The following is a 56,949-nucleotide window of genomic DNA, read 5'->3' on the forward strand; positions in this document are numbered from 1 at the left end:
CATACGGCGCGTGATCGGGGTACAAGTCGGCCAGGGAGCGATGTTCGGCGGCGGCACCTGACAGACTTGTCCTGGGCCACGCCGCCGAACTCCGATGATGACCGCAGGAAGGACACCTCATGGCCGATAGAGCCCGCGACCCAGCGGCGATCGAGCGGGACATCGAGCAGACGCGCGAGGAGCTGGCGCGCAGCATCGACGAGCTCGCCGACCGGCTGAGCCCCAAGCACGCCGCGCAGCGTGGCGTGGCGAGGGCCAAGGAGGAGGCCGGTCGGGTCGCCGAGGACATCGGCGCGATCGTCCGGAAGGAGGGGCAGGATCGGCCCCGGAGCCCGCTGACCGGTCCGGTGCTGATCGGGGCCGGTGTGGTGGCGACGGCCGTCGCGCTCCGGCTGCTCCTGCGCCGGCGTCGCCGCTGATCGTACAGGCGAAGCGCCCAGGTCTCCCACGGGAGAGACCTGGGCGCTTCGTCGTTCAGCGCAGGGGTACGGCGGTGCTCGCGGTGCCGCCGGCCTGGGCGTCGAAGGCGACGGTGAGCGTGCCGATCGTGCCGGGGACCGTGACGGTGCGGGTCCCGGCCCCGGTGACGTTCACCTTGGCGGAGCCGAGGATCTTTCCGTTCCAGACGTAGGCGTAGGCGGTGCCGGGGCCGGTGGCCCGGAGCCGGAAGGTGACCGCGCCGCCGGCCACCCTGGGACGCCCGACGACGCGGGCGGTGTCGGATCGAGGTGCGGCCGGTCCGGCGGCGAGGGGGACGCCGATGCGGGCGGCCTGCAGGATCGACTGCGGGGAGTTGACGGACAGCGCGGCGGTCTTGGAGATCACCGGGGGCGGCGCGGTGGTGGGCCGTCCGGGCGGCGGGGTGTAGCCGGGGAGGGCGGCCAGGCCCCAGCGGTACGGGTCGCCCTGGACGCCGCCCCAGGTGGACCAGCCGATGCGGGTCTGGCCGGTCTTGTCGGTGGTGTCGGAGTCGTAGATGAAGATGTCGAGGCCGAGCCGGGAAGGATCGACGGCGGCGGGCAGGTCGGCGAGGGGGATCTTCGTCTCGACGGTGTATCCGGTGTACGGCTTGTCGACGACCGAGGCGACCTTCATGCCGGGGGCGGTCTGCGCGCCGGGTCCCTGGTGGTTGTCGGCGTCGCGTTCGAAGCAGGGTGATCCGGCGGTGGTCGTGGGCAGGATGCCGGTCTTGAAGGTGGTGGAGGTGTTCTCGGCGTCGCCGCGCGGGTCGAGGGCGATCTCGACGGAGTCGGTCCGCCAGTGGCGTTTGCAGTCGGCGGGGTCGAGGACGCTGCCCTGTTTGTCGTCGGTGACGTGGACGAGGACGTAGAGGGCGTCGTCGTACCAGGTGACCTTGCCGGTGGCGGAGCAGTCGGCGGCCGACTCGCAGGCGGTGCCCTCCCAGAGCCGGGACAGGTTCAGGGTGGGCCCGGGGTACTCGGCGGCGGAGTCCTTGCCGTCGACCGTGGGCTCCTTGGTCGCGTGCGGGATGGTGGTGGCCGGGACGAGTTCGAGTGCGGCGTTCGCCACGTCGGGGGCGCCGGAGGACGTCGTGGTGATCGTGTAGTCGTAGTCGCCGCCGGTGCCACCCTGGTTGGCGGTCGGCAGTGACGTGTCGGTGTTGCGGACGGTGAAGGTCACCGACCCGGTCGCGCCGGCGGCGAGGGCGTACGGCTTGGATGCGGCGTCGGCGGCGAAGCCCTTCGGCAGGTTGAGCGCGACGGTGCCCTTCTGGGCTTCTTTGGTGGTGTCGGCGAGGTCGACGCGGACCTGGCGAGAGCCGCCGGAGGCGAGGGTGAGGACGCGTTTGACCCGGTCGGACAGTTGCGGGGCGCCGGTGGCGGCGGCCCAGGCGTCGAAGTCGGAGACACGGGGGAGGGGCTGCTGGCGGCCGGTGACGGCGGGTTCGACCTCGACGGCGCGGCCGGTGGTGCCGGTGCCGTGGGCGGTGGTGAGCGTCGCGCCGAGCCGTACGCGTCCGGCCTTTCCGGCGGGAGTGACGGTGAAGGTCGCGGTGCCGTGCTGGAGCGTGCCGGCGCCGGTGGCGGTCCAGCCGGCGGGCAGGGACAGGGCGACGCGTCCGGGGGCGGAGGCGTGCGCGGTGACGGTGAACGGCTCTCCGGGGGCGACGCCGAAGCGGCTCGTCGTCAGGGAGAACTCGGTGCCCAGGGGCAGGCCGCCCTTGGCGGGGTAGGTGGCGCCTTCGAGGGCGGCGAGGGGGTCGTGGTTCCCTCGGGTGAACGGGACGCGGCTGTCGACCAGGGTGAAGTAGTCACAGCCGATCTTGTTCGGGTCGCTGGGCGGGTCGGGGTTGTGCGCCCAGCCCTGGCTGGCGTAGAGGCGTGCGGCCTCGGTCTCGATCTGTGCCCAGGTCTTGCCGTTCGTGGAGGCGCGGCCGTCCCAGACGCCGTAGACGTCGGCGCTGGGGTCGGTGGGCGTGAAGGTCGTCTCGCAGGAGGGGCCGGTGCCGGCCTTGACGAGGTGCTCCTGGTGGAGGAGGCGGGCGGCGCGCCAGGGTCGGAGGTGTTCCTTGGTGAGCTGTTCGGGGAAAGCCTTCGGGTCGGCGGCGAGGTAGTAGGCCTCGACGGCGAGGCGTCCGGCCTCCTGGTGGTTGCCGTGCTGGCTGGGAATCGGGGACGGCGTCATGGTCGTGATGACCTTGGGGCGCGTCTCGCGGACGAGCCGGACGACCTTGGCGAGTGTCGAGTCGTGGTCCCAGATGTCGCGGGTGAGCTGGTCGCTGACCGTGTAGTAGAAGTCGACCTTGTCGAGGTAGTGGATGTCGGAGATGCCTGCTTTGGCGACGGCGGCGCGTTCTTCGCCCTCGCGGAGCAGGCCGAGCGCGGGGCCCTCCTCGGTGCCAACGGCGTTGCCGCCGCCTTCGCCTCGGGTGATGGTCAGCACGCCGGTCTTGACGTGGGCCTTCTCGTGCCATTGCCCGTACGTGGAGAGGTTGAAAGACTCGTCGTCCGGGTGGGCGCCGACGAAGAGGACGTCGAGCGAACCCGGCCGGGGGACGTCGTTTGAGGCGGCGCCGGCGGGCGGCGCGAGGCCCATGAGGCCTGCGGCGAGGGTCAGGGAGAGGGCGAGCGTCTTGCGCATGGGCGTCAACTCCTTGTCGGATCACGTCCCCCGAGCGAGAGTTCTATTCCTTGATCGCCCCCGAGAGCATTCCGGCGATGAAGCGGCGCTGGAGGAAGACGTAGACGAGCACGACGGGCGCGGCGACGATCAGCGCGGCGGCCATCAGCATCTGGTATTCGGTCTGATGCTGGCCCTGGAAGATCGACAGGCCGAGCGGCGCGGTGCGCAGGTCCTCGTTGGAGTTCATGATGACGAGGGCGAGCAGGAACTCGTTCCAGGTCCACATGGCGATCAGTACGACCATGGTGAGGATCGCGGGGCGGCCGACCGGCAGCAGCACCCGCCACAGGGTGGTCCAGCTGGAGGCGCCGTCCATGCGGGACGCCTCGATGAGGGAGCGGGGCGCGGACCGGAAGTAGGCGCGCATCCAGAACACCCCGAACGACACGGACTGGGCGATCTGCGGCAGCATGAGGCCGGGCAGGGTGTTGTCGAGGCCGACCGAGCGCAGGTCGAAGTACAGCGGGACGACGATGGCCTCGGTCGGCACCATGAGCCCGGCGAGGAACACGTAGAACAGCGCGGTCGCGCCCTTGAACTCCATCGTTCCCAGGGCGTACCCGGCCAGGACCGACAGCACCGAGGCGGCGACGACGACCACGGTGACGACGATGAGGCTGTTGGTCAGGTACCGCGCGAAGTGTCCCTGCCGCCACGCGCCGGTGAACGCGTCGACGGAGAAGTGCGGCAGACCGAACGCCTGGGAGGCGACCGCGAGCAGCGGGAACACGGCGATCACCGCGAAGACGATCAGCACGCCGTACGTGGTGGTGCGCTCGGCGCGGGAGGTCGTTGGTGTCACGCGCGGCCCTCCACGAGGCGGCCGATCCCGGCGGTCACGGCGAACACGATGATCGCGATCGTGATGCCGATGGCGCAGGCCAGCCCTACCTCGCCGGTGTTGAACGTCCGGTTGTAGACCTCGTACGCCGGGACCCGGGTCGCGTCGCCGGGGCCGCCGCCGGTGGTCAGGTAGATCAGGTCGAAGTTGCGGAGCGCGGCGATGATGGTCAGCGTCAGGGCCACCGACAGCTCCCGACGCAGCCCGGGCAGGGTGACGGCGAAGAACTCGCGGAAGGCCCCGGCGCCGTCCACGCGCGCCGCCTCGTACAGCTCGCGGGGGATCTTCTGTACGCCGGCGAGGAACAGCACCATGGCCAGCCCGATCTCGGCCCAGGTGCCGATGAGCCCGACGGACGGCAGCGCCCAGGTGAAGTCGCCGAGCCAGCCGCGGGCGAGCCCGCCGAGGCCGACGAGGCGGAGCGTGCCGTTGATCGGGCCGTGGTCGGAGTAGATCCACTGCCAGGCCACCGCGACCGCGACCATGGCCACGACCTGCGGCAGGAACAGCACGGTGCGGAAGAACGTCAGGCCGCGCGGCCGGGACCGGGACATGACGGCGACGAGGAGGAAGGCGATGCAGCAGGGCAGGACGGCGTAGAAGAACACGAGCACGGCGGCGTGCCAGAACGTCCCACGCAGGTGCGGGTCGCTGAACGCCTGCGTGTAGTTGCCGAGCCCCGCCCAGGTGCCGACGGTGAGCCCGTCCCAGTGGAACAGCGAGAGGTACGCGCCGTGCAGGAGGGGCCACAGGAGGAACGCCGCGTAGACCACCAGCGCCGGGAGCACGTAGAGGTAGCCGACGCGGCGGGGCTCGCCGGGCGGTTTGGCCCCCGCCCGGCTCGTACCGGGGGTCTCGGTGGGCAGGGGCTTCACCGCTTGGCCAGGAAGGCGGCGTAGTCGCGCTGAGCCTCCTGCATGCCCTGCTGTGCCGTCTTCCTCCCCGCGATGATCTCCTGCAGTACGCCGCCGAGCGTGTCCAGGAACGTCGTCGTGGAGTAGTCGAGGTACGGGACGAGGATGTCCTTGTCGCTCGCGGTCTTCCAGGCGGCGGACAGGTCGTGCCCCACGGCGGTGGTGGGCTGCGCGCTCGCCGGGGTGACGGCGGCGAGGCCGCCGGTCTGGGTGACGACGTCCATGGCCTGCGGGGTGGTCATGAAGTTCAGGTACGCGGCGGCGACGTCGGGGTGCTTGGACTTGGAGGTGATCACGAGGGGCAGGCCGGGGCCGCCGAGCGTGGCCGCGGGCGCCCCGCCGGCCTGGGCGGGCGGCGGGAGGAGGTAGCGGACCTTGTCCCCCATCTTCTTCTGCAGGTCGGCGGCGAACCACGGCCCGCCGATCAGGAACACGCCCTCGCCCTTACTGAACGGCCCGGGGGAGTCGTTGTACTTGCCGGCGTTGACGCCGGAGGGGAAGTAGCCGTTCTTGGCCCAGTCGGCGAGCTTCTGCGCGGCCTGCACGATGGATGGATCGGTCCACGCGCCGCCGCGGCCGAACACGAGGTTGCGCAGCGCGTCCTTGCCCGTCGTCTGGCCGAGCAGCACCCCGAACTCGTGGATGGCGGGGAACTTCTCCAGGTTGGCGAGGTAGATGGGGGTCTCGCCCTTGCCCTTGGCCGTGGCCAGGTCCTGCTCGAACTCCGCCCACGTCGTCGGCGGCTTGATGCCCAGCTTGGCGAGCTTGTCGGTGTTGTAGTAGATGCCGACGGCCTCGCCGGTCATGGACACGCCGTACAGGCTGCCGGAGCCGATGCTCTTGCCGTCCGGGGTGACGCTGTTGAGCTGGGTCAGCCCCGCGGGGAAGCGCTTACGGAACCCGTAGGCCTGCTCGTACGGGTCAAGGGGGACGAGCGCACCCGCCTTCACGAGGGCGCCCATGATGCCGTACCCCTGGTTGGCCTCGACGACGTCGGGCGGGTTGGCGCCGGACAGCGCGAGGCGCAGCGTCTTCTCCAGGTCGGTGAAGGACCGCGACACCCTCTTGATCGTCACGTTGGGGTACTTGGCGTGGAAGGCCGCGTTGAGCTTCTCCATCTGCTCGTTCTGGCCGCCCATGACCTCCTGGTCCCAGACGGTCAGCGTGACCGGGCCCGCCTTGGCGATGTCCGTGCTGACGGCGGATGGGGCCTTCGGTTTGGACTTTCCGCCGCCCGACCCGGGGGCGCAGGCGGACACGGCGACCAGCGCCGCTGTCAGGACCACGAACGGTTTCCGCATGGCGGGGCTCCTTCGTCAACCGAACCGGCGGCGAGCTGTTCTCTCAAGATCTTCTTGTTGGTGGCTCAGATCGTTACGATCACGCCTGCCGTACGGTCGGCTCGGCGCGGGCGACCGTGTCGATCGAGGAGTCGGGGATGTAGGGGACGACGAAGGCGTAGTCGCGCAGCACGTCGTCGGACACCTCGCCGGACTCGCCGAACGCCGCGATCTCGCCCCAGCAGGGCGAGCCGAGCGACCCGCTGAAATGCCGGACGGACAGCCCGGCGCAGAGGTTGGCGAACCGCAGCCGCTCGACCAGGGGCCAGCCGGCGAGGGTGCCGTAGACGAAGCCGGCCGCGAAGACGTCGCCGGCGCCGGTCGGGTCGAGGGCGTTGACCGGCAGCGCGGTCGCCTCGGCGCGCTCGCCCGTGGTCGTGTCGACCGCGATCGCACCGTCGCCGCCGCGTTTGACCACCACGACGGGGACGCGCTCGGCCAGGGCGTCGAGGGCCTCCTCCGGCGTGCTCGTCCGGGTGTAGGCCATGGCCTCCACGGCGTTGGGCAGGAACACGTCGACCAGCTCCAGGCGGTCGAGCACGTCGACGGACCAGGTCTCGGTGGGGTCCCAGCCGACGTCGGCGACGACGGCGGCGCCGCTCTCGCGCATCGTCGCGGCCCATTCCGGCACCGGGTGAGCGAGGTCGAGGAAGCAGGTCTTGGCCTTGGGCGGGGCGCCGACGAGGGCCTCGGGCAGCACCGGCATGGGCCGGTGGTAGGTGACCATGCTCCGGTCGGCGTCGTACGCGAGCGACACGGTCACCGGCGTGGGCCAGCCCGGCAGCCGCCGGGAGTAGGCCAGACTCACGCCTTCCTGCTCGGACAGGGTCCGCCACAGGTAGGCGCCGAACATATCGTCACCGAACGCCGCGGCCAGGCCGACGTTCAGCCCGAGGCGGCTCATCGCGACCGCGATGTTGGCGATGCCGCCGGGCGCCGACCCCAGCCCGTCGGTGATCAGCTCGGTGCCGGGCGGCGGAAGCCCCGGCAGGCCGGTGAAGATCATGTCCATGAAGACCGTGCCGGCCAGGAAGACGTCCAGGCCTCCGGCGTCGCCGTGCAGGAACTCGGCACCCGCCTCCCGCTCGACGCACGGATCTTCCAGCCGCGGCTCGGGCGGGCGGCCCTGCGGCGCGATCATCGGTTTCACTTGGTCCACGGCGCCTCCCCTTCATTGGGGATTTATCACTGTCGTACGACAGTACGCGGTGCTGGAGCGTTCCCGAGAGAATGTACGCGAAGTCCCCTTCCCTCTCTCAAGTGATCCTCGGGCACTCCCGCACCGGCCGGGTCAGAGGAAGGTCCGGCCCTCGCCTCGGTAGGTGGGAACGGTGTCGACGACCCGGTCGCCGTCGACCAGGTGGAGTGCGTCGAAGCGTTCGCACAGCTCACCGGCCTTCGCGTGCCGGAACCACACCCGGTCGCCGATCCGCAGCCCGTCGGCGGCCTTGCCGAGCAGCGGGGTCTGCACCTCGCCGGCGCCCTCCCGCGCGTCGAAGCGCAGCCCGGCGGGCAGGTACGGCTGCGGAAGCCGGTTCCGGTCCGCGACGCCCGAGGCGAGGTAGCCGCCGCCGAGGACGGTGACCACGCCCGGCGCGGGCCGCCGTACGACGGGAAGGGCGAAGAGGGCGGCGGGGCTGCCGGAGAAGTTCGTGTAGTGGTCGAACAGCACGGACTGGTACAGGCCCGAGCCCGCCGCCACCTCGGTCACGGCCTTCTCGGCCGCGGTCTTCTCGACGCTGCCGGTCCCTCCGCCGTTGACGAACTCCAGGTCCGTGACCTCCCGGACCGCCTTGACGATCAGCGCCCGGCGGCGCGCGAGCTCGACACGCGACTGCGCCTGGATCAGGCGGACCGCCCGGGAGAAGAGCGGCTTTCCAGGCGGGTTGTCCCCGACGCCCGCGATCTGCGACTCGTACGCCATCAGTCCGACCAGCCGTACGCCCGGGCGGCGGCCGATCTCCCGGGCCAGCTCGGCGGCCTGCTCCGGCGCGCGGACCGGGGATCGGAGCGCTCCAACGCGGATGCGGCCGCCGGCCGCGCGCCACGCGGCGTCGATGTCGACGCAGACCCGGACCGGCCGGCCGCCGGTCGCCTTCTGGATGAGGTCGAGGTGCTCGACGCAGTCGACCATGACGGTCACGGTGGACGCGGCGTGGTCGTCGTCGGCCAGCCGCGCGAGGGCGGTCTGGTCGGCGGTCGGATAGGCGACGAGGATGTCGTCACTGACCCGCTCCTCAGCCAGCCACAGCGCCTCCGGAAGCGTGAACGCCATGACGCCGGCGAACCCGTCCATGGCCAGGACCTGTTCGAGCAGCGCCCGGCAGCGGACGGACTTGCTGGCGACCCGGATCGGCTTGCCGTGCGCGCGTCGGGTCAGGTCCGCCGCGTTGGAGCGGAACGCTGCCAGATCGACCATGGCGAACGGCGGTTCCAGGTGAGATGTGGCCATGTCGTACCGTTTGCGCAGCGTCATGCCCGCAGAGTGCCACAGACCGGACGAATATGAAAAGGCTTCACGTCCGGGAATGGGTGGCGAAGAAGTCCCAGAGCCGGCGGCTCGCGTCCGACGGCCACTGGTGCCCGCCTCCCTTCACGACGCACAGGACCACCTCCGCGTCCTCATCGCCGCGGCCGGTCGATCGGCAGCCGTCGTCCTCGGCCGTCCGGAGCGCGGGCAGGCCGTCGGCCCGGCGCCAGAAGTCCACCGCCCGGCTCACCGGCGGAAACGGGCGGCGATCGTTGAAATCACGGTGCCCGCCGCCGTTGAACGGGACGTTGTGGTCCGCGGTGCCGTGCCAGATCATCACCGGCACCGGCCGACCGGGATGGCATGACATGGCGAGCGCCGCGGACACGACCCCGATCGCGGCGACCTTCCCCGCGGCCTCGCACGCGAACCGGTACGCCATGCCGCCGCCGTTGGAGAACCCGGTCACGTAGACCCGCTTCGGGTCGGCCAGCCCGATGCCGGCCAGATGGTCGATGAGCTTGCGGAGGAACCCGACGTCGTCGATGTGCGCCAGCCGCGCGGGCGCGCAGCAGTCCCCGGCGTTCCAGGTGAACGCGAACCCGTCGGGGTAGACGGCGAGGAACCCATGGTCGTCGGCCAGGGCGTCGAACCCGGTCTTCTTCTCGAAGCCGGTCATGTTGTCGGCCCCGCCGTGCAGGGCCAGCACGACGGGAAGCGGCCGCGCGGGACGCCCCGCGCGAAAACGCTGCTTCGCCAGGGCAGGCGGCACGTGGACCAGATACTCCCGGTGACCCGGCGTACCCACGTCGATCTTCATCCGATGCGTCCCCACCGCCGTGGGAACGTCACCCACCGACCTCGGCGCCTTGCGGCCCGAGGAGGCCGTCGGCCGAGCCGACCCGTGGTGCCCGGAACCCGAAGGCCGGCACGCGCCGAGAAGAAGAAGCCCGGAGAGCGCCAGCACCGCAACCCGTCGCATGCCCCGGATCTAACCCGCCCGCCGCCCCGAAAACTACTCACAGGTAGCAAGAATCTGCGCCTGCTGGGGCGCCGCCGTGCGGAGCCGGAGCGGTGGGGGTCAGCCTTCGGCGGGGCGGAGGGTGAGGCCGGGGGCCGGGCTGGCCGGGGAGTCGGCGTCCTCGCGGCTCTGCAGGGCCGTGACGGTCGCGGCGAGGGCCAGCGGGACGGCCACGGCCAGGGCGAGGGCGGGCACCGCGATCCCCGAGTCGTTCACCGCGCCGCCGACCAGGGCCGTCACGAACGCCCCGGAAAGACCGGCGCGCAACATGGGGGCGCGGTCGTAGGCGAGCTGCAGCCCGCCGGCCCCCGCGCGACCCGGCCGGTGCAGCACGAGGAGCAGGAACAGGAAGGCCGCGACCACGATCGGCAGGAGCGTCGGATTGCCGAACGTGTGGACCATGGCGGTGAACTTGCGCTCCAGCCAGGGCAGGGCGTCGCCCTGCACGAGCTGGCCGAAGAAGCGGCCCATGTGCGTCTGCTGGGCGGGCGGGCGCAGGTAGTCGAGGTATGCCACGCCGAGCACCAGCGCCATGCCGGCCGCGCGCAGCAGCTGCAGCCGGATGAAGGACACGCGGCGGCCGCTCACCAGCAGCGCCGTCGTGGCGAGGCCGGGGACGAACGCGATCAGGCCGCCGAAGTCGCTGCCCCACGCGGTCCAGCTGTCCAGGGTCGCGGCGACCAAGGTCATGGCGAGCACGGCGGCCACGGCCGCCCGCCGGCCCCGGCGAGGCTCGAGCCACTGCGCCACCCCGGCGGCGGCCAGCAGGGTCGAGGTGGCCAGCACCGCGAACGCGATGTTGCCCATGCCGTAGTAGCGGCCGCCGACCAGCGGGGAGTACCCCATGAGGCTGTTGACCTGCAGGTTGCTGCCCGTCAGCAGGTCCGCCCCGAGCACGGCGGCGGTGACGCCCGCGATCACGGTCCCGGGGCCGAGCACCCACCGCCGCCACGGCCCGCAGACAGCGACGGCGACGATGAGCGCGTCCACGGCCGCGATGCCCGCGACCAGCGAGGGGAGGGGGTGGGCGCCGCGCCACCACGGCACCAGGTTCACCAGGTACGTCGACACCGGAACGGCGGCCGCGACCAGGGCGGTCAGGCGCGTGGCGGCGAGGATCCGGACACGCCGCCGCCCGGCCCACTGCCGCCGGAGCGCGATGGCCGCCGAGCCGTACAGCAGCAACTGGGCGATCACGAAGGCGGCGAAGAAGCCGGGAAGGGCGTTCCGGTGGGTCTGGGCCGCGACGTCCTGGCTCCGCAGGTCCCGTACCACCGAGCCGAGCGCGGCCGGGCGGGAGGCGTCGGGCAGCAGCGGGGTGCCGATGAGCGCCGCCGGGCCCGGCACGCCGAGCCAGGTCATCAGGGTCGCGGTGAGATCGGGGAGGATGACCATGTCGGCCCGCCGGGTGGAGTCCGAGCCGAGGTAGCGGCCGGCGGTCCCCGGCCCGGTCGCCAGCACGAGCCGCAGGTGCGGTGTCCGGTCGTGGTCGGAGATCCCGGCGACCAGTACGTGGGCGTCGGCCGGCAGGCGCGTCAGCACCGTCCCGACCGCGGCGTCCGCGCGGCGCGCCTCGGAGACCCGGTCCGGCCCGGTGACGGCGCCCGCGTCGACGACGGTGGCGGCGCAGCGCGCCCAGTCGCCGGCGGGCAGGGCCGCGATGTCCGGCGCGTAGGCGTCCACGCGTCCGCTCGAGTCGCCGGCCCCCAGCGCCGCTCCGGGACCCACGGCGGTGGTGCAGCCGCCCGCCCGGTGCACGGCGTCCCCGAACAGGCCGATGGTCCCGAACCCGGCGTTGGCGCGGCGGATCGTGGCGATGTCGTTGACGACGGCGCCCGTCCCGGAGGGGGAGACGGTGATCGGCCGGTGGCAGTACGGGCCCGACGCGGACCGGGCTCCGGCCGACACGGTGGCCCAGCCGTCACCCGGGCAGGTCAGCCGGCCCACCGTGCGGACCGACAGCAGCCCGGTCGCACCGCCCCGCGCGAGCCGCCACAGGTTCGGCGTCGCGGTGGGGCTCACGTCGCTCCACTGCAGCCCTGGAACGCCGATCAGCACGGCGTGCCCGGCGGGCGGCGCCGTCGCGGCGCGGGCCGGTGAGCCGTACGACGCGAGCAGCGCCAGGGCGAGCGACACCAGCACGGCGATTGGGGCTCGCAGCACCTGATCATCTCCTTGGAGCGTCCGGAAACCCTGCGGAGGATAGTGGCCATCGGTCCGAACGTGCCCCGCCATATACGTTAAGAGTCCTCGTCCGCAGGGTGAAGTATGACCGTTCGCGACGTTGCGCACCGCCGGTCCCACGCTGCGGCCGCCACCTTTTGCCCACTTCTAACGTCGGGCCGCCCGCCCGCCCGACCCTGGCCGTCCTGCCCCTTAGTCTCGTAAGGACATCGCGGTAGGGGCCCGTCCCCGCCACGGCACCGCAGAACCATCGACGCCTGAAGGTACGACCATGTCCGAATACGTGCTGACGCTGTCCTGTCCCGACCGGCCGGGCATCGTGGCGGCCGTGTCAGGAGCGCTCGCCGAGCGCGACTGCAACATCCTGGAGAGCCAGCAGTTCGGGGATCGCAGCACCGGGCGCTTCTTCCTGCGCATTCAGTTCGAGGCGCCGGAGGGGCTCGAGGACGCCCTGTCCGAGGCGTTCGGCGCGCTCGCCGGGGAGTTCGCGCTGGACTGGCGTCTGCACGACCTGGCCGTCCGGTCCCGGGTGCTGATCCTCGTGTCGAAGTACGGGCACTGCCTGAACGACCTGCTCTACCGCCAGCGTTCCGGGCTGCTCGACGTCGATGTCGTCGCCGTGGCGTCGAACCATCCCGACATGCGGCCGCTGACCCAGTCGTACGGCATCGACTACCACCACCTGCCCGTCACCGCGGAGAGCCGCGCCGCCCAGGAGGCGGAGCTCCTCGCGCTCGTCGAGCACTACCAGGCGGACGTCGTCGTGCTCGCCCGGTACATGCAGGTGCTGTCCGACGACTTCTGCGCGAAGCTGCCGGGCCGGATCATCAACATCCACCATTCGTTCCTGCCGAGCTTCAAGGGCGCCCGCCCGTACCACCAGGCGCACCAGCGAGGCGTGAAGCTGATCGGCGCGACCGCGCACTACGTCACCCCGAAGCTCGACGAGGGGCCGATCATCGAGCAGGAAGTGGCCCGCGTCGACCACACGCAGGGGCCGGAGGAGCTGATGGCGGTCGGCCGGGACATGGAGTGCCTGGCCCTCTCCCGCGCCGTGCGCTGGCACGCCGAACACCGGATCCTGCTCAACGCCGAGCGAACCGTGGTCTTCCGCTGAGTTTCCCGTTCCCCGGGATGTCCGCGCATCGGGCATTACCGTGGGCTCCGTACGCTCGAGTGAGCGATTCGACCCCCCGGCGAACACGTACGGTCATGCGCCGTGCGGTGGGTGACGGACGGGAGGTCGCCGTGGAGCCGACCATCGGTGCTGCGCGGGACACGATCGTGCACACGCTCGAGGTACCGGCGCCCGACCGATCCGGCGAGCACCGGGCCGCCGTACGCCTCTTCCGGTCCCGCAGGACGCCTGCCGCCGTCCTCGCGGCGGCGCTGCTGACGGTCGCCGGCGCGGCCACGGCGACGAGGGTGATCTCCACCCTGCTCGGCCACCCCGTCCCGCGGACCGGCGCCGTCGCCCGCGCGGCGCGGCTGCTGCGGACGACGGCGTGGTGCGATCCGGTGGTCCTCGCCGTCGCGGGCGGCGTCGCGCTCGCCGGGCTGCTGCTCCTGCTGGCCGCCCTGCTGCCGGGCCGCGGTTCCGTCGCCACGCTGGTGTGGAGCACCCGCCGGTGCGCCCTCGGCGTCGAACGGGCGGGGCTGTGCGCGGCGCTGGAGACCGCCGCCCTGGACGTGCCCGGTATCGCCGAGGCGCGCGTCCGGCTGCGCGGGATGCCACGCCGCCGTGCCGTCGTGCACGCGGCCACCGGATACCGGAACCCGGGCACCCTCCGCGAGATCGTGGCCGAGACCGTACGGGCGCGGGCCGACGACATCGGCCTTGCGCGGACGCCGCGGGTCGTCGTACGCCTCGACTGGCGGAGGGACTGACGTGACGAACCGGATGGGGCTCGCGCCGACCGGCCTCGTGCTGCTGTGCGCGGGCGGTACGGCTCTGGCGGCGGGACTTGGGGCGTTCGGGCCGCGACGCGCCCACCGGCCGATCTGGCCGGCCGCGGCGTCACGGTGGGTCGCGGCGCACGGCTGGTTCTGGCCGACGGCCGCCGCGATCGCCGGCACGGTCGCGCTCCTGGGGGCCGGATGGCTCGTCGCCCTCGCCCGGAGCCGGAGACTGCGCAGGCTCGCGATCGGCGACGCGCGCTCCGGCCGGACCCGGATGGCCGCGCGCGTCGCCGTCCGCGCGATCGTCGCGGACGTCACGGCGTACGACGGCGTGCACGCGGTACGGGCGCGGTTGACCGGCCGGGCGGTCGCCCCGCGGATGCTGCTTCGCGTCACCTGCCCCGCCGACGCGGACCTCGCCGGGCTCGGGCGGCGCATCCGCGACGAGGCCCTGGCACGCCTGCGGGCGGCGCTCGCCCGCGACGACATCACCGGTGTTGTGATCTTCGACGTGGTGCCCGAACGGGGCAGCGGCGTAGCCTGAGGTGCCATGTCTTCCGTGCGCGCGACCGCAGACCTTCAGGACGATCTCGTACGACTTCGCCGTGACCTGCATTCCGAACCGGAGCTGGGGCTGGAGCTGCCGCGCACCCAGGAGAAGGTGCTCGGCGCCCTCGACGGCCTTCCCCTGGAGATCGGCCTCGGGCGGTCGCTGTCCTCGGTGACCGCCGTGCTCCGGGGCTCGTCGGCCGGCCCCGCCGTCCTGCTGCGCGCCGACATGGACGCCCTTCCCGTGACCGAACGCTCCGGCGTCGACTACGCCAGCCGGACCGGCGAGCGGATGCACGCCTGCGGCCACGACCTGCACACCGCGATGCTCGTGGGGGCGGCGCGGCTGCTCGCGGAGGCGGAGCTCGCGGGCAGTGTCGTCTTCATGTTCCAGCCCGGTGAGGAGGGCTTCGCCGGGGCACACCAGATGATCGCCGAAGGGGTGCTCGACGCGGCCGGGACGCGGCCCGTCGCCGCGTACGGCCTCCACGTCACCTCATCGGTCCTGCCGGGCGGCTGGTTCATGACCCGGCGCGGACCGCTGATGGCCGCCGCCGACGAGGTGCACGTCACCGTCCGCGGCGCCGGCGGCCACGGCTCGCAGCCGCACCTGGCGAAGGACCCGATCCCGGCGGCCTGCGAGATGGTGACGGCGCTGCAGACGTTCACCACCCGCCGCTTCGACGCGTTCGACCCGGTGGTCATCACGGTCGGCAGCTTCCACGCCGGCAGCAAGGCCAACATCATCCCGGACGAGGCCCGGTTCGACCTGACGATCCGCTCCTTCTCCCAGGAGGCGCACGCCAGGGTCATCGAGGGCACCGGCGAGCTGCTGCGCGGCATCGCGGCCGCACACGGCCTGGACGTCGACATCGAGCACGACATGGGGTATCCGGTTACGGTCAACGACGCGGCCGAGGCGGAGTTCGCGGCGGACACGATCGGCGACCTGTACGGGCCGGAGCGCTTCGTCTGGGGGCCGAACCCCCTGACCGCGGCGGAGGACTTCTCGTTCGTGCTGGACGAGGTGCCGGGAGCGTTCGTCTTCCTCGGCGCCTGTCCTCCGGATCGCGACCCGGGCACCGCCCCGTTCAACCACGCGGCGGACGCGGTCTTCGACGACGGAGTGCTGAGCGACGGGGCCACGCTGCTCGCCGAACTGGCTCTCCGGCGCCTGGCCCGCGCCTGAGCCCGGTCGCCGGGTCGCTGGGGTCGGTCGGTGGCCGGGGCTGGTCGCTGGCCATTATCATGATCCGTCGGTGCTGACAGTTCGTCCAATGGGGAGCGGCGTCGTGCGGAGGCTGGTCCTTGCCGCGGGAGCGGCGGCGCTGCTCGCCGGCTGCGGCAATCCCGCGGAGACCGCCAAGAGCTCCCAGTCGCCCAGCCCCTCGCCGTCCATCCAGGTCCAGCGGGTCAAGGTCGGCCAGGCCGTCACACTGAGCGGCGCCGACGACTCGGGCGGCGCGGGGCGGCTCCGTCTCACCGTCAAGGTCAAACAGATCGTCTCCACGGCGACCGGCCATGGCGCGTTCCAGCAGCCCCGGAAGGGCGAGCGGTTCGTGGCCGTGCGATTCGTGCTGAAGAACGTCGGCGACGCCGCGTACGACGACAGCCCGACCTACGGGGCGAAGGTCGTGGACGGCACCGGCCGGACGTACGACCCGACCGTGGTCACGGTGACCGCCGGACCCGGTTTCCCCAAGGTCGTGAAGCTCCAGCAGGGTCAGGCCAGGTCCGGGTTCATCGTGTTCGCCGTGCCGAAGCAGGCGACGGTGGTCAGCGTGCGGTACGCCCTGAACGCAGGGTTCGCCGCCGACCGCGCCGAGTGGCGCGTGAGCTGAAGCGTTCGTCCAGGGTCCCTCCTGCCCGGGTTGGCGGGGCCGGGCGGTCTGGACGTCGGCTGTCAGGGTGCGCCGCAGGACCTCACGAGTCGCGAGCGAGCGTCGACCGGATCGCCAAAGTGACGATCGGCAGATCGAACTCCCCGGACGCCGTCTCCGGCGTCGCGTGCAGGTAGTCGACGATCCGCGCCAGCAGCGCCGCCCGTTCGGCCTCGGGCAGGATCAGCGCGTGGGAGTGCGTGCCGATCGTCGCGGCCATCGACTCCGCGGTGCGCCGCTGCGCGTGCGGGAACTCGGCCTGCTCGGTCTCGGGGAACTCCGCCGTCGGAGCGAACGCCGACCCGGCGTTCCAGTCCTTGAGCGTCGTCGTGCCCCGGGCCACCTCCTTGAGCCCTCTGACCCAGGGGACCCGGTGGTCATCGATGTTCCACAGCGCGGCCAGCACGCCGCCGGGGGAGAGCACCCGCGCCATCTCGGGCAGCGCACGGCTCAGGTCGAACCAGTGCAGCGCCTGCCCGACCACGATCGCGTCGACCGACCCGTCCGCCAAGGGGATCCGCTCAGCCGTACCCGCGAGCGCCCGCACCTCCGGCAGGCGCGCGTGAAGTTCGGCGAGCATGGCCGAGTCGGGCTCCACCGCGGTCACGTTCTCGGTGTGGCGCAGGAGACCTTCGGTGAGCTTGCCCGTGCCGGCCCCCAGGTCGAGGACGCGCAGCGGAGTGCGGCCGGCGACGGGCTCCAGCGCCCAGCGCAGCGCGGCGTCGGGGTAGCCGGGGCGCTCCGCCGAGTAAGCGGCGGCCTGGCCGCCGAAGGACGACGCTCTGCGGGCGAGGGTCTCGGCATCGCCGTCAGGGAAGGAAGACGAGGTGCTCATCCGCCCGACCCTAGAGGGTGCCCGGTGATCTTCGTCCGGCTGCCACGAACAAGATCCCCTAGCCCGGGCATCAGCATTCGATGACGTTGACGGCGAGGCCGCCGCGTGACGTCTCTTTGTACTTATCGAGCATGTCGCGGCCGGTGTCGCGCATCGTCTTGATCGCGCGGTCGAGCGAGACGAAGTGGCGGCCGTCGCCGCGCAGCGCGATGCGGGCGGCGCTGATCGCCTTGATCGAGGCGACGGCGTTCCGCTCGATGCACGGCACCTGCACGAGGCCGCCGACCGGGTCGCAGGTGAGGCCGAGGTTGTGCTCGATGCCGATCTCGGCGGCGTTCTCCACCTGCTCCGGCGTGCCGCCGAGAACCTCGGTGAGACCGGCCGCCGCCATCGCGCACGCGGAGCCGACCTCTCCCTGGCAGCCGACCTCGGCGCCGGAGATCGAGGCGTTCTCCTTGATGATCACGCCCATCGCCCCGGCGGTCAGCAGGAACCGTACGACGCCGTCGTCGGAGGCGCCCGGCACGAACTTGTCGTAGTAGTGCAGGACGGCCGGGACGATGCCGGCGGCTCCGTTGGTCGGGGCGGTGACGATCCGCCCGCCCGCGGCGTTCTCCTCGTTCACGGCGAGGGCGAACAACGTCACCCAGTCCATCGCGTGCAGCGGGTCGGTGGCGGTCTCCGTCACGAGTTTGCGGTGCAGGTGGTGAGCCCGCCGGCGTACCTTCAGCCCGCCGGGCAGCAGGCCCTCGCGGGAACAGCCGCGGGTCACGCTCTCCCGCATGACGCGCCACAGGTCGAGCAGGCGTTCGCGGATCTCCTGCGGGTCACGGCCGAAGGCCTGTTCGTTCTCGAGCATCAGCGCGGAGATCGACAGGCCGGTCTCGTGGGCGCGGTCGAGGAGCTCGGCGGCGGTGGCGAACGGATAGGGCACCACGGTGTCGTCGGGCTTGATGCGGTCGGCGCCGGTGGCGTCCTCGTCGACTACGAACCCGCCGCCCACCGAGTAGTAGACCTTCTCCCGCAGCTCGGTGCCGCCGGAGTCGCGGGCGGTGAACCTCATCCCGTTGGGGTGATGGGGGAGCGATATCTTGCGCTCGAAGACGAGGTGCTCGCCCACCACGAACGGCACCTCGTGCTCGCCGAGCAAATGGATGACGCCACGCTCACGTGCCTCGGCGACCCGGGCGTCGGCCGTCTCGACGTCGACGCGTTCCGGGGTGTCGCCTTCCAGCCCCAGGATGACGGCCTTGTCGCTGCCGTGGCCCTTGCCGGTGAGGCCCAGGGAGCCGTAGAGGATGACGTGAACGGTCGCCGTCTTCTCCAGCAGGCCGTCGCGCACCAGGCCGCGGGCGAAGCGGTGGGCCGCCGCCATCGGCCCGCCCGTGTGCGAGCTGGACGGGCCGATGCCGACCTTGAACAGGTCGAAGACACTGATCGCCATGGTGTCTAGTCGGCCTGGCGGGCGGTGATGGCCTGCTGGTAGAGGCGGCCGGCGCGGTAGCTGGAGCGCACCAGGGGCCCGGACATCACCCCGGTGAAGCCGATGGCCTCGGCCTCGTCCTTCAGCTCGACGAACTCTTCGGGCTTGACCCAGCGTTCGACGGGGTGGTGGCGGGGGGAGGGGCGCAGGTACTGGGTGATGGTCAGCAGTTCGCACCCGGCCTCGTGCAGGTCCCGCATGGCTTCGGTGACCTCCTCGCGGGTTTCGCCCATGCCGAGGATGAGGTTGGACTTGGTGACCAGCCCCGCCTCCCGGGCGGCGGTCAGCACGCTCAGCGAGCGTTCGTAGCGGAAGCCGGGGCGGATGCGTTTGAAGATCCGTGGGACGGTCTCCAGGTTGTGGGCCAGGACCTCGGGGCGGGCGGAGAAGACCTCGGCCAGCAGGTGGGGGGTGGCGTTGAAGTCGGGGATGAGGAGTTCGACGCCGCAGCCGGGGATGGCGTGGTGGATCTGGCGGACGGTTTCGGCGTAGAGCCAGGCTCCGCCATCAGGCAGGTCGTCGCGGGCGACGCCGGTGACGGTGGCGTAGCGCAGGCCCATGGTGGTGACGGATTCGGCGACGCGGCGGGGTTCGTCGGGGTCGTAGGCGGCGGGTCTGCCGGTGTCGATCTGGCAGAAGTCGCAGCGGCGGGTGCATTGGTCGCCGCCGATGAGGAAGGTGGCTTCGCGGTCTTCCCAGCATTCGTAGATGTTGGGGCAGCCGGCTTCCTGGCAGACGGTGTGCAGGCCTTCGGAGCGGACCAGGTCGGTGAGTTCGCGGTATTGCGGGCCCATCGACAGCCGGGTCTTGATCCAGGGTGGTTTGCGTTCGATCGGTGTCGCGGCGTTCCTCGCCTCGACACGCAGCAACTTCCGGCCCTCAGGAGCGATGGTCATATGGCTCAATCCATTACAGGCTGGGGTAGAGCGGGTGCTTGTCGGCCAGCGCGCTGACTCGGGCGGACAGCGTCGCCGAGTCATACGACGGCTGCAGCGCCAGCGCGATGATGTCGGCGACCTCGGCGAAGTCGTCCGCCTGGAACCCGCGCGTGGCGAGCGCCGGCGTGCCGATCCGCAGGCCCGACGTCACCATCGGGGGCCGCGGGTCGTTCGGCACGGCGTTGCGGTTGACCGTGATGCCGATGGCGTGCAGGCGGTCCTCGGCGTCCCGTCCGGTGATCTCGGAGTCGACCAGGTCGACCAGGACGAGGTGCACGTCCGTGCCACCGGTCAGCACCTTGACGCCGGCCTTGGCGGCGTCCTCGCGGAGCAGCCGATCGGCGAGGATCCTGGCGCCGTCGATCGTCCGGGCCTGCCGCTCGGCGAACTCCTCGGACGCGGCGATCTTCAGCGCGACGGCCTTGGCGGCGATGACGTGCTCGAGCGGGCCGCCCTGCGTGCCGGGGAACACCGCCGAGTTGATCTTCTTGGCGTACTCCTCGCGGCAGAGGATGAGGCCGCCGCGCGGACCGCAGAGCGTCTTGTGCGTCGTCGTGGTCACGACGTCGGCGTACGGCACCGGGGACGGGTGCAGCCCCGCCGCGACCAGGCCCGCGAAGTGGGCCATGTCGACCATGAGCAGCGCCCCGGACTCGTCGGCGACCCGCCGGAACGCGGCGAAGTCGAGCTGCCGCGGGTACGCGGACCAGCCGGCGACGATCAGCTTCGGCCGGTGCTCGTGGGCCAGCCGGGCGACCTCGTCCATGTCCACGAGGCCGTCGGGACCCACGTGGTACGCCGCGACGTTGAACATCTTGCCGGAGTAGTTGATCCGCATGCCGTGGGTGAGGTGCCCGCCGTGCGCGAGGTCCAGGCCGAGGATCGTGTCGCCCGGCTCCAGCAGCGCGAAGTAGACCGCGATGTTGGCCTGTGCGCCCGAATGCGGCTGCACGTTGGCGTGCTCCGCGCCGAACAGCTCCTTGGCCCTGTCGATCGCCAGCTGTTCGGTGACGTCGACGTACTCGCATCCGCCGTAGTAGCGGCGGCCCGGGTACCCCTCCGCGTACTTGTTGGTCATCACCGAGCCCTGCGCCTCGAGGACGCCGATCGGCGCGAAGTTCTCCGAGGCGATCATCTCCAGCGTGGACTGCTGGCGGCGCAGCTCGTCCGTGATCGCGGACGCGACCTCCGGATCGAGCTCGGAAAGGGGCAGGTTGGCAAGGCTCATGACGCCTCCTCGATGAGCTTCGCGTAGGCCTGCGCGTCGAGCAGGTCGGCCGGGTCGTCACCGGTGCGCACCCGGAACAGCCATCCCTCGCCGTACGGGTCGGAGTTGATCACGGCCGGGTCCTCGTCAAGGGCGGTGTTGACCGCGACGACCTCGCCGGTGACGGGCGCATAGATGTCGCTCACCGACTTGGTCGACTCGGCCTCGCCGCACGGCTCTCCCGCCTCGACGGAGGCGCCCTCCTGCGGCAGCGACACATAGACGATGTCACCGAGCGCGTCGGCGGCGTACGCCGTGATGCCGACGGTCACCACACCGTCGGACGGCGCGGTGATCCACTCGTGTTCCTGGGTGTAGGAAAGCGTCTCGGGAACAGTGCTCACGAAGTCCTCCTGTAGAACGGCAGCGCTACCTTGTCGACCGGCTCGTGTTTACCGCGGATGTCCACGGCGAGGTCGGTGTCCTCGGCGTGGTCCGCGTCGATGTAGGCCATGGCGATGGGTTTGCCCAGTGTCGGGGACGGCGCACCACTGGTCACCACACCGCAGGGCGTGCCGTCCGGCGTCACGATGTCGTACCCATGGCGCGGCACCCGGCGCCCCCGTGCGACGAGCCCGACGAGGGTGCGCGCGGGCGGGGTGTCGGCGCGCGCGGCCAGCGCGGCGCGCCCGACGAAGCCCCCGGGCTTCTCCAGCTTGACGGTACGGCCGAGTCCGGCGTCGTACGGCGTGGTCTCGGCGGTCAGCTCGTTGCCGTACAGCGGCATGCCCGCCTCCAGCCGCAGGGTGTCGCGCGCGGACAGCCCGGCGGGCCGCAGGTCGTCGCCGCCGGCCTCCGTGACGGCGCGCCAGACGGCCACGGCGTCACCCGCCGAGACGAACAGCTCGAAGCCGTCCTCGCCGGTGTACCCCGTGCGGCCGATCAGCGCGTCGATCCCGGCGACCTTCCCCGGCAGGATCGCGTAGTACTTCAGGTCGGCGAGCGCGGCGTCGGTGAGCTTCTCCAGGATGGCCTGGGCCTTCGGGCCCTGCACGGCGATGAGCGCGTACGCGTCGGAGCGGTCGTCGACGGTGGCCTTCTCGAACCCGCTCGCCCGCTTGGTGAGCTCGGCTCGGACGGTCGCGGCGTTGGCGGCGTTCGCGACCACCATGTAGGTCTCCGCGGCGAGCCGGTAGACGATCAGATCGTCGAGGACGCCCCCGGCCGGATCGACGATCATCGTGTAGCGCGCCCGGCCGACGGCGAGCACGGACAGGTGCCCGATCAGCGCGTGGTCGAGGGCGGCCCCGGCCTGCGGGCCGGTGACGAAGATCTCTCCCATGTGGGACAGGTCGAAGAGCCCCGCACTGGTGCGGACGGCCTGGTGCTCGGTGGTCTCGCTCCCGTAGCGCAGCGGCATGAGATAGCCGGCGAACTCGGTGATCGTGGCTCCGAGCTCGGCGTGGACCTCGTGCAACGGTGTTCTCTTGGCGTCCGGCGTGGACATCGGGGCAGGCTCCTATCACGCGGGCGGCCGGGATCCCATCCTCCCATTGGCGCGCGAAATGCGGTCGCGGTGCCCTCCCCCTCTGTCATCGGTGCCTGAGAGCTTCACCCCCGATCGGGGGCTTGCACCTTCGGCGGGAGCGTCGCTCCGCTTTCCAGAGGTCGCCTGGTCCGCACGGTTCCTGTGGCCTGAGAGGTTCCGGGGAGGAGTTGCTCCTTCGGCGTACCTCGCTGGCGGCGAGGTCGCTCTCCCGTGCGGGATCAACGGCATGGCCAGGCTAGCAGTGCGGGAGCGTCCGGGAAACGGTGCCGCCGCAGGTCGCGTACCGCGAGCCCACCGGGCGGCGGACCGGGACTTCCGGCTCAATTCCCGTGGAACCCCGGGCAGGCTCTGAAGATCGCGAATTACGTTGATCATCTAGCGCCGGCGGGGGAGGGCGCGACGGCGGGGGCAACGGCTTTCACCATCGCATCGAGCGTGAGGAGCTCCATGGCCCACTCAAGGACCTCTCGGCGGATCACCGGCTTGGCCGCGCTCGGCGCCGCGGCCGTCATCGGCCTGACCGGGGCCTGCTCGCCCGGTCAGCCGGCGGGCACCGTCGCGGCCCGCGCCGCGGCGCCCGCCGCCGCGGCCGGCAGCCCGATCGACATGACCAGCGGCTTCTACGTCGACCCGGACTCCAACTCCGCCAAGTGGGTACGGGACAACCCCGGCGACGCGCGCGCCGCGCAGATCAAGTCGGCGATCGCCGACAAGCCGACGGCGGGCTGGTTCGGCGACTGGATCAGCGACATCGGGACGGCGGTCTCGAACTATGTCGGCGCCGCCGACGCCGCCGACAAGCTGCCCGTCCTCGTGGCGTACAACATCCCGGGCCGGGACTGCTCGGGCGAGTCCAAGGGCGGTTCGGACAAGGACAAGTACGAGGGGTGGATCTCGGCCTTCGCCGGCGCGATCGGAACACGGCCCGCCGTCGTGGTCATCGAACCGGACGCCCTCGCCCAGCTCGACTGCCTGCCGGCCGACTCGGACCGGGAGTTCCGCCTGAACCTGCTGAAGTTCGCCACCGAGCAGTTCAAGGCCAAGGCGCCGAACACCTGGGCGTACCTCGACGCCGGCAACGCCAAGTGGATCGCCCCGGCCACCATGGCCCAGCGGCTGGAGTCCGCCGGCGTGCACAACGTCCGGGGCTTCGCCGTCAACGTCTCGAACTACTACACCACCGACGAGTCGGCGTCCTACGGCGCGGCGGTGAACGCCTCGCTGTCGAGCAAGGTCCCGTTCATCGTCGACACCAGCCGTAACGGCAACGGCTCGAAGAACGGGGAGTGGTGCAACCCGGCCGGCCGCAAGCTCGGCGTCACGCCCCAGGTCGGCGGCGGGGCCGAGATGCTGCTGTGGGTGAAGGACCCCGGCGACTCCGACGGATCCTGCGGGCTCGGCGAGGGCATCCCGGCCGGCCAGTTCAGCCCCGACCTCGCCATGCACCTGATCAACGGGTCCTGACGACCCGGCCCTCGGCGGAGCGGCGGAACAGGGCGTTCCGCCGCTCCGCCGACGCGTCGGAGGCGCCTGATTACGAATCGTATTGATAGGGAGGTTTATTAACCTTTTTTCCGCGATCCGATTGACGGTGGTCCACCACGCCGGTTGCATGGCCCGCACCCCAAGATCCTTTAGCCCCCCGAGAGGAATCTCATGGCGCGCACGCGCACCCGGGCCTGGCTCCTGACCGGCGTGGCGATCACGCTGGCGGTCGCGGCCCTCACCGTGCTGACCTCCCGCGGCACACCGTCGGCACGGACCGGCGCCGTACCGGTCGCGAACACCCAGGCCGCCTTCCAGCACCCGGGCGTCCTGGTCGGGCGTTCCCAGCTCGACTTCGCCCGGGCGAAGGTCAAGGCCGGCGCCCAGCCGTGGACGAAGGCGTACGACACCATGCGCGCGAGCGCGTACGGGTCGCTGTCCCGGACGCCGAAGCCGCGCGCCAACGTCGAGTGCGGCTCGGGGTCCAACCCGAACCACGGCTGCTCCGACGAACGCGAGGACGCCCTCGCCGCCTACACCGACGCGCTGATCTGGTACATCTCCCGCGACGACCGGTACGCCAAGAAGGCGATCCAGATCATGGACGCCTGGTCGGCCGTCATCAAGGAGCACACGAACCACAACGCCCCGCTGCAGACCGGCTGGTCCGGCGCGTCCTTCGCGCGCGCCGGCGAGCTGATCAAGCACACCTACACGGGCACGTGGGCGCAGGAGAAGCGCTTCGCGACGATGCTGCGCACCGTCTACCTGCCCACCGTGATCAAGGGCAGGCCGAACGGCACCAACGGCAACTGGGAACTGATCATGACGGACGCCGCGATCGGGATCGCGGTGTTCCTCGACGACCACGCGTCGTTCGACAAGGCCGTCGCCCTGTGGCGGAAGCGCCTGCCCGCCTACTTCTATCTGAAGTCCGACGGCGCCCTGCCGAAGCCGCCGCCGGGCGGCCAGATCAACACCAAGGCCGAGATCATCAAGTACTGGCAGGGACAGAGCACGTTCGTCGACGGGCTGGCCCAGGAGACCTGCCGCGACTTCGGCCACACCGGCTGGGCCATCGACGCGGCACTGCACGTCGCCGAGACCGCCAGGCTGCAGGGCGTGGACCTGTACGGCGAGGGCCGCGCACGGCTGACGAAGGCGCTGGAGTTCCACGCCACCTACGAACTGGGCGCCAAGGCGCCGTCGTGGCTCTGCAAGGGCACCCTGAAGCGCGGGCTCGGGCCGGTGCTCGAGGTCGGCTACAACGAGTACCACGGCCGGCTGAAGGTCTCCCTGCCCCAGACGGCGAAGCTGGTCGCCAAGGACCGGCCCGCCGGCGCGAGCTACTTCCTCGCCTGGGAGACCCTCACCCACGCCGGAGCCCCCTGACCAACGGCCCCGGCCGTACGGAATCCGGGCGAGCCGGTTGGCTCGCCCGGAATGTCCGGGTGCGGCCCGGCGTCTCGCCGACGGGTTCCGCCCGCCGGGTGGGCGGCGTGGTCGCCGAGGAACGGCCGGCGACCGCAGAGGTAAGGATCGCCGGGCCGATCGGAGACGGCCCGCTGGAGCGCTCGCGGCCATGGAGCGCTGATTTTCGGCATACGCTTGACCGGGTCGAGATCTCGGAGGCCTACCGGTGAGCGTGCGCGGCACGGCGAGCGGAGCGGTCAGGCGGCGCGGTGTCCGGCGGACGCCGGCGGCAGGACGGGTGAGGAGCGTGGGCGGGCAATGAGCGTGCTTTTCGTGGTGGGCATCGTCGTCTTCTTCCTCGGGCTGCTCGCCTCGATCGCCTTGCACGAGCTGGGCCACATGTCCTTCGCGAAGCTCTTCGGCGTCCGCGTCCCGCAGTTCATGGTCGGCTTCGGGCCCACCCTGTGGTCCCGGCGCAAGGGCGAGACCGAGTACGGCGTCAAGTGGATCCCGCTGGGCGGATACATCCGCATGATCGGGATGCTGCCGCCGCGGAAGGGCGACGAGCCGGGCACCGTCCGCCAGTCGTCCACCGGGCCGTTCCAGGGGCTCATCGAGTCGGCGCGCGGCGCCGCCCTGGAAGAGGTCGGGCCGGGTGACGAGGACCGCGTCTTCTACCGCAAGAAGTGGTGGCAGAAGGTCATCATCATGTTCGCCGGGCCGTTCATGAACCTGGTGCTGGCGTTCGTGTTCATCAGCGTCGTCGTCATGGGGATCGGCGTGTCGACGCTGCAGCCGGTGATCGCGTCGGTGTCGAAGTGCACGATCCCGGCCGCGCAGGCGGGCCGCGAGTGCCAGGCGAGCGACCCGGTGACCCCGGCCGTCAAGGCGGGACTGCAGGCCGGCGACCGGATCGTCTCCTACGAAGGCCGCAAGATCCACTCGTACCAGCAGCTGCAGGGCCTGATCCGGGCGTCCGGCGGCCGTACGGTGCCGGTCGTGGTCCAGCGGGGCGGCCAGGACGTCCCGCTGAGCGTTCCCGTCACCACGAACCAGATGCAGTCGCTGACCGACCCGGACAAGACCGAGACCGTCGGGTTCCTCGGGATCAGCCCGACGAGCGCCCGCGAACGCCAGGGCCCGGGCGTGGTCGTCAGCACGATGACCGACCTGACGAAGCGCACCGTCGGCTCGCTGATCAACATGCCGAAGAAGATGGTCGGCGTCTGGAACGCCGCCTTCAGCGACAAGAAACGCGACCCGAACGGCCCCATCGGCGTCGTCGGGGCCAGCCGGATCGGCGGGGAGATCGCCGCGTCGAAGGAGCCGGGGCTGGACAAGCTCGCGTTCTTCCTCATGATGCTCGGCACGGTGAACTTCGCGGTGGGCATGTTCAACCTGGTGCCGCTGCTGCCGCTGGACGGCGGGCACATCGCGGGCGCGCTGTGGGAGGCGCTGAAGAAGGGCATCGCCCGGATCGCCCGCCGGCCCGACCCCGGCCACGTGGACGTCGCCAAGGCCCTCCCGCTGACGTACGCCATGGCTGTGGTGATCATCACGATGGGCGCTCTGCTGATCTACGCCGATCTCGTGAATCCGGTGCGCCTCAACGGCTGACGTCGGCCCATAGCCTCTCGAGCCGGGCCGTCCCCCCGACGTCAAGCGTTATGGCCGACCGGAATGGGTCATGATGGGGATGTATGACGTCGGGGGCCACCATGGAGGGTTTGTTCAGCGAGCGCATCGTCCAGACCGGGCGGCTGCCGCTGTTCTGCTTCTTCGTGGCGTTCATCGTCACGTTCGTCGTCGTGCGCATCAACGTTCGCCTGATCCGCGCCAAGGTGCGCTGGTGGTTCAAGAACGTCGAGGTCGGTGACCTGCACATCCACCACGTGGTGTTCGGGGTCGTGCTGATGCTGATCGGCGGCGTCGCCGGGCTGTCCATCCCCGACTCCTACACGCTGTGGTACGCCGGGGCGGCCTCGCTGTTCGGGGTGGGAGCCGCGCTGGTCCTCGACGAGTTCGCGCTGATCCTGCACCTGCGCGACGTCTACTGGATGGAGGAGGGGCGCGCCTCGGTCGACGCGGTGTTCATCGCGATCGCGGTGACAGGCCTGATCCTGGTCGGTGTACGCCCGATCGGCCTCAGCGACGTCCGCGATCTGCGGACGAGCACGACCGTGCCCCTCGGGGTCTTCCTCGTCGTCCTCGCCAACATCCTGGCCAACCTGGGGCTGGCGATCGTCACGCTGTTCAAGGGCAAGATCTGGACGGGGCTGCTCGGCCTGTTCGTGCCGGTGGTCCTCATCGTCAGCGCGTTCCGGCTGGCCCGCCCGGGCTCGCCCTGGGCCCGGTGGAGGTACCGGCCGGGCACGCGGAAGTTCCGCCGGGCGCTCCGCCGTGAGCAGCGCATCCGCCGCCCGATGATCCGCGCCAAGATCTGGGTGCAGGAGTTCATCGCCGGCCGCCACGATCTGATCTCCCACGAGCGGTCCGTCGGCTCGCGCCGTCGCCTGGACCCGGCGGCACGCCGTGGGGAGTCCCCGGCGACCTACGATCGCTCACGAGGCGGCGGGAGGACGCCGTAGCGGCCCTCACCTTGGTGCCCTCCCGATCGCTCGCGAGGCCGTGGGAGGACGTCGTAGGGGCCTTCACCTTGGTGACCTCCCGAGATCGCTCGCGAGACGGTGGGAGGACGCCGTAAGGGCCGTCTCCTGGCGACCTCCCGACCCGGTCGCGGAGCGGCGGGAGCGCCGGTCAGGTGGGGAAGCCGGCGATGGTGCGCACGCTGTCGACCGTGTCGGCCTCGGCGGCGGACTTGTCCGGCCGGTGGCGGAGCACCCGGGCGAACCGCAGTGCCATCCCGCCGGGATACCGCGGGCTGCGCTGCACGCCGTCGAAGGCGATCTCGACGACGAGCTCGGGCCGTACGTGGACGGTGAACTCGTCGCGGTGCGACTCCAGCGCGAGCAGCCGCTCCGTCTGCCAGGCGAGCATCTCGTCGGTCAGGCCCTTGAAGGTCTTGCCCAGCATCACGAACCCGCCGGTCTCGGGGTCGCGGGCGCCGAGGTGCAGGTTGGACAGCTTCCCGCGGCGGCGGCCGTGACCCCATTCGACGGCCAGGACGACCAGGTCCAGCGTGTGGCGGGGCTTCACCTTGATCCACCCGGCGCCGCGACGGCCGGCGGTGTAGGGGGTGTCGAGCGACTTGACCAGCACGCCTTCGTGGCCGTGGGCCAGAGCGTCGCGGAAGAACGCGCCGGCCTCGTCGACGGACGCCGTGACGATCCGCGGCATGCGCAGCGGCTCGGGGACGACCCGGGAGAGAGCCTCGTCGCGCTTCTCACCCGGCAGGTCGATCAGATCCTCGCCGTCGAGGTGGAGCACGTCGAACAGGAACACCGACAGCGGCACGGCCTGCTCGGAGCCCGGCCGTACGCCGTGGCTGGCGACGCGGGCGGAGGTCACCTGGAACGGGTGGGGACGGCCGTCGTCGCGCAGCGCGATCAGCTCCCCGTCGAAGACGGCCGTGCGTACGGGCAGCGCGCCGAGGGCGGTGACGGTCTCGGGCAGCCGGTTGGTGATCTCGTCCAGGGTGCGGGTGAACAGGCGGACCTCGCCCTCGGAGACGTGCGCCTGGACCCGGATGCCGTCGAGCTTCCACTCGACGGCCGCGGGGCTGACCTTCTCCAGCGCCGCCTCGATGGACGGCGCGCTGGCGGCGAGCATCGGCTTGACCGGGCGCCCGACCTCCAGCCCGAACGCGCGAAGCGCGGCCCTGCCCTCGGACAGGGCGGTCGCGGCGACCGCGCCGAGCGAGCCGCGGAACATCACGGCCCGGCGCACCTCGGCGGCGGGCACGTCGGCGGCGGCGGCGATCGCGTCGGCCATCACACCGTCGAGAGCGCCCTGCCGGAGCTCGCCAGACAGCAGGCGGAGGAGGAAACTCTGCTCGGCGGCCGTCGCGCGGGAGAACAATTCACCCACCAGATGTCGCCGGGTGGTGACGGAACCCTTACCCGAGACGGCGCCGATCGTGGTGAACGCGGCGTCGACCTCGGCGACGGTCAGGGCCGCCTCCGCCGCCGCGGGGGGCCGGTCCCGGAGGGCCGCCCAGCCCACGCCGATCTGGCGTTGTGGCAGCTCACCGGAGAGGTAGGCCACCGCGATCGCGGTCTCGCCCGGGCCGGCGTCACGCAGGCAGGCGGCGAGCAGCTCGATCTTCGCCCGTCGCCCGGAGGTCGCGGCCACGGCCCGTGAGGTCTCGGTGATCTCGCTCAACAGCACATTCCATTCTGACTCCTGCGACCGACAATCGGGTGAGCCCGTCCTGGAGGCACCGGCGGCCGGGGTTCCGGCAGCCGGTGGAGACGGGGGTACCGGCGGCCGGCGCCGGTGGCCGGTGGAGGTGCCGGTTCCGTCGTCGGAGGCCGGTGGAGGGACCGGTTTCCGGTGTCGGTGGCCGGTGGATGCGGAGGTACCGGTTTCCGGCGTCGGCGACCGGAGGAGGCGAGGAGCGCGACCATGACATATGACTCTGGTTTCGGGAGGGAATCGCCGGTTACGGTCGCATCGAGCCGACATCCCGGGCCGTCCGGGGAACAGGAGTGGGAGGAAGGGTTGGGACTGCCGCGGCTACCGGAGCCGTTCCACAGGGTGTACTCACCCCCGGAGGCGCCGAAGGCCCAGAGCCGTCGTCCGCGTGCGGCCGGTCTCGTGGTCGCCGCGTTCGTCGCGCTGGCGGTGGGCCTGGCGGCCGCCGGTGTCTTCGTGTTCGGCCGCTGGGGAGGCCGGCCGGAGGCGTCGCCGTCACGGTCGCATCCGGTCACGACCGGGTCCCGGGCGGCCGACACGCCGCGCAAGGTGGCGCAGCCGCCGGTGTTCGCGGCTCTGCCGTCGGCGTGCGGGATCCTGCCCGCCGACACAGTACGGCGGCTGGTCCCGACGACCACGCCGAAGATCGACAGGATGGGCGGCGAGACGGCCGGGGTCTGCAAGTACTCCTTCACGCAGGGACGCACCTTCCGCGCCGTACAGGTCGACGCGCGGGCCTTCCTGCCCAAATACATGAACGATCAGGCCACCGGTATGACGGTCTGGTCGTTCGAGGCGCAGTGGCGGCAGGCGGAGAAGGACCTGACCGCCGACACGAGTTCGCTGCGCCGGATCGGCGGCCTCGGCGACGCGGCGTTCGAGCGATACTGGATCGACCGGGACGTCCGGATCGCGGTCGGAGAGGCGACCGTGCGATACCGCAACGTCGTCCTGCGCGTGCAGTACACCGAGGAGCAACCGGCGGACAAGGACCGGTCCGCGAGCGAGCAACGCTGCCTGACCAACGCCATCGCCGCCGCCCGCGCGGGGCTCACGTCTCTCCGCTGACCTCTCCTTTCGGTAGATCAGACGGTTCTCTTCGGTAAACCCGGCGACCCTCTGGAATATCCGTACGGCGGCATGCGATGAAACCCTACGTGCCCGTTCTCCGGGCAGGTGCGGCCCGGTCCCTGCGGGCGCGCCCGGCGGCCCCGGTATCCCGGGTCGTCTCCCGGCCGGTACCCCCGGTGACCTTCGACGGTCCGCCGCCCCGGTCTGTCCCCTGTCTTCGACCCCCCTCTCCTGATTCCCTCATGAGCATCGCCACTGTCGTTCCCGCACGCGTCGTCCAACCCTTCAACCTCGTCCGCCGCCAGACCCAGCCGCAGACGGCACTCGTCGCCCGGCTCACGGCGACGGCCGTCGCCGCCTACCTCGTCGCCTGCGTGCTCCCCATGACGAGCGCCCGGCCGACCCTGGCCCCGCTGACGGCCCTCCTCGTCCTGCAGGTCACGCTGTACCGGACGGTGCGCATGGCCGTCCAGCGCATCGGCAGCGTCGTCGGCGGCGTGCTGATCGCCGTCCTGCTCGCCAATGTCGTCGGCTTCACCTGGTGGACCCTCGGCCTGGTCATCGCGGCGGCGCTCATGCTCGGATTCGCGCTGCGCCTCGGCGACCAGGTGCTGGAGGTCGCCATTAGCGCGATGCTGATCCTGTCCCTGCCCAGCAACTTCAACGCCGCCGACCGGGTGGTCGAGACCCTGATCGGGGCGGGCACCGGGCTGATCGCCGGCCTCATCCTGTCTCCGCTGCGCGTCCAGCCCGCGGAGGAGGCGGTTCAGGACCTGAGCCGGCGGATGGCCGAACTGCTCGATCGGATGGCGATGGGACTGCGCGGCGAGCCGTCCCGCGACCAGGCGTGCGACTGGCTCCGGCGGTCCCGCGAACTCGGCCGTGAGATCGGCCGGGTGCGCCGGGCCCTGGAGGACGCCGAGGACAGCATCAAGCTCAACCCCCGGGCGGTCGGCCTCGTCCACGCCGGCGTCGTGCTGAGCACCGGCCTGGAGTCCCTGGAGCACTTCCAGGTCTACCTGCGGGGACTCGCCCGCGCCGTCGTGGACGGGATGCGCGCCGGCGACCCGGTGTACGGGCGGCACGGCCACGAGGTGCTCGCCGCCGCCCTGGACGACCTCGCGGACGCGATCCGGGCCTACGGTCACATGGTCCGCTCCGAGGTGGCCGGCGACCCGGACTACGCGGAGAAGGAGCTCCAGAGGGCCCTGACCGCGGCCGGCCGGCACCGGGACGACGTCGCGGGGATCCTCCAGAACCTTCCCGTCGACGACGCGGTCGAGTGGGCGCTCCGCGGTGCCCTGCTCGTCCACCTGGACCAGCTCATCAACCAGCTCCGCGTCGAGCACCGGGCCCGGCAGCGCGAACGCTGGCCGCGTCGGCGCCCGTCACGCAGGCGCCGGCCCACGGACCGGCGCCCCGGCGATCGGCAGCCCCGGGAGCGGCGACTCGGTGATCGGGAGACCGGGAAGCGGCGGCTCGGCGATCGGGAGGCCGGAGAGCGGCGGCTTGGCGATCGGGAGGCCGGAGAGCGGCGCACCGGGGACCGGCAGGCCGGGGAGCGGCGGCTTGGCGACCGGGACCGGCGGTCTGGCGATCGGGAGGCCGGGAAGCGGTGCCTTTCGGCGTGAGCGGACGCGGGGCCGGCCGCCAATCGGCGCGGTATATTCCCCCGAATGGTAATCCAGTGCGATTTGCCGCCTTGCGGGTGATTCGCCGCCCGTCTTGCGCGTCGGGCCGGTGCTTGATTTCGGTGCTGTCTTCCCGTCGGGCGTATATGTCGGCTGTCTGCCGCGACTTGTGATCGGGTATGAAAAGCGACGGATGCGTCGCAAGTCCTCGCGACCGCGGTCGCCGATGCCGATCCGAGCACGTCTCAGCAGGTCACAGGCATCTCCACAGGTCCGGAGAAATCCGCTTAACGCGGCAAGGAGTGACTGATCGCGGTCTTTCCCAAAATGGCCGGGCGGCCGATCGCACTAAGCGTCCGCATCTCACCGTAATCATTTGATCAAGAGCATAGAGACATTGGTCGCAGTGTCGGTGATGGGGGAATGAGGGGGGCGGTGGCGATGCCGGCAGCCAGGGAAGCAGTCCGGGCTGCCGCTGACATCAAGGGGGTACTCATGAGGGTCGAAACCCTGACCCTGACAACCGCTTCAGCGGCCGCACTGACGATCGGGCTGGCTTCACCCGCTCTGGGCGCGTCCCAGGGCGGTGCGCACGCGGCGCTGCACCACCGGGTGCAGCACGTTGCCGTCCACACGGGAGCCCGCCAGGCGCTGATCCCGGCGGGCGCGCACAAGATCGCCCTGGTTCGCCGGGACGGCGACGGCGACGGCGACGGTGATGGCGATGGCGACGGCGACCGCGACGGCGATCTCCGCCAGCACCACTGCGACGGCTGCGGCGGCTTCCGCCACCGCCACCGCCGCGGCATCGGTATCGCTCCCTTCGCGTTCGGCGACTCGGGCTGTGAGGGCGAGCACTGTGGCGATGGCGATGCCGTCTCCGGTGACGAGTCGGCAGGCGGCTGCTGCTCCGAAGAGGAGGAGAAGGGGAAGCCGGCGGAGCACGCCCGGCCCATGCACATGCGCCCCCAGGTGAGGGCGGTCCCGTCCGGGGCCGTACACGCCGGGTTCGGTGGTGGCCAGGGAACGAACGTGCCGCTGGGCGTCGCCGGGCTTTCTCTGATCCTGGGTGGCACGGGTCTTCTTGCTCGCCGGCGGATCCGGACCGGTGCCCGTTCGTAGCCGATCATCACGATCACGTGGCGGCCGTCTCCGCGGCGGGGCGGCCGCCGGGTTGATCGCGGCGGGCGCGGCGGTCCTGTGGTTCGACGCGTGTGAGAGCCCGGGACCGCCGCGACCGGATCAGCATGCCGCCCGGTCGGGCGCTGCGGTCGATCCGTCGGCGCATCCGGCCCTCGGGGCCTCCGTACCGCTCCGCTTGGACGTCCCGAAGATCGGGATCCACGCGCGCCTGCTCCAGGTCGGCCTCGACCATGACGGATCCGTCGCCGTACCGCCGCTGTCGCGCGCGCATCTGGCCGGCTGGTACGACAAGGGCCCGTCACCGGGGGAGCGCGGGCCCGCCGTGCTCGTCGGCCACGTCGACAGCAAGAAGGGCCCGGCCGTGTTCTACCGGCTCGGCAGCCTGCGTCCCGGCGACGCCGTCGAGGTGACCCGCAGGGACGGCGTGGTCGCGACGTTCACCGTCGACTCGGTCGAACGGGTCTCCAAGAAGCACTTTCCGACGCAACGCGTCTACGGCGATCTCGGGTTCGCCGGGCTCCGCCTGATCACGTGCGGTGGCGACTTCGACGGTCACAGCTACCTCGACAACACGATCGTTTTCGCCCATCTCGCCGCAGGCCAGGGGAAGGGCGCGTCCCCGGCGAGTGGGTCCGAGACACCCGCGCCCGCCGGATCGGCTGCCCAGAAGCCGTGACGTTTTCCCGGAGAGGGGGGATGCTTGGCGTAGTGATGCCGGTCCCGACCAGCCGGGAGGTCGATAAATGCGAATTTCGGAGATTCTCCGCGCGAAGGGCGGGGACGTCGCCACGATCGCTCCACACGAGAGCGTACGGCGGCTGCTCGCGTTGCTCGCGGAGCACAACATCGGTGCCGTCGTCGTGTCCAGCGACCACAACACGATCGAGGGCATCGTCTCGGAGCGTGACATCGTCCGGCGGCTGAACGAGCGGGGCGCGGAGCTGCTGGACGCTCCGGTGTCGACGATCATGACCACGCCGGTGCGCACGTGCGCGCCCACCGACGACGTGGACGGCCTGCGGGGCATCATGACGGAGCACCGCATCCGTCACCTCCCGGTCGTCCGCGACGGGAGTCTCGTCGGGATCGTCAGCATCGGCGACGTCGTGAAGACCACGATCGCCGAGCTCGAGACCGAACGCGAGCAACTCGTCGACTACATCAAACGCTGAACCCGCCGTACGGCGCCGTCGGCCGGGCACCGATCCCGGGCCACGGCCGCTGTCAGGGGCCGTCCGGCGGATCTTCGTCCGGCCGCGCGACGTCCAGAGCGCGCGGGTGCGGGCACGATGGACGGTGTGAGTGTTCAGCCCCTGACTCTGCATTCGATGGACGGCGTCCGGATCGACGCCGGCCACCTGCCCGGCCCGGACGGCCTGTGCCTGGTCCTCGCGCACGGGTTCACCGGCGCGTGGCGGCAGCCGACCACGCGGCGGATCGCCGCCGTGCTCAACAAGGTCGGCGGCGTCATCGCGATCGACTTTCGCGGCCACGGGCGGTCCGGCGGCCGGTCCACGGTCGGTGACCGCGAGGTCCTCGACGTCGACGCCGCCGTCCGCCATGCCCGTCACCTCGGATACGAGCGCGTCGGGCTCGTCGGCTTCTCGATGGGCGGGGCCGTCGTGGTCCGCCACGCGGCCCTGCACGGAGGAGTGAACGCGGTCGTCGCGGTGAGCGCCCCGGCCCGGTGGTACTACCGCGACACCAAGCCGATGCGCCGCGTCCACTGGGCCATCGAGCGGCGATCGGGCCGCCTGGCCGCCCGCGTCGTCAGGAGGACACGGATCGCCGGTGGCGCCTGGGCGACGGTGCCGGCGGCGCCGCACGAGGTCGCGGGGCGCATCGCGCCGACACCGCTGCTCATCGTGCACGGCGACCAGGACCCGTTCCTGCCGATCGACCACGCCGAACAGCTGTACGGCGCGGCGCGCGACCCGCGCGAGCTGTGGATCGAACCCGGCTACGGCCACGCCGAGAGCGCCGCCACCCCGGCGCTGATCCGCCGGATCGGAGCATGGGCCGTCTCCCGGACGACCGCCGTCGAATAAGGTTGCCCCCCGTGCGGGTGGTGGTGACGGGGGCGGCCGGGTTCATCGGCGGCCATGTGGCGGAGGCGATGGCCCGGGCGGGCCATGAGGTGCTCGCCGTCGACGCCCTCCACCGGTCCGCCGCGCCGGACGCCGCACGGGACACCTGGGCATGCCTGGCCGACCGGGCCGGCGTCACCCTCGTCGAGACCGACCTGGCGACGGACGACCTGACCAAGCTCGCCGACGCCGACGCGGTCGTCCACCTGGCGCCGGCCCGGAGTGCGCACGTCCTGGGGCGCCGGAGCCGCCGTCGCCGAACGCGACAACGTCACCGCGACCCGGCGGCTGCTCACCGCCTGCCAGGCCGTGGCGCCCGGCCACCGCCCACGTGTGGTGATCGCGTCGAGCTCGTCGGTGTACGGTTCCGCCGATGCCCGCCCGCACCGTGAGGACGACCCGCCGCGTCCCGCCAGCCCGTACGCGACGACGAAGGTCGCCGTCGAACGCCTCGCCGCGCGGGCGGCGGAGGAGGGCCTGCGGACCGTGACCCTGCGCTACTTCTCGGTGTACGGCCCACGGCAGCGCCCCGACATGGCCTTCCACCGGTTCATCGAGGCGGCACGGGCCGGCCCCTGCCGGTCTTCGGCGACGGCGGCCAGTCACGCGCCTTCACCCACGTCGCCGACGTGACCGCCGCGACCCTCGCCGCGACCACCGCGGACCTCCCGCCGGGCACCGTCCTCAACGTCGGGCACCCGGAGTCCGTCACCGTCCGGGACGCCATCGCCCTGCTGGCCGGACTGCTGGGCGTACGGCCCCGGGTGCGCGAACAGGCCCCGGCGGCCGGGGACGCGGCGCGCACGTGGGCCGACACGACGAAGGCCGGGCGCCTGCTCGGCTGGTCCGCGCGGATCGGACTGGCCGAGGGCCTGGCCGACCAGGTCCGCTGGCACCGCGAGCGTACGGAGCCCGCGGCATGAGCGATGGACGGCACGCGGCGGTCCGCGCCGCGCACTCGCGTACGGAGCCGGTGAGATGACCGTTGTGAGGCGCGCGGTGGTCCGCATCGCGTACTTGCGTATGGAGCCGGTGGCATGAGTGATGAAGCGCACGCGGCGGTCCGTGCCGGGTACTCGCGTAAGGAGCCCGCGGCATGAGCGATGAAGGGCGCGCGGCGGTCCGCGCCGCGTACTTCGCGTTCGACCGCTTCCCGTCGAGCAAGGGATCGGCCGTGCACATCGGCCACATGGCGGCCGAGCTGTTCGCGCGCTTCGACGGTGGCCTGCTCGGCGTGCTCGGCGGTGGAGGCCTGCCGCGCTACCAGCGGGAGCCCGGCGGCGTCGAGATCGCCCGCTTCGGCGAGCAGATCCCGAACCTGCTCGACCGTGCGGAGGCGTTCTCCCGGTGGGTCGCCGCGCACCTGGAGCCCCACCGGGAGACCCTGCGGATCTGCCACGTCCGCGACCCGTGGAGCGCGCTGCCCGTGGTCACCCTCCCCGATCGGGGATATCGCGTCGTCTACGAGGTCAACGGCCTGCCCTCGGTGGAGCTGACGCACACCCGGCCGTCGGTGACCCCCGCCACGCTGGCCAAGATCGCGGATCTCGAGCGCGTCTGCCTGGACCGCGCCGACGCGGTCGTCGTGCCGTCGCGGGTCATCGCGTCGGCCCTGTCACGACGGGGCGTGCCGGAGGCGAAGCTCCACCTGGTGCCGAACGGCGCCGACGTACGGGACACGACGGCGCGCCCGGACGGGGCACCCGACGGGTACCTCATCTACGTCGGGGCCCTCCAGCCGTGGCAGGGCCTCGACGTGCTGCTCCGGGCGTTCGCGCGGCTCGCGGACCTGACCGACCTGCGGCTCGTCATCTGCTCGTCCGTGCCCGAACGCCGCGCCCGCCCGCTGCGCCGTCTCGCCGAACGCCTCGGCGTCGCGGACCGCCTCGTCTGGCGGTTCACGCTCCCGCACCCGGAGGTCGCCGCCTGGCTGGCGGGCGCGGCCGTCTCCGTCGCGCCGCTCACCGGCTGCGCCCGCAACCTCGACCAGGGCTGCGCGCCCCTGAAGATCCTGGAGTCCATGGCCGCCGGCGTCCCCGTGGTCGCCTCCGACCTGCCCGCCGTACGCGAGCTGATGACCGACGGCGAACACGGCCGGCTGGTCGCCGCCGACCGCCCCGCCGAGCTGGCCCGCGCGCTCCGCGTCCTGCTGGAGTACCCGGACGCCGCCCGCGCCATGGGCGACCGCGGACGCAAGCGCGTCATGGCCGACTTCACCTGGTCCGCCTCCCGCTCCCGCCTCGCCGACGTGTACAACACCGTGACACTCTGAACGCCTATGGCGCGTCATGTCCGGTTGATAGGGTCCCGCCATGTTCTGGCGGAAGACACGGACGGCGATCGAGGGGTTTCACCCGGTTCACCAGGGGCTCATCTGGCAGCGCACCGCATCCGTCACGCTTCCGCCGGCCGAGTGGAACGCCGTGGTGGCCAGCCTCGCCCACCATGAGGGCACCGTGAAGCGGCGCAAGTGGCGCCTGCCGGACCGGACGGTGACGGTGCTGGTCCCGCTGATCCGGGTGCTGTGCGAAGACGTCGCGCCGGACGGCCTCGTCGGCGTCACCGTCGACCTTCGCGGGCCCAAGGTGCCCGGCAAGGCAGGGCCGAGCCATCGGCTGCCGGCCCGGCGGCCCATCCGGAGCATCACCGAGTGGTTCGCGCTCGACCCGTGGCTCGCGGTGCGGGCGGTGCTGCGTGACGGCAGCGTCCTCGAGCTGAACGTCACCGACCGGGTCCGCTACCGCAAGATCCACAAGGTCAACCCGCGTGGGAAGCACAAGACGAAGACCAAGACGAAGACGGTGCAGCGGATCACCGCGAAGCGGACGCTGCCGCCCGGCACGGACGTGCGGCGGCCGGACACTCCGCCGCCGCCCTGGATCGCGGTGCGCGTCAAGTCCGGCAAGCGGACGGTGATCAGTTCGACGATGAAGGTCGCCCCCGCGCCCGCCGAGGTGGACATGGTCCAGTGGATCCTGGCGGTGGCGACCGAGCCGTTCCGGTGGACGCCGTCGGCGACGACGGGGAGGAGAACGGCGTGAATCCCTGTGCCGTGACGACCGGTTTCTTCCTGCTCGGCCGGTGCGGGCGGCCGTCGGTCACCGTCTGCCGCTGCGGCCGGCCGGTGTGCGGCGAGCACGTCGACCCCCAGGGGCTGTGCCCGGAGTGCGCCGCCGCGCAGGGCTACGCGGACCCCTTCCACCCGGGGTGGGCGCGCGGCTACCGCCGCCGGTACTACGAGCAGAGCTCCGGGCAGTACAGCGACCCGCTGTGGTACTCGCAGTTCGACTCCTACGACCGCAACCAGTTCGACGACGGTTTCGACGTCGGCGGGGACACCGGTGACGACGGCGGGTTCGACGTCGGCGGCGACGACGGGAACGACTGGGTCGACAGCTGATGCGCGTTCTGTGGATCACCGAGCACTACCCGCCGAGCCGCGGCGGCATGGCCGAGTCCTGTGACCGCATCGTGCGGGGACTGCGCCGGGCGGGCGTGGAGATCGACGTGGCGCACCTGACGCGCCGGTCGCGGCCGTGGCGAGTGGATCGTGAGGCGGGCGGCCGGCTGCTGGTCGTTCCGCTGGAGGACAACCCCGAGCACGCACTGCGCCGGCTGTGGACGGAGTTGGTCGGTGAGGAGTACACCCACGTCGTCGCGTTCGGCGGCACGTACGCCGTCGTCGGCGCCCCGGTCCTGGCGGCCTGGCTCGGCGCTCCGCTGGTCACGCTGCTGCGCGGCAACGACTTCGACACCGGCGTCTTCTCGCTGCGCCGCCGGGAGGCGCTGCTGACGGCGCTGCGCGGCTCCGCCCGCGTCTGCGTGGTGGCCCGCTCCCACGCTCCGCTGGTGTCCGCGCTCGTTCCGGGGGCCGCCGTGACCTGGGTGGCCAACAGCGTCGACACGGCGAACTGGGAGGTCCTGCCCTCCGAGCGCGCCCGCGCGCGGGAGTGGCGCGCGACCCACGTCGAGCCCGGCCGCCGCGTGATCGGCCTGATCGGGCAGCTGAAGAACAAGAAGGGCGTGGGATTCCTGCTCGACGCGCTGCTCACCTCCGGCCACGCACCGGCGTTCCACCTGCTCCTCGTCGGCGAGGTCGAGGACGGGATGGAGACCCGCCTGGACGCCGTGGCCCACACCCGGATGCCGTTCCAGGACCGGTACGACCTGCCGGGCGCCTACGCGGCCTGTGACCTGGTCGCGCTCCCGTCCTTCTACGACGGGCTGCCGAACGTCGCCCTGGAGGCGGCGGCGCTCGGCGTGCCGCTGCTGGCCTCGGACGCCGGCGGCCTGGCCGACGTGGCGGACGAGGAGATCGGCTTCACGTTCCGGGCGGGCGACGCCCACGGCTGCCGCGCGGCCGTCGACCGTGCGGCCCGTGCCACGGACGAGCGGCTCGCCAAGCTGGGGGCCGCCGCGGGTGAACGCGTCCGCCGGGACTTCACCCCCGAGGCCGAGACGGCCGGATACCTGGCCGTGCTGACCGAGACCGTACGGCGGCCTGAATGACCGTACGGCGGGCCTGAATCCGGATGCGCAGGGTGAAGCGCCCCAGACACCGGCCCACGCGGAGAGTCCGGCGTTGATCGTCTGCTACGCGCACGGCGGCGGGCTGGGGCATCTCACCCGGATCCGGGCCTACCTCCACACCCGCGGGCTGACGGAGGAGCCGGTGACGATCCTCACCGGCTCCCCGTTCGCCGGCGATCCGCGGGTGCTGTCCGGGCACCGGGTGCGGTCCGCGCCCGCCGGCCTGGGCCGGGACGACCTCACCAGGTGGGTGCGGGCGGCCCTCACCGCGTTGCGTCCGCGCGAACTGGTCGTGGACGCCTTCCCGGCCGGGCTGTCCGGCGAGCTGAGCGCCGCCGCCGTGCCGCCCGGCACCCGCGTCGTCCACCTCGCCCGCCTGCTGCGCTGGGACGCCTACCGGCCGCTGCTGCCGCCGGAACCTCTGAGGTTCGACCGGACCTGGCTGGTGGAGCCCGTCGGCGGCGCCCACCGCGCGTACCTCGACGCGGTGTCGTCCGTCGTCGCACCCCTGGCGCTGGACGATCCACCGGAGCCGCGTCCCGCCGTCCCGGTCGAGCCCGGCGGCTGGCTCATCGTCCACTCCGGGCCTGCGGACGAGCTGATCCAGCTCGTCGCGTACGCGCAGGACATCGCGGCGATCGAGGGCGCGCGGCCGTACCTCACGCTCGTGTCGCCGAGCCGCCCGGACGCCCTGCCGCCGGAGGTCGCGCACCGCGACGTCTATCCGGCCTGGCCGCTGTTCGCCGAGGCCGACCGGATCATCACGGCGGCGGGCTGCAACGCCGTGCGCCAGCTCGCCCGATGGCGCGAACGCCACCGCATGCTGCCGTTCCCGCGCCGTTTCGACGACCAGTACGCCCGCGCCGCCCGCGCCCGCGGCACCGCTCCGTAGCGGCCGGCGCGGGTCAGCCGCCGAACGCGATGTGGGAACCGGTGACGCGGAGCTCGACGCCCTTGGCGGTGACCGACAGGCTCTGGAACGTCAGGCCGAGCGGCAGCCCGTCGACCGGCACGGTGAAGTCGAGATCCTGGTCGAGGTCTCCGAGGGAGAAGCCCTCGGCCGACAGGGGGTGGACGCGGATCTGGTTCCGGCCGACCTTGGTGATCTGCCAGACCACCGTGCCGGAGGCGATGCCGAAGTCGACGTCGCCCTTCACCTTGTCGGGCCCGTCGGCGGAGAACTTCACGCCCGGTTGATCGGACACCTTGGCCAGCTCGCCGAAGGCGATGGTCGCGGTGCCGTCCACCCGGCCGAGGGTGCCCTTGCGGAACCCCGAGTCGACGCGGACGTCGCGTACGTCGCCGTCGATGCGGCTGATGGTGATCGGCCCCTCCCGTACGCCGCGCGCGGTCATGTGGGCGTGCGGGAAGTGCCGGTCCAGGACCTGGGTCACGAAGGGGAAGCCGTGGATCGTCACGTCGGGACGTGTGCCGAAGCCCTGTTTCTGGATCTCATCGGCGATGCGGCTCTCGGCGTACGCGGCCGCGAACCGGTCCAGGACGACGAGGAGAACGAGCAGCACAAGGACGATCACCGATGCGACGATCCACGGTCGCCGTCGGCGCCGCCTCGGCGGGCGAAGATCTGGGCGCGTCCAATCGCTCTCGGGCGCGCTCATTTGATCGTGGTACGGGTCGCCATGACGCTCAGCAAATTTCACCGCGCGGGAACCGTCAATGCTTTCACGGCAAACTCGTGACGGAAAGATGGGCGTTTCATGGCATCCGATCTACACTGCGGAGATATGGCGGCCGAGGGCTTTGTCTCGTCGATGGCACCGCCGGCTCTCGTCGTGCGGACGAAGGAATCCGTTCGCAGGCTGCGGCCCGGTGGCTCGTACGCCGTCGGCCGTGATCCGGCGGCCGACATTCCGATCGCCGACCCGCGCGTCTCCTGGCGGCACGCCATCCTGCGCACGGACGACAACGGCTGGCTCCTGGAGGATCTGGACAGCACGAACGGTACGTTCGCGGGGACACGGCGTATCCGGCGCGCCGGCATCGAGGGCGAGATCGTCTTCCGGCTGGGCAACGCCAAGAGCGGCCCGCAGGTGGCGTGCTCGGTCCCGCCGGTGCTCGACTCGCGCATCGGCGTCGACCGCGAGCCGACCTCCGTCATTCACGTCCCATCCCGCCCGCTGCGAATCGGGCGCGCCCCGGACAATGACGTCGTACTCTCCGATTTGATCGTTTCCCGCTATCACGCAGAGCTGCGGAAAAGAGCCGACGGGCGGCACGAGATCGTGGATCTCGGCGGCCATAATGGCACCTTCGTCAACGGGAAAAGGATCACCTCGGCGGCGCTCACCGAAAGTGACATCGTCGGAATCGGGCGGGCCACTTTCCGGCTCGTCGGCGACGAACTCCGGGAGTTCATCGACACCGGTGACGTCTCCCTCGTCGCGCAGGACCTCACCGTACGGACCTCGAAGGGCAAGGTCCTGCTCGACCACGTCAGCTTCCCCATCCCCGAGCGTTGCCTGGTCGGGGTGATCGGGCCGAGCGGCGCGGGCAAGTCGACCCTGCTGGGCGCGGTGACCGGCACCCGCCCGGCGACCGAGGGCGGCGTGCGGTACGACAACCGGGACCTGTACCGGCACTACGCGGAGCTGCGGCATCGCATCGGCCTGGTGCCGCAGGAGGACATCCTGCACACCCAGCTGCCCACCCGCCGGGCGCTGCGGTACGCCGCGGAGCTGCGGTTCCCCGGCGACACGGTCGCGGCCGAACGCGACCGGCGGGTCGACGAGGTGATCGAGGAGCTCGGGCTGACCCCGCACGCGCAGACCCGGATCGACGCCCTGTCCGGCGGCCAGCGCAAACGGGTCAGCGTCGCGCTCGAACTGCTGACCAAGCCGTCGCTGCTGTTCCTCGACGAACCCACCTCCGGCCTGGACCCGGGGCTGGACAAGTCCGTCATGGAGATGATGCGCGACCTCGCCCACGACGGCCGCACGATCGTCGTCGTCACGCACAGCGTCGCCAACCTGGACACCTGCGACCGCCTGCTCGTCCTCGTCCCCGGCGGCCGGGTCGCCTTCTACGGCCCGCCGGAGGAGGGGTTGAGCTTCTTCGGCAAGGCGAGCTGGGCGGAGGTGTTCCAGGCGTTCGACCGCGAGCCGGACCGCGACTGGGCCGCCGAGTTCCGGATGGCGCCGATCTACTCGCGCTACGTCCTGTCGGGGCTGGACGGCGACGCCGAGACGCCCGGCGCCGAGCGGGCCACGGCCGCCCCGCCGCCCCGGCGGCAGGGCCGGTTCGCGCAGCTCGGCACGCTCTGCCGCCGGTACCTCGCGGTGATCGGCTCGGACCGCAGCTACCTGGCCGTGCTGGCGGTGCTGCCGCTGGTCGTCGGGCTGCTCATCCGGGCGATGCCCGCCCCGCACGGCCTGACCGGCCTGGGGGAGAACGACGACGCGGCGTCGGTGCTGCTGACCCTGGTGATCGGCGCCTGCTTCGTCGGCGCCGCCAACTCCGTGCGCGAGCTGGTCAAGGAGCGTCCGATCTACCGGCGGGAGCGCGCGGCCGGGCTGTCGGCCGGCATCTACCTGCTGTCCAAGATCTTCATCCTGGGGCTGATCACCGGCGTGCAGGCGGTGCTGCTCGTCCTCATCGGGCTGGCGTTCCGGCCGATGCCGGCGCACGGGGCGTTCACCTCGCCGTACCCGGAACTCATCCTGGCCATGGCCGGGCTGGCGATCGTGTCCATGGCGATGGGCCTGCTGGTGTCGGCGGCGGTCAGCACGTCGGAGAAGACCATGCCGCTGTTGGTGCTGCTCTCCCTGGCCCAGGTGATCCTCTGCGGGGCCCTCATGCCGCTGGAGGGCAAGGCGGGCCTGGAACAGGTCGCCTGGGTGACGCCGTCGCGCTGGGGCCTGGGCGCGGCCGCCTCGACCGTCGACCTCGGACACCTGCCGCACAAGCCGATCCACGACCGGCTCTGGCACCCCGACGCGACGACCTGGGCCACCGACATGGGAGTGCTGGCCGGCCTCGGGCTGATGTTCGTCATCATCGCCTGGTGGCGCCTGGAACGCCTGCGCCCGGGCCGGCGCACCCGGCTCTAGACGCCGATGGTCACGACTCCTGCGTCCGTGAGTTGGGCGACCGGCGGGCTGTAGGCGACGACCTTGCTAAGAGTGCACCTGATTCGGCCGTACGTCCCTCAGCCGGCGGTGCGGAAGTGCTCGGTGGCGACGTCACGGAAGCGGCGTGCGGCGGCGGAGAGGTAGCCGTCGTCGCGGTGGACGAGACGCAGGACGCGATGGCAGTCCGGGGCGTCGATCCGCAGCCAGGCGACGGACGGGCCCGAGGCCACCTCGTACGCGACGGCGGGAAGGAGCCCGATGCCGAGCCCGGCGCCGATCAGGCTGCGGATGGCGGCGGGATCGTCGCCCTCGCAGGCGATGGCGGGTTCCAGCCCGGCGTCGGCGAACAGGCGGTCCATCAGGCTGCGCTGCCAGTAGCCGGGCCGCGTCGTGACGAACGGCTCGCCGGCCAGCGCGGAAATGCCGACCTCGGACCGGCCTGCCAGCGGGTGGCGCGGGGGGACGGCGAGGAGCACGTCCTCCCGCAGGATCTCCACCGAACGCAGGTGCGGCCCGGGGAGCGGCTGCGACGCGAGGCAGATGTCGACCTCGCCCGCGGCCAGTTGCCGGAGCATCATCGGCGCGGACGACTGGCTGAGCCGGACGTTCACTCCCGGATGGTCACCGAGGAAGGCGGCGAGCGGGTCGCTCAGGGCCTGCAGGTTCTCCGCGGCGATCGATACGGTGCCGAGATCCAGCCCCGCGGCGTCGGCGAGTTCGCGCCGGGCGTCGTCGAGTTCGCCGAGCGCCCGGTCGACCCGTGCGAGGAACAGGGCGCCGAAATGGTTCAGCCGGATCCTGCGGCCCTGCCGGTCGAAGAGCGGAACGCCGAGTTCGGCCTCGAGCCGGGCGATCGTGCGGCTGAGCGACGGCTGAGCCACCCGCAGTTCCTCGGCGGCCCGGCTGATGTGCTCGCGGCGCGCGACGGTCTGGAAGTAGCGCAGCTGCAGTAGCTCCACTCATGCCTCCTCAAGCATGAAGTTATGGCATAACTGGACTTGGACGCTATGAGGGGCATCTCCCTAGCGTCGTCGGCATGACGTCCCATCCCTTCGTTTCAGCGCACGAACGGGTCTCCGCGGCAGGCGCGGCGGGTCCCTGGCTGACCCTCATCGCCACGGCCGGAGGGCTGTTCCTCGCCGTGATGTCGACGACGGTCATCAGCGTGGCGCTGCCGTCCATCGGGGCCGATCTCGGAGCCGGCGCGACCGAACTGCAGTGGATCGTCGACGCCTATGTCCTCGTCTACGCGAGTCTGCTGGTGACCGGCGGAACGCTCGGCGACCGGTGGGGCCGCAAGGGCGCCTTCATCGGGGGTGTCGCCGCGTTCGGGCTGGGCTCGCTACTCGCCGGGCTCGCCCCCTCGGTGCCGGTGCTGCTCGCCGGCCGGGTGATCCAGGGGCTGGGGCCGGCGTTCCTCGTCCCGGGCAGCCTGACGCTCATCCGGCTGTCGTTTCCCGACGAACGCCGCCGGGCCACCGCCATCGGGCTGTGGTCCACGAGTTCCGGGCTGGCGCTGGCCGTCGGGCCGGTGCTCGGCGGCGTCATCGTCACCGGTCTCGGCTGGCGCTGGGTGCTGCTGATGAACGTCCCGCTGTCGGCCGCGCTGGCCGTCCTGGCGGCCCGCGTCATCCCGCGACCGGCCCGTGCGACGGCCCGGCACCGGTTCGACCTGCTCGGTGCGCTGTTGACGACGGCCGGCCTCGCGGCCGTCGCGTTCGGCCTCATCGAGGGCCGGCGCCTCGGGTGGGCCTCGCCGCTCATCGTGGGCGCGTTCGCCGCCGGCATCGCGATGTTGGTCGTCTTCGTCGTCTGGGAGCGTCGCCGAGCCGAACCGCTGATCGACATGTCGCTGTTCCTGCGGCCCGCGTTCACCGCCGCCAACGTCGCGGGCCTGGTCGTCTTCTTCGCCTTCATCGGCCTGATCGTCTACCTGAGCGCGTACTTCCAGCAGGTGCACGGAGACGCCGCCGACACGGCGGGGGTCGACATCGCGGCGATCGGGGTCGCCTTCGCGCTCGCCGCCCCGGTGTCCGGCCGCATGGTCGGCAGGTACGGCGTGCTCCCGCCGATGCTCGGCGGGCTGGCCGTCGGCGGCGTCGCCGTCCTCGGGCTCCTGCGGCTCGGCACCGGCACCGGGATCGGTGCGATCTGGTGGGACCTCGCGCTCGGTGGCTTCGGGATCGGCATGTGCCTGACCCCGATGACCGCCGCCGCGCTGTCCGCGGTGGACACCGCCGGGGCCGGCATGGCCTCGGCGGTGCACAACGCGATGCGTCAGCTCGGCCAGGTCCTCGGCGTGGCCGTCCTGGGCGCGCTCGTGTACGCCCGGCTGCCGCAGCACGCTTCCGGCAGGCGGCTCCCCGCCGCGGACCGGACGCTGTTCGTCGACGGCCTGCACGGTGCCGTCTGGACGGCCGGCCTGGCGCTCCTCGCCACCGGGGTCCTGGTCTGCGTCCTCCTGCTTCCCGCGCGTCGGCGTACGGCGAGCGGACGGCGATGAGTCCGAGCGAGTCGACGAGAAGGCCTCAGGGGGACCCGAGTCATCCCGTCTCGTGGGCCCGGCGTACGGTCCGCGGCCGTGCCTCGGTCACGCGCGGCCGGGCACCGGCGTCACTGGTCGTAGCGGGCGTGGCGCACGGCCAGCAGCCAGGACTCGACGGTGGCCTCGTCGGGGCGGTCCGGGAGCGGCGTACAGATGCGGTCGAAGTCGGCCTCGGCCTCGGCGAGCAGGTGCCGGGCGGCCTCGATGTCGCCGCCGGCCACGCCGTCCCCGAAGGCGCGGTACCAGTCCGGGTCGTCGAGGCGGATCCGCAGGCCGCCGGTCGCGTACAGCTCGCGGCCCTGGTGGACCAGCCGCGCCAAGTGCCGGGCGTGCTTGGCCGTCCGACGGCGGGTGTCGGCGGAGAACGAGCCGTCGCCGCGGTTCGCCAGTTTGCGGAACTGCTGGGTGGCGTAGCCGAGGTAGGCGTCCCGGACCCGCTTGGCGGACAGGAAGGCGGACCGGATGCCGATCAGCTCGTCGCCGAACGGGGTGCGCGTCTCGTACAGGTCGTCCGGCAGCCAGACCAGCTCCATGACGGTCGGGTTGCCGCCCAGCGCCAGGTCGCACCACTTCCGGGCCTCGTGCAGTGTCCGGTCGGGAGAGGTGGTCACGATCGACTCGCGCGGGGTCCGCAGTCCCAGCAGGGATCGGGTCGGCGCGGCGAAGACGCCGAGCCGGTCGATGTCGGAGTCGGGGGTGGCAAGGCCGTACGCGGTGGAGCCGACGATGCCGGCGAGCAGGATCTCGGTCATGGACCCTCCTTCCTCGCCCGACCAACCCACCACCGCGTCGGACTCGTACGGGCGGTGCCTTCGGCGCCCTCGCCGCGCTCGGTCATGGGCGGTCCCAGGGGTGGTAGATCATCCGACTGCCAGCACCATAGCCACGAGGCGTTCGATCCGCTTCTCATTTATCATTGGTTATGGAACGTTGTCCCGCTGTATAGAACGAGGGCGGTCGGATGGATCGGGTGGAGATCGAACGGGCGATCGGGGCGGCGCGGGTGCTCCCGGTGCTCAGAACGCCGGACGCCGCAGGCGCCGTCAAGGCCGCCGAGACGCTGCTCGACGCCGGACTGAACGTCATCGAGCTGACCGCGACCACGCCCGGCTGGGCCGACGCCCTAGCCGGCCTGCGCCGCGCCCACCCGGCAGCGGTGCTCGGGGCCGGCACCGTGACGACCGCCGAGGACGCCCGCCGGGCGCTCGACGCGGGCGCCGACTTCCTCGTCAGCCCCTACCCGGCCGAGGCGGTCCGCGCGGCCGTCGGCGAGACCGGGACGCTCTTCCTCGAAGGCGGGTTCACCCCCGGTGAGGTCGCCGCGGCCGCCGGACGCGGCATCGCCAAGCTGTTCCCCGCGCACGTGGGCGGCCCGTCATACCTGCGCTCCGTCCTGGCCGTGCTGCCGGGCGCGCGCGTCGTGCCCACCGGCGGCATCGCGCTGCGCGACGTCCCCGCCTACCTCGACGCGGGCGCGTACGCCGTCGGCGTCGGATCCGACCTGGTGAAGGCGCCCGACCCGGCCAAGGCCGTACGCGAGATGATCGAGGTGGCCAGGTGACCCGCGGCGACGTGCCCGACGTCGTCATCGTCGGGGAGCCGCTGGTCGAGTTCTCGGCCGCCGACCCGCTGACCCACGCGGAGACCTTCCGGCTGTCCTTCTCCGGTGACGCGCTCAACGCGGCGATCGCCGCGTCGGCCGCCGGGGCCCACGTCGCCCTCGTCACCCGCACAGGGGAGGACGAGTTCGGCGACCGCCTCGTCGACTTCGCCGCCCGCCACGGCATCGACACCCGGTGGATGTGGCGGGGACCGGGCCACTCGGGCGCGTACGTCGTCGGAGCGGACCCGCTCGGCACCCGCGCCTTCGCCTACCTGCGCTCCGGTAGCGCCGCCTCCCGGCTCGGCCCCGCCGACGTGGACCGCGCCCCTGTCGCGGAGGCGAAGGCGGTGCTGCTCAGCGGCATCACGGCCGCACTGTCGGACTCCTGCGCCGCCGCCGTCGTGCACGCGGCCGAGAAGGCCCGCGGCAAGGTCGTCTACGACCCCAACTTCCGAAGCCGGCTGACCACGCCCGCCGCCGCGCGCGAGATCCTGGCGAAGGTCGCGCCCAGGGCCGCACTGCTCCTGCCGTCCTGCCCCACCGACACCTCGGCGCTGCTGGACACCACCGATCCCGAGGAGGCCGCCGAGGCCTGCCTCGACCTGGGCGCGGCGGCCGTCGCGGTCACCTGCGGCGCCGACGGGGTCTTTCTCGCGAGCGGGCAGGATCGGCGGCACCTGCCGGCCATCCCCGCCACGGAGATCGTCGATGCGACCGGCGCGGGAGACGCCTTCGGCGGCGCGCTCACCGCGCGCCTCGCACGCGGCGCGTCGATCGTGGACGCCGTCCGCAGTGGCGCGGCGGCGGCGTCGATCTGCCTCGGCGGCCAGGGCGGCACCGGCCGCGTCGCGACCGCCGATGAGATCGACCGGCTCCTCGCCCAAGCCTGAGAAACCACGCGGGGGCACGGATTCGGGTGGCGCGCCCATCACCGGCGAGACGTTCCGCGCGGCGACCGGCGTACGCTCTCGCCGCTGAACGGCAGCGACCGGCCGTCGGCCGTGTATGCGACGTCCGTGAGCGCGCGCTCCGGGCCGCCGCTGCGCGGCGACGGCACCACCGGAGCTGGTTCAGGCGGGTGCGGGGGTGGGAACGCGGTCGGGCGGCGCGCCCATCGCCAGCGAGACGTCCCGCGCGGCGGTCACCACCTCGGTCATGAGGGTGTGGTCGCCCGGGTCGACCTCGAACGCGAGACCGGAGATGGAGATCCCGCCCATCACCGCGCCCGTGTGGTCGAAGATCGGCGCGCCCACACAGCGGATGCCGCGCTCGTTCTCCTCGTCGTCGATCGCGTAGCCACACCGACGGACCTCGCCCAGGTGGGCGATCAGCGCGCCGACGTCCGTGATCGTGTGCTGGGTGCGGGGTGCCAGGCCGGTCCGTGCGGTGATCGCGGTGACCTCCTGGTCGGGCAGCCGGGCGAGGATCGCCTTGCCGATCGAGGTGGAGTGCAGCGGCAGGCTCATGCCGACCCGGGAGCCCATCTGGTACGGCCGCAGGCCCTCGAGCTTGCGCACGTAGACGGCCTCGTCACCGCTCCGGATCGCGAAGTGCACGGTGAAGCCCGTACGGTCGCGCAGCACCTGGAGGGCCGAGTCGGCGTGCTGCGCCGGGTCGAATCGGCTCATCACCTTGCCCGCCAGCGTCAGGATCCGCGGGCCGGGGAGGTAGCCGCCGTTGCCGTCGGTGCGGGCGAACCCCCACCCGACCAGGGACTGGAGGATGCGGTGCACCGTCGACTTCGGAAGCCCGGTGCCGGCCGCGATGTCGGTCACCCGGCTGTGCTCGGCCAGTGCCTCCAGCACCGTGAGCGCCTTGTCGATCGAACCGCCACCGGTCTGCGTCGCCACATCGCGAGAATATCCGGGTCAGCCCGGTTGCAGGTCGGGGGCCGCGCGGTAGGCGGCCGCCTGGAGTTCATAAAGCTGGGCGTACAGGCCTTCGGCGCGCATGAGCTGGAGATGCGTGCCGTGCTCGGTGACCCGGCCGTCGTCGAGTACGTAGATGTGGTCGGCGTAGCGGACGCTCGCCAAACGGTGCGTGATCAGCACGACCGTGCGATCCTGCGCGTGGTCGCGAATGCGCTCGAACAGGGCGTGCTCGGCGCGCGCGTCCAGCGCGGAGGTCGGCTCATCGAAGATCATCAAGGGCGCGTCGCGGTAGAAGCCGCGGGCCGTCGCGATCCGCTGCCACTGGCCGCCGGACAGCTCGTGCCCGCCCTCGAACCTACGGTCGAGCAGCGTGTCGTACCCCTGAGGGAGCCGGGTGACGACCTGGTCGGCGCCTGCCGTCCGGGCGGCGTCGGCCAGCTGGTCCTCGTCGGGTGACCGGCCCATGAGGATGTTGTCCCGGACGGTGAGCGGCCACCGGGTGTGGTCCTGCGCGATCACCGCGATGCGCTCGCGGAGCGTGTCGCCGTCCATCGCGGAGATATCGATGTCGTCCCAGCGCACCTTGCCGGAGTCGGGCGCGTACAGGCCGGCGAGCAGCTTGGCGAGCGTGGTCTTGCCGGAACCGTTCTCCCCCACGAGTGCGATCACCTGGCCGAGGCGGATCGTCAGGTCGACGTCCCGCAGCGCGGGCGTGCCGGAGCCCGGATAGGTGAAGGTGACCTTCTCGACGGTGATGCGGTCGAAGGACTCCGGCGCCGCCAGGGAACGCCGGGCGGGGACGCGTTCGCGGGCCATCGCGCAGAAGTCGAGGTAGTCGCCGAAGTAGAGGCCGGCCTCGTACAGCTTGTTGAGGGCCGGCATGAGGGCGGCGAGGGAGGACTGGCCGGCCCGGATGGCGAGCACGGCCGTTCCCGTGACGGCGAGCGGGATGACCCCAGCGGCGAGGAGACCGCCGAGCGCCGCGTAGACCAGGCCGGTGGCGGTGCCGGTCAGGAGATCGCCGGCGACCCTCGTGGTGGTCTGCTGCCGGGCGACGTCGAGTTCGACCTGCTGTTCGGCATCGGCGATCCGGTCGTACTCGCCGAGGAGGAAGGGGCGCAGGCCGAACGCGCGTACCTCGGCGGCGGGCGGCCGCTCGGCCATCAGGTCCGAGAGCATGAATTTGCGGCGCCGTGCCCGGGACATCCTGCGGAACGCCAGATAGCGCATGCGGGCGGCGCGCAGTGCCGCCCATCCATCCGGCAGGGCGGTGATCAGCAGTAGCGGCAAGAGGACCGGGTTCAGCAGGTGTTGCGCGAGCTCAACTCCGGTGACGTCGATCCCGGCGCGGTCGGCAAGGCCGTGACCGTGTACCCGCCCCAGGACCGGGTCGTGCGGATCGGACGGGTGCTCGCGGCGGCGCTCGCCGGATTCGCCGCGCCGAGGGTGCCCAGTGATCGCCGGGTGCACCGGCGCGCGCCCGTCTACTACCGATACGGACCTTTCGTGCCGCAGTATCGCGTCGATGAGAACGGCGACTACGAGCTCGTGCTGATCGGCCCCGACGGTGAGTTCCTCCCCGGAGCCGCCGGTCCGGAGTTCCGGTGCCCGCCGTGGGCGTCCGACCCCTTCCAGCAGGGCGCACCGGATCCGGCGACCGGCACCGCGGGAACCCTCCCTGGACCGGCGTCCCGGGCGCCCGGCGGCTCGGCGCGGCCGGACGGTGCTCCGGGCGCCGGCGGCGGCCGGCCGGAGGATGGACACCGGGTGCCGGAGGACGCGCCGACCCTCGGCGGCCGTTACCGGCTCACCTCCGGCGTGGTACGCGGCGCGCGCGGCAACGTCTACCGTGCCGAGGACACCGTGTCGGGACGCCGTGTGGTGGTCAAAGAGGCCCGCGCGTACGTGGGGGAGAACGCCGACGGCATGGACCTGCGGCTGCAGATCCGCAACGAACGCCGCATCCTGGAGGCGCTCGCGGGGGTCGATGGGGTCCCCGGCCTGATCGACCACTTCCGGCACGAAGAGGACGAGTACCTCGTCATCACCGAGGAGGGGAACCGCGACCTCAACCGCTTCGTGAACGAACACGGGATCTTCGCCGACGACCCGCCCGGTACGGGCCGTGACCTGGCCGTCCTCGCCACACAGCTGGTCGGCCTCCTCGACGCCGTGCACGCCCGTGGGGTCGTCGTACGCGACCTGTCGCCGAAGAACGTCGTGCTGGACGACGATCTCCACTGCACGCTCGTCGACTTCGGCAACAGCAGGTACGACGGCTTCCAGATCCCCGGCTGGACCCCGGGCTACAGCGTGCCGGACCAGCACACCGGCCGCCCGTCCGAACCGGCCGACGACTACTTCGCGCTCGGCGGCGTCCTGTTCTTCGCGGCCACGGGCATGCACCCGATCGGTGTCGACCCCGATCCGGCCCGCAACCTCGAACGCACCCTGATGAGCCTGGCGGCGCTCTTCCCCGGGGTCACGACCGGCGTACGGGGGTTGATCCCGCGCCTGCTCAGCCTCGACCCGGCCGAGCGCACCGCGGCCGTGGCCGGCATCCGGGACGGACGGCACCGTACGGGACGGCCGACCGCGGGTGCGGCGGGGATCGCACCGCCACGCTTCACCGCTGTCCTGCTCGACGCGGTGATCGCGCACACGACACACGAGTGCGTGCGGTTCGCCGAGAAGATGATGGAGGGCCCGGCGGACCCCCGGCGCTCCTCGCCGCCGGTGACGCACGTGTACGGAGGGTCGTCCGGCCTCGGGATGGAGCTACTGCACCACGCGGACACCGAGGCCGTGGCGGGCGAGCTGGCGCGCTGGACCGCCCAGGTGATCCCGCCGACGTCGCTGCCCTCGGCGCTGTACTTCGGCCGCACCGGGACGGCGCTGTTCCTGAGCGCGGCGCGGCGGTTGCTCGGCGCCGACGTTCCCGGGTGCGAACCGATCGGCCTCGGCGACACCGAACGCGGCGACTACGTGCACGGCGTAGCCGGGATCGGCACCGGACACCTGCTCCTGGCGGACCTGGATCCCGGATCGGACCATTCGGCCGTCGCCGCCGAATGCGCGCGGCGGCTTCTGGCCGGGGAGGTCCGCGACACACAGGACGCGGTCGCGCCCGCCCAGCCGGGCACCGGAGTGGCCACCGAGTCCGGCTTCGCCCACGGCGAGGCGGGCATCGCGGTGTTCCTGCTGGCCTACCACCAGGCCACCGGGGACCCGGAGGCGGGAGAGGCGGCGCGACGACGGTTCGACACGCTCGCCGACGAGGCCGCGACCCTGGCCCGGGTGCTGCGCGAGCCCGCCGCCCGGCCGATGGGGGCGTCCTGGTGCCAGGGGCTCTCCGGGATCGTCACCGCGCTGCTGCATGCCGCGCGGGCGTACGACGACGAGCGCTACCTGCGGCCCGCCAGGGCGGGCGCCCGCGCGTGCCTGGCGATCGCCCCTCAGGCGTGGGTCGTGTCGCAGTGCTGCGGGCTGGCCGGGATCGGCGACATGCTCATCGACGTCGCCCTGGCGACCGGGGAGGAGGAGTTCTGGCGCGGTGCCGAGCACGTGGTCGAGCTGATCCTCACCAGGAGCGGTGGCGACCTGCAGCGACCGGTCCTCCCCGACAACACGCTCGAAGGGGCGAGCGGCAGCTGGGCGATGGGCACCCCAGGGGTGCTGTCCTTCCTGCGACGACTCCGGGACCGGGACGGTGCCCGCCTCTGGACGCCATGGTGGACTCCGCCGCGCTGACGCCGTCTGCAGCTCGCCCGGACTGAAGCCGCGTGTCGGCGCCGTCGTCCGGGGACCCCCTACCGAGCGTCGCTCATCGGCGCGGGACGGCGGCGACGGCTTCGACCTCGACCGTCAGGTCTGCTCGGGGGAGCGGCGCCGCGCCGACGGGTCGGCCGCGTCAGCGTCGGGGTATGGCGGCGACGGCTTCGATCTCGACCGTCAGGTCCGGCCTGGCGAGTGCGGCGACGACCATGAGGGAGTGGGCGGGCCAGTCGCCGTCGGGGTACCAGTCCGCGAAGACCTCTTCCCGCGCGGCCCGGCTGCCGGGCAGGTGCTCGGTACCGGACACGAACGTCAGCAGCTTCACCACGTGCGCGGGCCCGGCCCCGAGCGCGTCGAGGAGCCGGCCGATGTTGGCGAACGCCTGGCGCGTCTGGGATTCGGCGTCCGGGCCGGCGAGTGTCCCGTCCTCCAGCAGGCCGAGCTGGCCGGAGAGGAAGACCAGCTCGTGGTCGGCCGGTACGGCTGCCAGGTGGCTGTACTGCGCGACGGGCGGCGCGACACCGGCAGGGCTCCAGCGACGGATCATCGATTCGTACTCCTGTCCGTTCGAGAGGACGGCCGCCCCATGGCAGGCGGCCGCGCCGCGGCAGGCAGCCGCGGTCCACGACCGAACCCTAGAGCCCTCACGCCCGTCAGCCTGCCTCGGCCGAGCCCGTGAGCCGGAGGCGCCGCTGCGCGCGCTGGTAGAAGGTCGTCTGCCCGAGCCGTACGACGCTGGCGGCGGCGGGCAGCGCGGTGAGGTTGAGGACGTCGCCGGGACTCGCGTTGCCGATGAGCCGGCCGTCGGCCTCGACGGCGACGGCGCCGCTGGTCGGCAGGACCCGCAGCGAGAGCTTCTCCTGCGGGGACAGGAACAGCGCGCGGTTGAACGCCGAGTGCGGGGCGACCGGCGTGACGAGCAGCCCTTCGGCGTTGGGGGAGATGATGGGCCCGCCGGCGGAGAAGCTGTACGCCGTGGAACCGGTGGGCGTGGCCACGACGACGGCGTCGGCGGCGTACCGGACGAACGGGTTTCCTTCGACGCACACCTCGACGACGATCAAGCCGTGCCCGGGCACGCGGGCCAGGGCGACGTCGTTGAAGGCGACCGAGTCCACTCCGCCCGCGGTCGCCTGGAGCCCGGTGCGCGTCTCGATGGTGAAGCGGTGCTCGTCGATGGCGCAGAGCGCCGCGTCCAACTCAGGGACATCGATCTCGGCCAGGAAACCGAGACGGCCGAGGTTGACGCCGAGGACGGGGGTCCGCCGACGGCAGGTGAGCCGCATGGCCCGCAGCATGGTGCCGTCCCCGCCCAGGCTGACGATCAGGTCGGCGCGGTCGGCGAGGTCGCCGGGCTCCACGGCGGTGACCTCGCCGTCGATGCGGGCGACTTCACCGGGTACGCCGAGGACCTGGGCGTTCCGGGCGCGCGCCCATCCGGTGATCCTGCCGATCACGCCCTTACAGTCGCGTTCGGGGTGCAGGACGATGCCGACTGTCGAGATCAAGCCCATACGTCATTGTCTCAAGATCTGCCGGCCGCCGTGGTCGCGGCCCGGGGCCGGGCGGCTCAGGAGGAGGGCGCGTCCGTCGGCTGTTCGTTGATGTTCAGCGGCCGGTACGGGCGGTAGGGGCTGGTCGCGGACAGGGCGTAGCGGAGCACCAGGTGATCCGTGCCGTATGCGCGGCGTTGCTGATAGACCCAGTACGAGGTGTGCGCGGTGTTCGCCCACTTCTCGAAGATCGCGACCTGCCGGGTGCTCGCCTGGCCGGTGGCATTGATGATCAGATCGCCGGGGAGCAGCTTCGCCGAGGGGATCTGCCGGGCGTAGCCGCCCCAGGCGAGGTCGGTGGAGTTCGGCCCCGGCGCGGGAAGGCCGAGGGCCATGGAGGCGTACCCGGAGCCGTCCGTACGGTAGCCGCCGCGGTTCTTCGACATGTCGTACGGGATGCGCTGGTCACTGTGCGGGCGCCAGGTCCGGGCGCGCGCGAGGATCTGCGGCCGGGTGATCCACTGCGCGTACGTCGGGGCCGGACGCGGTCGCCGAGCCGGTGCCGGCCGGAGCGACAGCCCGGCGGCGAGGCCGACGGCGGCGGCGGCGAGAGAGCAGCCGAGTGTGATGCCGATGTGGAGCATCCGTCTTCGCCTCGGACCGCCGGGCCGCCGGAACACCGCCGCGTCGGAGCGTTCCGATGAGATGCCGTCGCGCGCCACCCCCTCCGATGAGATGCCGTCGCGCGCCGCCCCCTTCGGCGAGGTGCCGTCACGGGCCACCCCCGCCGCCGGGACATGCTCGCGCGCCGCACCCTCCAGCGAAATGCCGTCCCTCGCCGTTGCCGTACCCTCCGGCGTGGCGCCATCGGGAACCGCTCCTTGCGACGAAGTGTCATGCGCCGCTCCCCGCGGCAAGGCGACGTCGGACGCCGCGCCCCCCGGCTCCTCGACGGCAGGCTCCGGGGCGGGAGGGATTCGCCGGTCGTCGTCCGCGCGGTACCACAGGGCCCGGAGGCGCTGTTTGTCGCCGCCGCACAGCTCGGCCATGGTCTCGACGGCCTCGCAGGGGATCCACGTCTCTCCGCTGAGCCAGCGTCCCCAAGAAGAGCGGCTCGCGTAGGTCTTCCCCTCCAGCGCGCGGAGGTCGTACCCGGAACGGTCCTTCAGGGCGCGCAGCTCCTCCAGCAGGCTCCGGGTGGTTTGGGGGAGATTATCCGACAATGGGTGCAGTTGTCGGGTCCGGCTTACGCGTGTACGCGTCATCTGGCGGCGATCCAATGCTCCCCCTCGACTCGGGCCGAAAGTCGATTGTGCCTATGACGCGGAGCGGCACTGTGCGGTTCACCACATTCGGCGCATCCGGACGCCGATCGTAGTCACCGAGATCAACAAAGCGTGGCTGTGAAGTGAATCCGTGTCCGCCGGGATCTGGAATCCGTTGTCCCATTGTCTCCCGCCTGTCCCGTAACGCGGATGTCTCGGCTGTTCAGAGCTTCGGAGACGCGTGCTCTGTCCCTGGATGGCCGACGCCCATGGTGGATCGGCGGCCTTTCTCCCTAACGTGACCGCTGGCCGAACGCCGCGACTCATACAACGCTCGCCGAACGGCCGAAGCCCCATCATCGTGACGAAGGAGTTCCATGAC

50 protein-coding genes, 1 pseudogene and 1 riboswitch (1 of these 52 running past the window's edge) are annotated in these 56,949 nt (G+C 72.0%); of the genes and pseudogenes, 27 read left to right on the plus strand and 24 right to left on the minus strand.

Annotation, left to right across the window (positions count from 1 at the left end):
- The first annotated feature begins 119 nt into the window (after positions 1-119).
- Entirely contained in the window at positions 120-419 is a 300-nt protein-coding gene (locus tag ACYVF7_RS11415; RefSeq protein ID WP_460338655.1) for a DUF3618 domain-containing protein, read from the plus strand.
- Between the two features lie 55 nt (positions 420-474).
- On the opposite strand, the gene ACYVF7_RS11420 is transcribed toward ACYVF7_RS11415, so the two are convergent.
- The 8 genes from ACYVF7_RS11420 to ACYVF7_RS11455 form a co-directional block, all read right to left on the minus strand.
- The gene (locus ACYVF7_RS11420; RefSeq protein ID WP_460338657.1) at positions 475-3,102 is read right to left on the minus strand and encodes a sugar-binding protein; all 2,628 of its coding nucleotides are present in this window, start codon (positions 3,100-3,102) and stop codon (positions 475-477) included.
- Positions 3,103-3,145: 43 nt separating this feature from the next.
- Positions 3,146-3,946 carry a carbohydrate ABC transporter permease gene (locus tag ACYVF7_RS11425; protein WP_460338659.1) on the minus strand — a complete coding sequence of 267 codons (801 nt, stop codon included), beginning with the start codon at positions 3,944-3,946 and terminating at the stop codon, positions 3,146-3,148.
- Positions 3,943-4,860, minus strand: a complete 918-nt coding sequence (locus ACYVF7_RS11430; protein WP_460338661.1) for a carbohydrate ABC transporter permease — start codon at positions 4,858-4,860, stop codon at positions 3,943-3,945. Before ACYVF7_RS11430 ends, ACYVF7_RS11425 begins: the two co-directional genes overlap by 4 nt.
- Positions 4,857-6,200, minus strand: a complete 1,344-nt coding sequence (locus ACYVF7_RS11435; RefSeq protein WP_460338662.1) for an ABC transporter substrate-binding protein — start codon at positions 6,198-6,200, stop codon at positions 4,857-4,859. Before ACYVF7_RS11435 ends, ACYVF7_RS11430 begins: the two co-directional genes overlap by 4 nt.
- A 79-nt stretch (positions 6,201-6,279) precedes the next feature.
- Positions 6,280-7,398, minus strand: a complete 1,119-nt coding sequence (locus ACYVF7_RS11440; RefSeq protein ID WP_460338664.1) for a carbohydrate kinase family protein — start codon at positions 7,396-7,398, stop codon at positions 6,280-6,282.
- Between the two features lie 132 nt (positions 7,399-7,530).
- Entirely contained in the window at positions 7,531-8,715 is a 1,185-nt protein-coding gene (locus ACYVF7_RS11445; protein WP_460338666.1) for an amino acid deaminase/aldolase, read from the minus strand.
- 40 nt (positions 8,716-8,755) lie between these two features.
- Positions 8,756-9,529, minus strand: a complete 774-nt coding sequence (locus ACYVF7_RS11450) for a CE1 family esterase (RefSeq protein WP_460338667.1) — start codon at positions 9,527-9,529, stop codon at positions 8,756-8,758.
- 261 nt (positions 9,530-9,790) lie between these two features.
- Positions 9,791-11,893 (minus strand): hypothetical protein, encoded by a 2,103-nt coding sequence (locus tag ACYVF7_RS11455; RefSeq protein WP_460338669.1) that lies wholly within the window; start codon positions 11,891-11,893, stop codon positions 9,791-9,793.
- Between the two features lie 292 nt (positions 11,894-12,185).
- On the opposite strand from ACYVF7_RS11455, the gene purU reads away from it, so the two are divergent.
- The 5 genes from purU (at position 12,186) to ACYVF7_RS11480 (ending at position 16,203) form a co-directional block, all read left to right on the plus strand.
- Positions 12,186-13,031, plus strand: a complete 846-nt coding sequence (gene purU, locus ACYVF7_RS11460) for a formyltetrahydrofolate deformylase (RefSeq protein WP_460338671.1) — start codon at positions 12,186-12,188, stop codon at positions 13,029-13,031.
- A gap of 107 nt (positions 13,032-13,138) precedes the next feature.
- Positions 13,139-13,801, plus strand: coding sequence for a DUF6286 domain-containing protein (locus ACYVF7_RS11465; RefSeq protein WP_460338673.1), 663 nt, complete (start codon positions 13,139-13,141; stop codon positions 13,799-13,801).
- A gap of 1 nt (position 13,802) precedes the next feature.
- Complete coding sequence (locus tag ACYVF7_RS11470; protein ID WP_460338675.1) at positions 13,803-14,357, plus strand: alkaline shock response membrane anchor protein AmaP; 555 nt, start codon at positions 13,803-13,805, stop codon at positions 14,355-14,357.
- A 6-nt stretch (positions 14,358-14,363) separates the two neighbouring features.
- Positions 14,364-15,551, plus strand: a complete 1,188-nt coding sequence (locus ACYVF7_RS11475) for a M20 metallopeptidase family protein (RefSeq protein ID WP_460338677.1) — start codon at positions 14,364-14,366, stop codon at positions 15,549-15,551.
- Between the two features lie 103 nt (positions 15,552-15,654).
- Positions 15,655-16,203 carry a DUF4352 domain-containing protein gene (locus ACYVF7_RS11480; protein ID WP_460338679.1) on the plus strand — a complete coding sequence of 183 codons (549 nt, stop codon included), beginning with the start codon at positions 15,655-15,657 and terminating at the stop codon, positions 16,201-16,203.
- A gap of 82 nt (positions 16,204-16,285) precedes the next feature.
- Here ACYVF7_RS11480 and ACYVF7_RS11485 read toward each other — a convergent pair whose 3' ends face one another.
- The 6 genes from ACYVF7_RS11485 to gcvT all read right to left on the minus strand — a co-directional run bounded on the left by ACYVF7_RS11485 (position 16,286) and on the right by gcvT (position 22,212).
- Entirely contained in the window at positions 16,286-17,077 is a 792-nt protein-coding gene (locus tag ACYVF7_RS11485; protein ID WP_460338681.1) for a class I SAM-dependent methyltransferase, read from the minus strand.
- A gap of 70 nt (positions 17,078-17,147) precedes the next feature.
- Positions 17,148-18,521, minus strand: coding sequence for an L-serine ammonia-lyase (locus ACYVF7_RS11490; protein ID WP_460338683.1), 1,374 nt, complete (start codon positions 18,519-18,521; stop codon positions 17,148-17,150).
- A 5-nt stretch (positions 18,522-18,526) separates the two neighbouring features.
- Positions 18,527-19,456 (minus strand): lipoyl synthase, encoded by a 930-nt coding sequence (lipA, locus tag ACYVF7_RS11495; RefSeq protein WP_460338685.1) that lies wholly within the window; start codon positions 19,454-19,456, stop codon positions 18,527-18,529.
- Between the two features lie 13 nt (positions 19,457-19,469).
- Complete coding sequence (locus ACYVF7_RS11500; RefSeq protein WP_460338687.1) at positions 19,470-20,726, minus strand: serine hydroxymethyltransferase; 1,257 nt, start codon at positions 20,724-20,726, stop codon at positions 19,470-19,472.
- On the minus strand, positions 20,723-21,109 hold the full coding sequence (gene gcvH / locus ACYVF7_RS11505) for a glycine cleavage system protein GcvH (RefSeq protein ID WP_460338692.1): 387 nt from the start codon (positions 21,107-21,109) through the stop codon (positions 20,723-20,725). The genes ACYVF7_RS11500 and gcvH overlap by 4 nt, the downstream gene beginning before the upstream one ends.
- The gene (gene gcvT / locus ACYVF7_RS11510) at positions 21,106-22,212 is read right to left on the minus strand and encodes a glycine cleavage system aminomethyltransferase GcvT (protein WP_460338694.1); all 1,107 of its coding nucleotides are present in this window, start codon (positions 22,210-22,212) and stop codon (positions 21,106-21,108) included. Before gcvT ends, gcvH begins: the two co-directional genes overlap by 4 nt.
- 165 nt (positions 22,213-22,377) lie before the next feature.
- Positions 22,378-22,475, minus strand: a riboswitch (glycine riboswitch).
- Between the two features lie 226 nt (positions 22,476-22,701).
- Here gcvT and ACYVF7_RS11515 point away from each other — a divergent pair.
- The 4 genes from ACYVF7_RS11515 to ACYVF7_RS11530 all read left to right on the plus strand — a co-directional run bounded on the left by ACYVF7_RS11515 (position 22,702) and on the right by ACYVF7_RS11530 (position 27,740).
- Positions 22,702-23,718 (plus strand): glycoside hydrolase family 6 protein, encoded by a 1,017-nt coding sequence (locus ACYVF7_RS11515; protein WP_460338696.1) that lies wholly within the window; start codon positions 22,702-22,704, stop codon positions 23,716-23,718.
- 192 nt (positions 23,719-23,910) lie between these two features.
- The gene (locus tag ACYVF7_RS11520) at positions 23,911-25,131 is read left to right on the plus strand and encodes an alginate lyase family protein (protein ID WP_460338698.1); all 1,221 of its coding nucleotides are present in this window, start codon (positions 23,911-23,913) and stop codon (positions 25,129-25,131) included.
- A gap of 339 nt (positions 25,132-25,470) precedes the next feature.
- Entirely contained in the window at positions 25,471-26,769 is a 1,299-nt protein-coding gene (locus ACYVF7_RS11525) for a M50 family metallopeptidase (protein ID WP_460338700.1), read from the plus strand.
- A gap of 83 nt (positions 26,770-26,852) precedes the next feature.
- Positions 26,853-27,740: a hypothetical protein gene (locus tag ACYVF7_RS11530; protein WP_460338702.1), complete on the plus strand. Its 888-nt coding sequence runs from the start codon at positions 26,853-26,855 to the stop codon at positions 27,738-27,740.
- Positions 27,741-27,909: 169 nt separating this feature from the next.
- On the opposite strand, the gene ACYVF7_RS11535 is transcribed toward ACYVF7_RS11530, so the two are convergent.
- Positions 27,910-29,439, minus strand: a complete 1,530-nt coding sequence (locus tag ACYVF7_RS11535) for an ATP-dependent DNA ligase (RefSeq protein WP_460338704.1) — start codon at positions 29,437-29,439, stop codon at positions 27,910-27,912.
- Positions 29,440-29,772: 333 nt separating this feature from the next.
- On the opposite strand from ACYVF7_RS11535, the gene ACYVF7_RS11540 reads away from it, so the two are divergent.
- Complete coding sequence (locus ACYVF7_RS11540; RefSeq protein WP_460338706.1) at positions 29,773-30,534, plus strand: hypothetical protein; 762 nt, start codon at positions 29,773-29,775, stop codon at positions 30,532-30,534.
- Between the two features lie 245 nt (positions 30,535-30,779).
- The gene (locus ACYVF7_RS11545; protein WP_460338708.1) at positions 30,780-32,168 is read left to right on the plus strand and encodes an FUSC family protein; all 1,389 of its coding nucleotides are present in this window, start codon (positions 30,780-30,782) and stop codon (positions 32,166-32,168) included.
- Between the two features lie 558 nt (positions 32,169-32,726).
- Here the strand turns inward: ACYVF7_RS11545 and ACYVF7_RS11550 are convergent.
- Positions 32,727-33,113 (minus strand): hypothetical protein, encoded by a 387-nt coding sequence (locus tag ACYVF7_RS11550; RefSeq protein ID WP_460338710.1) that lies wholly within the window; start codon positions 33,111-33,113, stop codon positions 32,727-32,729.
- A gap of 163 nt (positions 33,114-33,276) precedes the next feature.
- On the opposite strand from ACYVF7_RS11550, the gene ACYVF7_RS11555 reads away from it, so the two are divergent.
- The 9 genes and pseudogenes from ACYVF7_RS11555 (at position 33,277) to ACYVF7_RS11595 (ending at position 40,820) form a co-directional block, all read left to right on the plus strand.
- Positions 33,277-33,987 (plus strand): class F sortase, encoded by a 711-nt coding sequence (locus ACYVF7_RS11555; protein ID WP_460338712.1) that lies wholly within the window; start codon positions 33,277-33,279, stop codon positions 33,985-33,987.
- Between the two features lie 67 nt (positions 33,988-34,054).
- Entirely contained in the window at positions 34,055-34,483 is a 429-nt protein-coding gene (locus ACYVF7_RS11560; protein ID WP_460338714.1) for a CBS domain-containing protein, read from the plus strand.
- Positions 34,484-34,600: 117 nt separating this feature from the next.
- Entirely contained in the window at positions 34,601-35,359 is a 759-nt protein-coding gene (locus ACYVF7_RS11565) for an alpha/beta hydrolase (RefSeq protein ID WP_460338716.1), read from the plus strand.
- A 68-nt stretch (positions 35,360-35,427) separates the two neighbouring features.
- A pseudogene (locus ACYVF7_RS11570) lies at positions 35,428-36,321 on the plus strand (NAD-dependent epimerase/dehydratase family protein).
- A 173-nt stretch (positions 36,322-36,494) separates the two neighbouring features.
- Entirely contained in the window at positions 36,495-37,670 is a 1,176-nt protein-coding gene (locus ACYVF7_RS11575; RefSeq protein WP_460338718.1) for a glycosyltransferase, read from the plus strand.
- A gap of 40 nt (positions 37,671-37,710) precedes the next feature.
- Positions 37,711-38,439, plus strand: a complete 729-nt coding sequence (locus ACYVF7_RS11580) for a hypothetical protein (protein ID WP_460338720.1) — start codon at positions 37,711-37,713, stop codon at positions 38,437-38,439.
- The gene (locus tag ACYVF7_RS11585; protein WP_460338722.1) at positions 38,436-38,798 is read left to right on the plus strand and encodes a hypothetical protein; all 363 of its coding nucleotides are present in this window, start codon (positions 38,436-38,438) and stop codon (positions 38,796-38,798) included. Before ACYVF7_RS11580 ends, ACYVF7_RS11585 begins: the two co-directional genes overlap by 4 nt.
- Entirely contained in the window at positions 38,798-39,907 is a 1,110-nt protein-coding gene (locus ACYVF7_RS11590; RefSeq protein ID WP_460338724.1) for a glycosyltransferase family 4 protein, read from the plus strand. The genes ACYVF7_RS11585 and ACYVF7_RS11590 overlap by 1 nt, the downstream gene beginning before the upstream one ends.
- Before the next feature lie 73 nt (positions 39,908-39,980).
- Positions 39,981-40,820: a hypothetical protein gene (locus ACYVF7_RS11595; RefSeq protein ID WP_460338726.1), complete on the plus strand. Its 840-nt coding sequence runs from the start codon at positions 39,981-39,983 to the stop codon at positions 40,818-40,820.
- A gap of 13 nt (positions 40,821-40,833) precedes the next feature.
- Here ACYVF7_RS11595 and ACYVF7_RS11600 read toward each other — a convergent pair whose 3' ends face one another.
- Positions 40,834-41,463 (minus strand): LmeA family phospholipid-binding protein, encoded by a 630-nt coding sequence (locus tag ACYVF7_RS11600; RefSeq protein WP_460338729.1) that lies wholly within the window; start codon positions 41,461-41,463, stop codon positions 40,834-40,836.
- Between the two features lie 258 nt (positions 41,464-41,721).
- Here ACYVF7_RS11600 and ACYVF7_RS11605 point away from each other — a divergent pair, with 258 nt between their 5' ends.
- Complete coding sequence (locus ACYVF7_RS11605; RefSeq protein ID WP_460338731.1) at positions 41,722-43,995, plus strand: FHA domain-containing protein; 2,274 nt, start codon at positions 41,722-41,724, stop codon at positions 43,993-43,995.
- A gap of 98 nt (positions 43,996-44,093) precedes the next feature.
- Here the strand turns inward: ACYVF7_RS11605 and ACYVF7_RS11610 are convergent, their stop codons facing one another.
- Positions 44,094-44,975 (minus strand): LysR family transcriptional regulator, encoded by an 882-nt coding sequence (locus ACYVF7_RS11610; protein WP_460338733.1) that lies wholly within the window; start codon positions 44,973-44,975, stop codon positions 44,094-44,096.
- A 77-nt stretch (positions 44,976-45,052) separates the two neighbouring features.
- Here ACYVF7_RS11610 and ACYVF7_RS11615 point away from each other — a divergent pair, with 77 nt between their 5' ends.
- Positions 45,053-46,519 carry an MFS transporter gene (locus ACYVF7_RS11615; protein WP_460338735.1) on the plus strand — a complete coding sequence of 489 codons (1,467 nt, stop codon included), beginning with the start codon at positions 45,053-45,055 and terminating at the stop codon, positions 46,517-46,519.
- A 110-nt stretch (positions 46,520-46,629) separates the two neighbouring features.
- On the opposite strand, the gene ACYVF7_RS11620 is transcribed toward ACYVF7_RS11615, so the two are convergent.
- Complete coding sequence (locus tag ACYVF7_RS11620) at positions 46,630-47,313, minus strand: nucleotidyltransferase domain-containing protein (RefSeq protein WP_460338737.1); 684 nt, start codon at positions 47,311-47,313, stop codon at positions 46,630-46,632.
- Positions 47,314-47,522: 209 nt separating this feature from the next.
- Here ACYVF7_RS11620 and ACYVF7_RS11625 point away from each other — a divergent pair, with 209 nt between their 5' ends.
- Together ACYVF7_RS11625 and ACYVF7_RS11630 are read left to right on the plus strand one after the other, a co-directional pair.
- Positions 47,523-48,122 (plus strand): bifunctional 4-hydroxy-2-oxoglutarate aldolase/2-dehydro-3-deoxy-phosphogluconate aldolase, encoded by a 600-nt coding sequence (locus ACYVF7_RS11625; protein WP_460338739.1) that lies wholly within the window; start codon positions 47,523-47,525, stop codon positions 48,120-48,122.
- Complete coding sequence (locus tag ACYVF7_RS11630; RefSeq protein ID WP_460338741.1) at positions 48,119-49,054, plus strand: sugar kinase; 936 nt, start codon at positions 48,119-48,121, stop codon at positions 49,052-49,054. The genes ACYVF7_RS11625 and ACYVF7_RS11630 overlap by 4 nt, the downstream gene beginning before the upstream one ends.
- A 180-nt stretch (positions 49,055-49,234) precedes the next feature.
- On the opposite strand, the gene ACYVF7_RS11635 is transcribed toward ACYVF7_RS11630, so the two are convergent.
- Both ACYVF7_RS11635 and ACYVF7_RS11640 read right to left on the minus strand, forming a co-directional pair.
- Positions 49,235-50,014 carry an IclR family transcriptional regulator gene (locus tag ACYVF7_RS11635; RefSeq protein ID WP_460338743.1) on the minus strand — a complete coding sequence of 260 codons (780 nt, stop codon included), beginning with the start codon at positions 50,012-50,014 and terminating at the stop codon, positions 49,235-49,237.
- A gap of 18 nt (positions 50,015-50,032) precedes the next feature.
- Entirely contained in the window at positions 50,033-51,325 is a 1,293-nt protein-coding gene (locus ACYVF7_RS11640) for an ABC transporter ATP-binding protein (protein ID WP_460338745.1), read from the minus strand.
- 18 nt (positions 51,326-51,343) lie between these two features.
- Between ACYVF7_RS11640 and lanL the strand changes: the two genes are divergently transcribed.
- A complete protein-coding gene (gene lanL, locus ACYVF7_RS11645) occupies positions 51,344-53,785 on the plus strand; it encodes a class IV lanthionine synthetase LanL (RefSeq protein WP_460338747.1) in 2,442 nt (813 codons plus the stop codon).
- Positions 53,786-53,945: 160 nt separating this feature from the next.
- Here lanL and ACYVF7_RS11650 read toward each other — a convergent pair whose 3' ends face one another.
- From ACYVF7_RS11650 to ACYVF7_RS11660, 3 genes are all read right to left on the minus strand, one after another.
- The gene (locus ACYVF7_RS11650; protein ID WP_460338749.1) at positions 53,946-54,356 is read right to left on the minus strand and encodes a RidA family protein; all 411 of its coding nucleotides are present in this window, start codon (positions 54,354-54,356) and stop codon (positions 53,946-53,948) included.
- A 106-nt stretch (positions 54,357-54,462) separates the two neighbouring features.
- Positions 54,463-55,323, minus strand: a complete 861-nt coding sequence (locus ACYVF7_RS11655; protein WP_460338751.1) for an NAD(+)/NADH kinase — start codon at positions 55,321-55,323, stop codon at positions 54,463-54,465.
- Between the two features lie 56 nt (positions 55,324-55,379).
- A complete protein-coding gene (locus ACYVF7_RS11660; protein WP_460338753.1) occupies positions 55,380-56,525 on the minus strand; it encodes a helix-turn-helix domain-containing protein in 1,146 nt (381 codons plus the stop codon).
- 419 nt (positions 56,526-56,944) lie between these two features.
- Here ACYVF7_RS11660 and ACYVF7_RS11665 point away from each other — a divergent pair, with 419 nt between their 5' ends.
- Positions 56,945-56,949 carry the beginning of a hypothetical protein gene (locus ACYVF7_RS11665; protein ID WP_460338755.1) on the plus strand. Its footprint extends 601 nt past the window's final position, so 5 of the gene's 606 nt are visible here — the first part of the coding sequence; it begins with the start codon at positions 56,945-56,947; its stop codon lies beyond the right edge, outside the window.

The organism is Actinoallomurus acanthiterrae (assembly GCF_054775715.1).

Excerpts from the sequence above, each read along its gene's own strand:
- ACYVF7_RS11435 (WP_460338662.1), bottom strand. The coding sequence starts at position 6,200 with ATGCGGAAACCGTTCGTGGTCCTGACAGCGGCGCTGGTCGCCGTGTCC.
- gcvT (WP_460338694.1), bottom strand. The coding sequence starts at position 22,212 with ATGTCCACGCCGGACGCCAAGAGAACACCGTTGCACGAGGTCCACGCC.
- ACYVF7_RS11580 (WP_460338720.1), top strand. The coding sequence starts at position 37,711 with ATGTTCTGGCGGAAGACACGGACGGCGATCGAGGGGTTTCACCCGGTT.
- ACYVF7_RS11615 (WP_460338735.1), top strand. The coding sequence starts at position 45,053 with ATGACGTCCCATCCCTTCGTTTCAGCGCACGAACGGGTCTCCGCGGCA.
- ACYVF7_RS11445 (WP_460338666.1), bottom strand. The coding sequence starts at position 8,715 with ATGACGCTGCGCAAACGGTACGACATGGCCACATCTCACCTGGAACCG.
- ACYVF7_RS11415 (WP_460338655.1), top strand. The coding sequence starts at position 120 with ATGGCCGATAGAGCCCGCGACCCAGCGGCGATCGAGCGGGACATCGAG.
- ACYVF7_RS11620 (WP_460338737.1), bottom strand. The coding sequence starts at position 47,313 with ATGACCGAGATCCTGCTCGCCGGCATCGTCGGCTCCACCGCGTACGGC.
- ACYVF7_RS11515 (WP_460338696.1), top strand. The coding sequence starts at position 22,702 with ATGGCCCACTCAAGGACCTCTCGGCGGATCACCGGCTTGGCCGCGCTC.
- ACYVF7_RS11565 (WP_460338716.1), top strand. The coding sequence starts at position 34,601 with ATGGACGGTGTGAGTGTTCAGCCCCTGACTCTGCATTCGATGGACGGC.
- ACYVF7_RS11500 (WP_460338687.1), bottom strand. The coding sequence starts at position 20,726 with ATGAGCCTTGCCAACCTGCCCCTTTCCGAGCTCGATCCGGAGGTCGCG.
- ACYVF7_RS11420 (WP_460338657.1), bottom strand. The coding sequence starts at position 3,102 with ATGCGCAAGACGCTCGCCCTCTCCCTGACCCTCGCCGCAGGCCTCATG.
- ACYVF7_RS11655 (WP_460338751.1), bottom strand. The coding sequence starts at position 55,323 with ATGGGCTTGATCTCGACAGTCGGCATCGTCCTGCACCCCGAACGCGAC.
- ACYVF7_RS11625 (WP_460338739.1), top strand. The coding sequence starts at position 47,523 with ATGGATCGGGTGGAGATCGAACGGGCGATCGGGGCGGCGCGGGTGCTC.
- ACYVF7_RS11560 (WP_460338714.1), top strand. The coding sequence starts at position 34,055 with ATGCGAATTTCGGAGATTCTCCGCGCGAAGGGCGGGGACGTCGCCACG.
- ACYVF7_RS11545 (WP_460338708.1), top strand. The coding sequence starts at position 30,780 with ATGAGCATCGCCACTGTCGTTCCCGCACGCGTCGTCCAACCCTTCAAC.
- ACYVF7_RS11450 (WP_460338667.1), bottom strand. The coding sequence starts at position 9,529 with ATGAAGATCGACGTGGGTACGCCGGGTCACCGGGAGTATCTGGTCCAC.
- ACYVF7_RS11485 (WP_460338681.1), bottom strand. The coding sequence starts at position 17,077 with ATGAGCACCTCGTCTTCCTTCCCTGACGGCGATGCCGAGACCCTCGCC.
- lipA (WP_460338685.1), bottom strand. The coding sequence starts at position 19,456 with ATGACCATCGCTCCTGAGGGCCGGAAGTTGCTGCGTGTCGAGGCGAGG.
- ACYVF7_RS11650 (WP_460338749.1), bottom strand. The coding sequence starts at position 54,356 with ATGATCCGTCGCTGGAGCCCTGCCGGTGTCGCGCCGCCCGTCGCGCAG.
- ACYVF7_RS11475 (WP_460338677.1), top strand. The coding sequence starts at position 14,364 with ATGTCTTCCGTGCGCGCGACCGCAGACCTTCAGGACGATCTCGTACGA.
- purU (WP_460338671.1), top strand. The coding sequence starts at position 12,186 with ATGTCCGAATACGTGCTGACGCTGTCCTGTCCCGACCGGCCGGGCATC.
- ACYVF7_RS11525 (WP_460338700.1), top strand. The coding sequence starts at position 25,471 with ATGAGCGTGCTTTTCGTGGTGGGCATCGTCGTCTTCTTCCTCGGGCTG.
- ACYVF7_RS11520 (WP_460338698.1), top strand. The coding sequence starts at position 23,911 with ATGGCGCGCACGCGCACCCGGGCCTGGCTCCTGACCGGCGTGGCGATC.
- ACYVF7_RS11490 (WP_460338683.1), bottom strand. The coding sequence starts at position 18,521 with ATGGCGATCAGTGTCTTCGACCTGTTCAAGGTCGGCATCGGCCCGTCC.
- ACYVF7_RS11590 (WP_460338724.1), top strand. The coding sequence starts at position 38,798 with ATGCGCGTTCTGTGGATCACCGAGCACTACCCGCCGAGCCGCGGCGGC.
- ACYVF7_RS11530 (WP_460338702.1), top strand. The coding sequence starts at position 26,853 with ATGACGTCGGGGGCCACCATGGAGGGTTTGTTCAGCGAGCGCATCGTC.
- ACYVF7_RS11575 (WP_460338718.1), top strand. The coding sequence starts at position 36,495 with ATGAGCGATGAAGGGCGCGCGGCGGTCCGCGCCGCGTACTTCGCGTTC.